This is a genomic window from Hornefia porci, assembly GCF_001940235.1.
GTDB lineage: Bacteria > Bacillota > Clostridia > Peptostreptococcales > Anaerovoracaceae > Aminicella > Aminicella porci.
The window spans coordinates 2,648,948-2,706,618 of the sequence record NZ_MJIE01000001.1; the positions used below are offsets into that span (position 1 = coordinate 2,648,948).

General features: G+C 52.9%; 51 protein-coding genes (2 of these 51 running past the window's edge). 38 read left to right on the forward strand and 13 right to left on the reverse strand.

Going from position 1 to position 57,671, the window contains the following annotated elements; all coding sequences use genetic code 11:
• On the forward strand, positions 1-307 hold the final stretch of the coding sequence (locus BHK98_RS12265; RefSeq protein WP_075714610.1) for a B3/B4 domain-containing protein. 416 nt of this gene lie to the left of the window's left edge; only the last 307 of its 723 coding nucleotides appear in the window; its start codon lies off the left edge, out of view; its stop codon occupies positions 305-307.
• 147 nt (positions 308-454) lie between these two features.
• Here the strand turns inward: BHK98_RS12265 and BHK98_RS12270 are convergent, their stop codons facing one another.
• Positions 455-1,642 (reverse strand): metallophosphoesterase, encoded by a 1,188-nt coding sequence (locus BHK98_RS12270; RefSeq protein WP_075714612.1) that lies wholly within the window; start codon positions 1,640-1,642, stop codon positions 455-457.
• A gap of 471 nt (positions 1,643-2,113) precedes the next feature.
• Between BHK98_RS12270 and BHK98_RS12275 the strand changes: the two genes are divergently transcribed.
• The 14 genes from BHK98_RS12275 to BHK98_RS12340 all read left to right on the forward strand — a co-directional run bounded on the left by BHK98_RS12275 (position 2,114) and on the right by BHK98_RS12340 (position 15,742).
• Complete coding sequence (locus tag BHK98_RS12275) at positions 2,114-2,983, forward strand: phosphoribosylaminoimidazolesuccinocarboxamide synthase (protein WP_075714614.1); 870 nt, start codon at positions 2,114-2,116, stop codon at positions 2,981-2,983.
• 114 nt (positions 2,984-3,097) lie between these two features.
• A complete protein-coding gene (locus tag BHK98_RS12280) occupies positions 3,098-3,982 on the forward strand; it encodes a hypothetical protein (protein WP_075714616.1) in 885 nt (294 codons plus the stop codon).
• Positions 3,983-3,995: 13 nt separating this feature from the next.
• Positions 3,996-4,502, forward strand: a complete 507-nt coding sequence (locus BHK98_RS12285) for a hypothetical protein (RefSeq protein WP_075714618.1) — start codon at positions 3,996-3,998, stop codon at positions 4,500-4,502.
• Position 4,503: 1 nt separating this feature from the next.
• Entirely contained in the window at positions 4,504-5,907 is a 1,404-nt protein-coding gene (gene amrA / locus BHK98_RS12290) for an AmmeMemoRadiSam system protein A (protein WP_075714620.1), read from the forward strand.
• Positions 5,876-6,724 (forward strand): AmmeMemoRadiSam system radical SAM enzyme, encoded by an 849-nt coding sequence (gene amrS, locus BHK98_RS12295; protein WP_342718841.1) that lies wholly within the window; start codon positions 5,876-5,878, stop codon positions 6,722-6,724. The genes amrA and amrS overlap by 32 nt, the downstream gene beginning before the upstream one ends.
• Positions 6,725-6,847: 123 nt before the next feature.
• Positions 6,848-7,285, forward strand: coding sequence for an RrF2 family transcriptional regulator (locus BHK98_RS12300; protein WP_427811017.1), 438 nt, complete (start codon positions 6,848-6,850; stop codon positions 7,283-7,285).
• 45 nt (positions 7,286-7,330) lie between these two features.
• Complete coding sequence (locus BHK98_RS12305; RefSeq protein ID WP_075714622.1) at positions 7,331-8,272, forward strand: LysR family transcriptional regulator; 942 nt, start codon at positions 7,331-7,333, stop codon at positions 8,270-8,272.
• Between the two features lie 215 nt (positions 8,273-8,487).
• Entirely contained in the window at positions 8,488-9,777 is a 1,290-nt protein-coding gene (locus BHK98_RS12310) for an O-acetylhomoserine aminocarboxypropyltransferase/cysteine synthase family protein (RefSeq protein ID WP_075714624.1), read from the forward strand.
• A gap of 409 nt (positions 9,778-10,186) precedes the next feature.
• Positions 10,187-10,423: a helix-turn-helix domain-containing protein gene (locus tag BHK98_RS12315; RefSeq protein ID WP_075714626.1), complete on the forward strand. Its 237-nt coding sequence runs from the start codon at positions 10,187-10,189 to the stop codon at positions 10,421-10,423.
• Positions 10,416-11,921 (forward strand): type I restriction-modification system subunit M, encoded by a 1,506-nt coding sequence (locus tag BHK98_RS12320; protein WP_075714628.1) that lies wholly within the window; start codon positions 10,416-10,418, stop codon positions 11,919-11,921. Before BHK98_RS12315 ends, BHK98_RS12320 begins: the two co-directional genes overlap by 8 nt.
• Entirely contained in the window at positions 11,911-13,092 is a 1,182-nt protein-coding gene (locus BHK98_RS12325) for a restriction endonuclease subunit S (RefSeq protein ID WP_075714630.1), read from the forward strand. Before BHK98_RS12320 ends, BHK98_RS12325 begins: the two co-directional genes overlap by 11 nt.
• 50 nt (positions 13,093-13,142) lie before the next feature.
• A complete protein-coding gene (locus BHK98_RS12330) occupies positions 13,143-14,150 on the forward strand; it encodes a virulence RhuM family protein (RefSeq protein WP_075714632.1) in 1,008 nt (335 codons plus the stop codon).
• Between the two features lie 96 nt (positions 14,151-14,246).
• Positions 14,247-15,227 (forward strand): site-specific tyrosine recombinase/integron integrase, encoded by a 981-nt coding sequence (gene xerA, locus BHK98_RS12335; RefSeq protein WP_075714634.1) that lies wholly within the window; start codon positions 14,247-14,249, stop codon positions 15,225-15,227.
• An 8-nt stretch (positions 15,228-15,235) separates the two neighbouring features.
• Positions 15,236-15,742: a restriction endonuclease subunit S gene (locus BHK98_RS12340; RefSeq protein WP_202816880.1), complete on the forward strand. Its 507-nt coding sequence runs from the start codon at positions 15,236-15,238 to the stop codon at positions 15,740-15,742.
• Here the strand turns inward: BHK98_RS12340 and BHK98_RS12345 are convergent.
• Positions 15,739-16,284 carry a restriction endonuclease subunit S gene (locus tag BHK98_RS12345; protein ID WP_158024501.1) on the reverse strand — a complete coding sequence of 182 codons (546 nt, stop codon included), beginning with the start codon at positions 16,282-16,284 and terminating at the stop codon, positions 15,739-15,741. The genes BHK98_RS12340 and BHK98_RS12345 overlap by 4 nt on opposite strands.
• 118 nt (positions 16,285-16,402) lie before the next feature.
• Between BHK98_RS12345 and BHK98_RS12350 the strand changes: the two genes are divergently transcribed.
• The 5 genes from BHK98_RS12350 (at position 16,403) to BHK98_RS12370 (ending at position 23,170) form a co-directional block, all read left to right on the forward strand.
• Positions 16,403-19,573, forward strand: a complete 3,171-nt coding sequence (locus tag BHK98_RS12350; protein WP_075714640.1) for a type I restriction endonuclease subunit R — start codon at positions 16,403-16,405, stop codon at positions 19,571-19,573.
• A 348-nt stretch (positions 19,574-19,921) separates the two neighbouring features.
• Positions 19,922-21,427: a M20/M25/M40 family metallo-hydrolase gene (locus BHK98_RS12355; protein ID WP_245796897.1), complete on the forward strand. Its 1,506-nt coding sequence runs from the start codon at positions 19,922-19,924 to the stop codon at positions 21,425-21,427.
• 353 nt (positions 21,428-21,780) lie between these two features.
• Positions 21,781-22,497: a hypothetical protein gene (locus BHK98_RS12360; protein WP_143404593.1), complete on the forward strand. Its 717-nt coding sequence runs from the start codon at positions 21,781-21,783 to the stop codon at positions 22,495-22,497.
• A gap of 11 nt (positions 22,498-22,508) precedes the next feature.
• Positions 22,509-22,799 (forward strand): hypothetical protein, encoded by a 291-nt coding sequence (locus BHK98_RS12365; protein ID WP_075714646.1) that lies wholly within the window; start codon positions 22,509-22,511, stop codon positions 22,797-22,799.
• 113 nt (positions 22,800-22,912) lie between these two features.
• Complete coding sequence (locus BHK98_RS12370; RefSeq protein ID WP_075714648.1) at positions 22,913-23,170, forward strand: hypothetical protein; 258 nt, start codon at positions 22,913-22,915, stop codon at positions 23,168-23,170.
• Between the two features lie 109 nt (positions 23,171-23,279).
• Here BHK98_RS12370 and gap read toward each other — a convergent pair whose 3' ends face one another.
• The 6 genes from gap to BHK98_RS12400 all read right to left on the reverse strand — a co-directional run bounded on the left by gap (position 23,280) and on the right by BHK98_RS12400 (position 30,026).
• A complete protein-coding gene (gene gap / locus BHK98_RS12375; RefSeq protein ID WP_075714650.1) occupies positions 23,280-24,299 on the reverse strand; it encodes a type I glyceraldehyde-3-phosphate dehydrogenase in 1,020 nt (339 codons plus the stop codon).
• Complete coding sequence (gene ptsP / locus BHK98_RS12380) at positions 24,296-26,017, reverse strand: phosphoenolpyruvate--protein phosphotransferase (protein ID WP_143404594.1); 1,722 nt, start codon at positions 26,015-26,017, stop codon at positions 24,296-24,298. The genes gap and ptsP overlap by 4 nt, the downstream gene beginning before the upstream one ends.
• 34 nt (positions 26,018-26,051) lie before the next feature.
• Positions 26,052-26,318 (reverse strand): HPr family phosphocarrier protein, encoded by a 267-nt coding sequence (locus BHK98_RS12385; protein WP_075714652.1) that lies wholly within the window; start codon positions 26,316-26,318, stop codon positions 26,052-26,054.
• 64 nt (positions 26,319-26,382) lie between these two features.
• The gene (locus BHK98_RS12390; RefSeq protein WP_075714654.1) at positions 26,383-28,347 is read right to left on the reverse strand and encodes a PTS fructose transporter subunit IIABC; all 1,965 of its coding nucleotides are present in this window, start codon (positions 28,345-28,347) and stop codon (positions 26,383-26,385) included.
• A gap of 30 nt (positions 28,348-28,377) precedes the next feature.
• Positions 28,378-29,271 carry a 1-phosphofructokinase family hexose kinase gene (locus BHK98_RS12395; protein WP_075714656.1) on the reverse strand — a complete coding sequence of 298 codons (894 nt, stop codon included), beginning with the start codon at positions 29,269-29,271 and terminating at the stop codon, positions 28,378-28,380.
• Positions 29,268-30,026, reverse strand: coding sequence for a DeoR/GlpR family DNA-binding transcription regulator (locus tag BHK98_RS12400; RefSeq protein WP_075714658.1), 759 nt, complete (start codon positions 30,024-30,026; stop codon positions 29,268-29,270). The genes BHK98_RS12395 and BHK98_RS12400 overlap by 4 nt, the downstream gene beginning before the upstream one ends.
• 228 nt (positions 30,027-30,254) lie before the next feature.
• Here BHK98_RS12400 and BHK98_RS12405 point away from each other — a divergent pair, with 228 nt between their 5' ends.
• The 4 genes from BHK98_RS12405 to BHK98_RS12420 all read left to right on the forward strand — a co-directional run bounded on the left by BHK98_RS12405 (position 30,255) and on the right by BHK98_RS12420 (position 35,321).
• The gene (locus tag BHK98_RS12405; RefSeq protein WP_083628308.1) at positions 30,255-31,043 is read left to right on the forward strand and encodes an SDR family oxidoreductase; all 789 of its coding nucleotides are present in this window, start codon (positions 30,255-30,257) and stop codon (positions 31,041-31,043) included.
• A gap of 41 nt (positions 31,044-31,084) precedes the next feature.
• The gene (locus BHK98_RS12410) at positions 31,085-32,887 is read left to right on the forward strand and encodes an FtsW/RodA/SpoVE family cell cycle protein (protein WP_075714660.1); all 1,803 of its coding nucleotides are present in this window, start codon (positions 31,085-31,087) and stop codon (positions 32,885-32,887) included.
• Complete coding sequence (locus BHK98_RS12415) at positions 32,884-34,227, forward strand: penicillin-binding transpeptidase domain-containing protein (protein ID WP_075714661.1); 1,344 nt, start codon at positions 32,884-32,886, stop codon at positions 34,225-34,227. Before BHK98_RS12410 ends, BHK98_RS12415 begins: the two co-directional genes overlap by 4 nt.
• Before the next feature lie 62 nt (positions 34,228-34,289).
• Positions 34,290-35,321: a hypothetical protein gene (locus tag BHK98_RS12420; protein WP_075714663.1), complete on the forward strand. Its 1,032-nt coding sequence runs from the start codon at positions 34,290-34,292 to the stop codon at positions 35,319-35,321.
• A gap of 135 nt (positions 35,322-35,456) precedes the next feature.
• On the opposite strand, the gene cytX is transcribed toward BHK98_RS12420, so the two are convergent.
• From cytX to thiM, 4 genes are all read right to left on the reverse strand, one after another.
• Positions 35,457-36,659 (reverse strand): putative hydroxymethylpyrimidine transporter CytX, encoded by a 1,203-nt coding sequence (cytX, locus tag BHK98_RS12425; protein WP_342718842.1) that lies wholly within the window; start codon positions 36,657-36,659, stop codon positions 35,457-35,459.
• A complete protein-coding gene (thiD, locus tag BHK98_RS12430) occupies positions 36,659-37,456 on the reverse strand; it encodes a bifunctional hydroxymethylpyrimidine kinase/phosphomethylpyrimidine kinase (protein WP_075714667.1) in 798 nt (265 codons plus the stop codon). The genes cytX and thiD overlap by 1 nt, the downstream gene beginning before the upstream one ends.
• A 105-nt stretch (positions 37,457-37,561) precedes the next feature.
• On the reverse strand, positions 37,562-38,203 hold the full coding sequence (gene thiE, locus BHK98_RS12435; protein WP_075714668.1) for a thiamine phosphate synthase: 642 nt from the start codon (positions 38,201-38,203) through the stop codon (positions 37,562-37,564).
• Positions 38,190-39,011 carry a hydroxyethylthiazole kinase gene (thiM, locus tag BHK98_RS12440; protein ID WP_075714669.1) on the reverse strand — a complete coding sequence of 274 codons (822 nt, stop codon included), beginning with the start codon at positions 39,009-39,011 and terminating at the stop codon, positions 38,190-38,192. Before thiM ends, thiE begins: the two co-directional genes overlap by 14 nt.
• Positions 39,012-39,319: 308 nt before the next feature.
• On the opposite strand from thiM, the gene BHK98_RS12445 reads away from it, so the two are divergent.
• The 7 genes from BHK98_RS12445 (at position 39,320) to hpf (ending at position 48,114) form a co-directional block, all read left to right on the forward strand.
• Complete coding sequence (locus BHK98_RS12445) at positions 39,320-40,462, forward strand: 3'-5' exoribonuclease YhaM family protein (RefSeq protein WP_075714670.1); 1,143 nt, start codon at positions 39,320-39,322, stop codon at positions 40,460-40,462.
• 67 nt (positions 40,463-40,529) lie between these two features.
• Positions 40,530-41,801, forward strand: coding sequence for a tRNA nucleotidyltransferase/poly(A) polymerase family protein (locus BHK98_RS12450; RefSeq protein ID WP_075714671.1), 1,272 nt, complete (start codon positions 40,530-40,532; stop codon positions 41,799-41,801).
• A gap of 51 nt (positions 41,802-41,852) precedes the next feature.
• The gene (gene recD2 / locus BHK98_RS12455) at positions 41,853-44,111 is read left to right on the forward strand and encodes an SF1B family DNA helicase RecD2 (protein WP_075715210.1); all 2,259 of its coding nucleotides are present in this window, start codon (positions 41,853-41,855) and stop codon (positions 44,109-44,111) included.
• Positions 44,090-44,782, forward strand: coding sequence for a ComF family protein (locus BHK98_RS12460; RefSeq protein WP_075714672.1), 693 nt, complete (start codon positions 44,090-44,092; stop codon positions 44,780-44,782). The genes recD2 and BHK98_RS12460 overlap by 22 nt, the downstream gene beginning before the upstream one ends.
• A 440-nt stretch (positions 44,783-45,222) precedes the next feature.
• Positions 45,223-46,536, forward strand: a complete 1,314-nt coding sequence (locus tag BHK98_RS12465) for an ISL3 family transposase (RefSeq protein ID WP_075714673.1) — start codon at positions 45,223-45,225, stop codon at positions 46,534-46,536.
• A 96-nt stretch (positions 46,537-46,632) separates the two neighbouring features.
• Positions 46,633-47,463, forward strand: a complete 831-nt coding sequence (locus BHK98_RS12470; RefSeq protein ID WP_075714674.1) for an MBL fold metallo-hydrolase — start codon at positions 46,633-46,635, stop codon at positions 47,461-47,463.
• A 123-nt stretch (positions 47,464-47,586) separates the two neighbouring features.
• The gene (gene hpf, locus BHK98_RS12475) at positions 47,587-48,114 is read left to right on the forward strand and encodes a ribosome hibernation-promoting factor, HPF/YfiA family (protein ID WP_075714675.1); all 528 of its coding nucleotides are present in this window, start codon (positions 47,587-47,589) and stop codon (positions 48,112-48,114) included.
• Positions 48,115-48,307: 193 nt separating this feature from the next.
• Here the strand turns inward: hpf and BHK98_RS12480 are convergent, their stop codons facing one another.
• A complete protein-coding gene (locus BHK98_RS12480) occupies positions 48,308-49,870 on the reverse strand; it encodes a sodium:solute symporter family transporter (RefSeq protein WP_075714676.1) in 1,563 nt (520 codons plus the stop codon).
• 231 nt (positions 49,871-50,101) lie between these two features.
• On the opposite strand from BHK98_RS12480, the gene cdaA reads away from it, so the two are divergent.
• The 7 genes from cdaA to BHK98_RS12515 form a co-directional block, all read left to right on the forward strand.
• Positions 50,102-50,965 (forward strand): diadenylate cyclase CdaA, encoded by an 864-nt coding sequence (cdaA, locus tag BHK98_RS12485; RefSeq protein WP_075714677.1) that lies wholly within the window; start codon positions 50,102-50,104, stop codon positions 50,963-50,965.
• Positions 50,952-52,169, forward strand: a complete 1,218-nt coding sequence (locus BHK98_RS12490; RefSeq protein WP_075714678.1) for a CdaR family protein — start codon at positions 50,952-50,954, stop codon at positions 52,167-52,169. The genes cdaA and BHK98_RS12490 overlap by 14 nt, the downstream gene beginning before the upstream one ends.
• Before the next feature lie 15 nt (positions 52,170-52,184).
• Entirely contained in the window at positions 52,185-53,537 is a 1,353-nt protein-coding gene (gene glmM / locus BHK98_RS12495; RefSeq protein WP_075714679.1) for a phosphoglucosamine mutase, read from the forward strand.
• Positions 53,538-53,552: 15 nt separating this feature from the next.
• A complete protein-coding gene (glmS, locus tag BHK98_RS12500; protein WP_075714681.1) occupies positions 53,553-55,391 on the forward strand; it encodes a glutamine--fructose-6-phosphate transaminase (isomerizing) in 1,839 nt (612 codons plus the stop codon).
• A 67-nt stretch (positions 55,392-55,458) separates the two neighbouring features.
• Entirely contained in the window at positions 55,459-56,709 is a 1,251-nt protein-coding gene (locus BHK98_RS12505) for an adenosylhomocysteinase (protein WP_075714683.1), read from the forward strand.
• A 20-nt stretch (positions 56,710-56,729) separates the two neighbouring features.
• The gene (locus BHK98_RS12510) at positions 56,730-57,299 is read left to right on the forward strand and encodes a TIGR01440 family protein (protein ID WP_075714685.1); all 570 of its coding nucleotides are present in this window, start codon (positions 56,730-56,732) and stop codon (positions 57,297-57,299) included.
• Positions 57,300-57,335: 36 nt separating this feature from the next.
• Positions 57,336-57,671: the 5' portion of a PLDc N-terminal domain-containing protein gene (locus BHK98_RS12515; protein WP_075714687.1), read on the forward strand. 147 nt of this gene lie beyond the right edge of the window; the window shows 336 of its 483 coding nt (coding positions 1-336); it begins with the start codon at positions 57,336-57,338; its stop codon lies off the right edge, out of view.

Sequence of the window (57,671 nt, forward strand, 5' to 3'; positions counted from 1 at the left end):
GGGCGGAGATGAATTCATGGCACTGGGAGACGAGGAAAATAATCCGACTCTTCCGGGAGAGCTCTGCTATCTGGATGATCAGGGCGCAGTGTGCCGGTGCTGGAACTGGAGAGACGGGCAGCGCACCATGCTGACCAATGATACGGTCAACGCGTTTCTGATTGTCGAGAGTGTGGATCCGTCCCGTCACGATGATCTGGTGAGGATTCTGGATCGCCTCGAGAAGAAAAGCGCTGAAATTCTGGGCGCGGAGATCTTTGCCCGTGATATCCTCACAAAGGATAATCCGGAGATTGCAATCGGGTGAGCACTCATTAAAATGAAAGCCCCGCATGGAGATGAAACTTCGCATTAAGACGAAGACCTTGCATTAAAATGAAAGCCCCGCATTCATATGACGTCTGCCTGAGAAGCAGCATATGAACGCGGGGACTTTTTTCAGAAATTCTTTGTCTCAGTAATTCAGGTTGATAACCGCGATTTCACTGTGTGTCCCGATGCGGATCGGAGGCCCGTAATATCCCGCGCCAGAGGTGACGATGGAATAGACGCCGTGAATGCTTTTCAGCCCGTATGCGTTTTGGGAAATGAACGGCATCGCCACAGTGCAGGGGAAGAACTGTCCGGCATGGGTGTGACCGCTCAGCACCAGGTCGACGCCGCAGCTGGAGAGATTTTTGAAATCCGTCGGCTCGTGCTCGATTACCAGAACCGGCATCTTTGTGTCCAGAGAACCGGTCAGGGAGGCGATTGAAGCACGTTTCGCGGAATCGGTTCCGGTCTGCTCGCCGTCCAGCCGTCCGACGATCTGCGCGCCGTTGATAAATACGGTCTTGTCATCCAGCGGAGTGATCCCTGCCTTTGTCATAAACTCCTCCATGCCCGCGCTGCGCATCGGACGCTTCCGGCTGACGTTGAATCCGCACAGCAGCTTCTCCTCGACATCGTGATTGCCGTAGACAGCGTAAACGCCCTGCCTGGATCTGATTCCCTTCAGGATGGTTTCATAGGTGTCCGGATCGCGGACTGCACTGTATGACCCGGAGAAAGTGTCCCCGGCGATGACGACGATATCGGCGTTCTGTCTGTTGATCTCGCGAACCATCGCGCGAAGCTGTTCCTCGTAGGTGTTGGTGTCCAGGTGGAGGTCAGAGATCAGCACGATTTTCAGCTTGCCGCGGGCCGCTGTCTTTTTGGAAAGTGTTACGTTGTATTTCACTGTGTGGATTTTATGGGCGTTGATGGTTCCGTAGGTGGTCAGTGAAAGGGAGACCAGAACGCACATGAACAGAACGAACAGTCCCGCCCAGGGATGTTTTTTCCGGGTCGCCTGATCGTCTTTATGATGTGAGTGTGAAAAAATCCAGACGAAAAAGCGTATGATATGGAAGAACACGAGGCACATTCCGAAATAGACGAGAAACCCGAGCCAGATATTGCCGTTTCCGGTCATCGCGTTCTTCAGGGTGCCGTCGCTCAGGTAACAGCCGCCGATGGGCAGCAGCGCGAACAGAATGTACAGGACATCGACGATCGCCCGGAGCAGGACGCCGTGGCTGATCAGCTTCAGCCAGTGATTCAGCTGCGATAACGTGTATAAGATGAGCAGCGCGTAAATTGCCAGCACAATTATTTCAACCATAGATAAAACTCCTTCCGCATAACAAATTTCATTTTACAAAAAATAACGCGAAAATACAATGTTAATTTGGTGAAATGTGCTATAATGGTTCTATCTGATTTTGATGTCATCTGACCCGGAGGACATACGGTCAGATGACGGGCGGCGTTGCCGAAAGGAAAGAACCATTGCGCCCGGCGCTGAACAAGGCGGAAAACAAGGCGGAAAGCGCCGGTCTAAATGGAGTTCTATCTGATTTTGATGTCATCTGACCCGGAGGATATACGGTCAGATGACGGGCGGCGTTGCCGAAAGGAAAGAACCATTGCGCCCGGCGCTGAACAGGGCGGAAACAGGGCGGAAAGCGCCGGTCTAAATGGAGTTCTATCTGATTTTGATGTCATCTGACCCGGAGGACATACGGTCAGATGACGGGCGGCGTTGCCGAAAGGAAAGAACCATTGCGCCCGGCGCTGAACAGGGAGGAATTTAATGAAAACATATGAACCAGTAAAAGAAGGTAAAGTCCGTGAAATCTACGATAACGGCGACAGTCTGATCATGGTCGCGACCGACCGGATCTCCGCATTCGATCACATCCTGAAGAACAAGATTACCGACAAGGGTGCGATTCTGACGCAGATGTCCAAGTTCTGGTTTGACATGACGAATGACATTCTGCCGAATCATATGATTTCCGTAGATGTTAACGACATGCCGGAATTTTTCCGTCAGCCTCAGTTCGACGGCAACAGTATGATGTGCCGGAAACTGAACATGCTCCCGGTTGAATGCATTGTACGCGGATACATTACCGGATCCGGATGGAGCAGTTACCAGAAGACGGGAACAGTCTGCGGCATTCGTCTGCCCGAGGGTCTGCTGGAGTCCGACCGGCTGCCGGAACCGATTTACACACCGAGCACCAAGGCGGAAATCGGCGACCACGATATAAACATTTCCTTCGAGGAAAGCGTCGACGTCATCGAAAAGCAGTTCCCGGGGAAGGGTGAGGAGTACGCTGCGACGCTTCGCGACTGCACGATTGCTTTGTACAAAAAATGCGCGGAATACGCCCTTTCCAGAGGCATCATCATTGCGGACACCAAGTTCGAGTTCGGGCTGGACGAGGACGGGAACGTCGTGCTGGGCGACGAGATGCTGACGCCGGACAGCTCCCGCTTCTGGCCTCTGGAAGGCTACGAGCCGGGCCGGGCGCAACCTTCCTACGATAAACAGTTTGTCAGAGACTGGCTGAAGGCTAATCCGGACAGCGATTATCTGCTGCCTCAGGAGGTAATCGACAAAACTATCGAAAAATATAAAGAGGCCTACGAGCTTCTGACCGGAAAACCGTTCTGACAGAGCCGGCGGCAGGACCGGTCGCGCCCGGTTACAGAATCGGTCGAACTGGCGGGAGGAAGCGGAAGAAGCGGAACCCCGCCGGTCAGTTTTTTGTTAAGGAGACAGAGAGAAATGGAACGATATGAGCTGGAACATGTAGAACTGCTGAACCGTTTTTACGGAGACTGTAAGGGCATGGTCCGCCGGCTGGAGGAAAGCGGCGCCGGCTGGTTCCGGGATTTGTACAGCAGTCTGGAGGACGGCGGAGAATATGCAGAGTCGGATTTTGACGCGGGTCTGCTGGAATACGAGGGCGGCGTCAATATCTGCCGGATTTTTCTGCCGAAGCCGGAGCGTCCTGCGCTCTGCGCTGTCATCTATCTGATTTACAGCAGGGAGTATGAGCCGCTGAATTACCTGACTGTGGAGGCCTCGCCGGAAGGCGGATACATGCTGCTGAGCTGGGATGCCGGAGGCGCGTACCGGCCCCGGGGCGAGTATGACGGAACAAAGGAACGCGCTTTGATCGACGAAGTCGTTCGGGAGACGCTGGATGCGAAGGAGCCGGAATCCAACAGCCGTTACGGAGAGATGCGTGAGCTTCTGACCGGACTGGAAATCCCGTTTTATGACAATGATGTCGTGGATTACATCAGAATGTTTGATGTAATCGGCGAACTGTGTCAGAACGCGGTGGACACACCGGCTGTCGCAGCGGGGTTCGCGGCGCTGAAGGACGTCATGGAGGACGATTCTGTGGAGACCAGCCGCGCGCGTATGATGAAGATGTTCGACATGCTGGAGGAGCTTCCGGAGACAAAGGGCAGACTGGACCGCAAGAGTAAGCTGTTTTTCGCTTTCAGTGTCTATGCGGCCTGCTCTCTGATTTCCGAGAATGATGACAAAAAGCATTATTATATGGGGATTCCGGAATTTGAGTCCGCCGATTACATTAAATACAAGATGGAGGAGTACTGGTCCCTGGATCCGTACATGTTTTCGTTTGCAGTCCGCTAGGAGGAAGTCGAGGATGGAAAAGAAGGATATTATCGCAGCAACGCAGGCGCTGTCCGGAGCACAGCTGGCATGGAACTCGTCGGAGACGGTAACGGTGAGGGACCTGGAGGGAAACCCGATTGATATCAATGTGCGGGGAGGAATGCCGCTGACGGATATCTTCGATCTCATCATGGAGGTGGCGGGGCCGTCTGTTTCAGAGGGACACTACAACGACCTGTTCGGAGATATGATTATGGCGCAGGCGATTATTGACCGCCTCACCGACATTCCGCTGCCGGAGGATCCCGGGCAGATGGAGATCGATCAGTGCTATGAGCTGGTGTTCGGATATGACGGAATCATCCGCAAACTGAATCCGGACGGTCCGGCCCGGTTCCTGATCGACCGCATACTGGCATATAGCAAAAGCGTCGCGGAGAACATTCTCCGCACGCCGTTCGATCCTGATGATGCGGACGATGAGATGGATCCGGAGGTCATCGGACTCGAGGAACTGAAAAAGATGAGAAAAAACTGAAATGAGCATACTGGCAGGATATATGGTACCGCATCCGCCGATGATTCTCCCGGAAATCGGGCGGGGCGAGGAGAAAACGATACAGAAAACCATCGATTCCTATCGGGCGGTGGCGGCTGAAATTGCGGAGCTGGAGCCGGAAACCATTATCGTGACGACGCCTCACTCTGTGATGTACAGCGATTACTTCCACATTTCGCCGGGAAAGGGAGCCTACGGAGATATGAGCCGTTTCGGAGCCCGCGGGATCAGCATGAATGTCGCCTACGACCGTGAGCTGATCCGTGAGATCTGTGATCTGGCGGAGAAGTCCGGGCTTCGCGCGGGCACACTCGGGGAGAGGAACAAAGAACTGGACCACGCGGTTCTGATTCCGCTTCGTTTTGTGGAAAAGGCGTACCGCGACTGTGGGAAGCGCCCTGACTACAAAGTCATCCGCATCGGTCTCTCCGGCCAGTCTCTGCTGGATCATTACGCGCTGGGCATTCTGATTCAGCAGGCGGTTTCCGCATTGGCACGCAAAACGGTGTTCATCGCCAGCGGAGATCTGTCCCATTATCTGAAGGAGGACGGCCCCTACGGATTTCACCGGGAGGGACCGGTTTACGACGCCCGGATCATGAAAACCATGGAAACGGGCAATTTCGACGAGCTTCTGGAGTATGAGCCGGCTCTTCTGTCAGGAGCCGGAGAGTGCGGGCACCGTTCCTTCACCATTATGGCCGGGGCTTTTGACATGACGGGAGTGGAGACCCGCGTCTACTCGTATGAGGGCGTGACCGGCGTCGGATACGGTGTGTGCTCTGTGCATCCGACAGGGTATGACGCCGGACGCGGCTTCGGCGAACGCTATGTGGAGGAGTACGACCGTCGGCTGGCGGAGAGGAAGGAACAGGAGGACGAATATGTCCGTCTCGCGCGCCTTTCTCTGGAGACCTTTGTGCGGGAACAAAGGATCATCGGCCTGCCTGACGGTCTTCCGGAGGAGATGACGCAGCGCAGAGCCGGGGCGTTCGTATCGCTGCATATCGACGGAAATCTCAGGGGCTGCATCGGAACCGTCGGACCGACGCAGGAAAACGTGGCAGAAGAAATCATTCATAATGCGGTCAGCGCCGCATCAAGAGATCCCCGGTTCAGTCCGGTAACCGAGGCGGAGCTTCCGTTTCTGGAGTACAGCGTGGATGTGCTGGGAGAGACGGAAAAGATCCGGTCTCCGGAGGAACTGGATGTGAAACGCTACGGCGTGATCGTGACCTGCGGCGGGCGGCAGGGCCTGCTTCTGCCGAATCTGGACGGCGTGCGCGATGTGGAGCAGCAGATCAGCATTGCCAGGCAGAAGGCCGGAATACGGCCGGACGAGGAGATCGAGCTTGAACGGTTTGAAGTCGTCAGACATTATTAAATGCACAGTCTGCGCCAGAGAATGCAGACTGCAGGAGGGGCAGACCGGTGCCTGCGGGGCGCGGAAGGCTGAACAGGGCAGCGTGATCTGCGCAAACTACGGGAGGATTACGTCGCTGGCGCTGGATCCGATTGAAAAGAAACCTCTGGCCCGTTTTCTGCCGGGAAGCAGAATTCTCTCCTGCGGATCCTATGGCTGTAATCTCCGGTGTCCGTTCTGCCAGAATTACGAAATCTCCATGGCAGGAGAGGCCGGCGTGCCCTGGCGGGAAATCTCGCCGGAAGAACTTTGTAAGACGGCCATATCCCTTCGGCCGGAGGGAAACACAGGCGTTGCTTTCACCTACAACGAGCCGCTTATCAGCTTTGAATTCCTGCTGGATACGGCGGAGCTTCTGCACCGAAACGGCATGAAGGCGGTTCTTGTGAGCAACGGAAGCGTGAGCCGGGAAATCGCGGAGCGAGTGATTCCGGAAATCGATGCGATGAACATCGATCTGAAATGCTTTTCAGAGGAGGGCTACCGGATGCTGGGCGGAGACTTTCAGCAGACGCTGGACTTTATCGAGATCGCGGCGGGCTCGCGGACGCATCTGGAACTGACGACGCTGATTGTGCCCGGGCTGAACGACACAGAGGAAATGATGGAAGCGGAGGCGCGGTGGATCGCTGCGCTGGATCCGGAGATTCCGCTGCATGTAACCCGCTGTTTCCCACGGTACAAGGTTTCGGGCCGACCGCTGGAGACAGGGCGGATACGTCGGCTTGCAGAGGTTGCGTCCGGATTTCTCAGCACAGTGCTGATCGGGAACTGCTGACAGCGAAGCCGAGCATACACGCGCATACAGAGGCGTAGGACTATCCTAATTACCTACCAAAATAGTTGATTATTGAAGACTGCGGTGGTATAATGGTACAAACAAGAGGAGGAAGGTGATTCAATGGCACTGAAAATTTCAACCAGAGGCCGTTATGCACTGCGGGTGCTGATCGATCTCGCCGAGCATAATACGGGCGAGTTCATTCCGCTGAAGGAGATCGCTGAACGGCAGGGGATTTCGGAAAAGTATCTGGAGAGCATCATCGTCGTGTTTTCCAGAGCCGGATATGTTCAGGGGCAGCGCGGCAAGGGCGGCGGATACAGGCTGGTCCGGGATGCGGACAGTTATACTATCGGCGATGTGCTTCGGAAAATTGAAGGAAGCCTCGCGCCTGTCGCATGTCTGGACTCGGAGGTGAATACCTGTCCCAGGGCCGCCGGCTGCAAGACACTGGAGATGTGGCAGAAATATTATGAGATGACAAATGAATTTTTTGACGGCATTACAGTTGCGGATCTCGTCCGCCGCGGTGACGCCGGCGACGACTATATGATATGACGGCGCGGAGAATACGGATTTGAAGAGGGGAGATGAAGAGAACCAATGACATTGCAGCAGATTCACTATGTTCTGACGATCGCCCGCGCCGGCTCTATGAACAAGGCCGCCGAACAGCTCTTTGTCTCCCAGCCGTCCCTGACCAGTGCGGTGAAGGAACTGGAGAAAGAGATCGGACTGTCGATTTTCACGAGAACCAGCCGCGGCATGATTGTGACCAGCGAGGGCGCGGATTTCCTGATGTACGCGAGGCAGCTGTACCAGCAGTATGAACTGATTCAGGAGAAGTATTCCAGCGACCGCAATTACAAAAGAAAATTCAGCGTTTCTACGCAGCACTATTCCTTCGCCGTGAAGGCTTTTGTGGAAACCGTCAGAAAGCTTGGGACCAGCGATTTCGAGTTCGGAATCTTTGAGACCAGGACCCGGGCGGTCATTGCGGATGTGGGAAATCTGCGGAGTGAGATCGGAGTTTTGTACCTCAGTGACTTCAACCGAAGGGCTATCGGAAAGCTTTTGCGGGACCACGATCTGGAATTCCATGAGCTGATTCGCTGCAGCGCCTACATCTATATGTGGCGGGGACATCCGCTGGCGAAGGAGGTGTCGCTGACGCTGAAGCAGCTGGAGGATTATCCGTGCCTGGCGTTCGATCAGGGAGAGGAAGGCTCCTATTATCTCACGGAAGAGATTATGACGGAGAAGGAGTATCCCCGGACGATCAAAGCCAGCGACCGGGCGACCATGCTGAATCTGATGGTGGGGCTGAACGGATATATTCTCTGCTCGGGGATCATCAATGAGGAACTGAACGGTGACGCCTATGTGGCTGTGCCCTTCCGGGGCGACCGGGAAAACCGGAACGCGGTCATGACGATAGGCTATATTACGAGGAAGCGCAGTCCGCTCAGCGACATCGGCCGGATGTATGTGGATGAGATGAAGCGTTATCTGGACGGAGTCAGCAATGCGGAACGAGGAGGTTGACGAACGCCGCGAGAGGGCGTCGGAGGCCTCCTCTCAAATGAATTTTGATATAGATAAAAGCTATTACGCACGATAGGAATTATAGATTTTACACGGACAGGGAATCGTGCTATATTATAAACACACCAAAGATATAGGTTAAAAAAGTCAGCACACAAGGACATTAAAATGTGACGGACGCGAGGCGTTCGGGAAGAATATGGAGGTACTTGACAATGGCAGAGAAGAATTACAGATTTGAGACGTTACAGCTTCATGTAGGACAGGAGGAGGCGGATCCGGCGTCGGACGCCAGAGCGGTTCCGATTTATCTGACCTCTTCCTATGTGTTCAGAAATTCGCAGCATGCAGCCGACCGGTTCGGACTGAAGGATGCGGGAAATATTTACGGACGTCTGACCAATTCCACGGAGGATGTGTTTGAAAAGAGAATTGCCGCGCTGGAAGGGGGCGTCGCCGCACTTGCGACAGCCTCGGGAGCCGCTGCGGTAACCTATGCGATTGAGGCGCTTGCGAAGCAGGGTGAGAATATCGTCGCCTCGAAATACATTTACGGCGGAACCTACAATCTGCTGGAGCATACTCTTTCCAATTTCGGAATCACCGCGAAGTGGGTGGATATCTATAACGAAGAAGAGGTTGAAGCGGCTATTGATGAGAATACCAAGGCGATTCTCGCGGAGACGCTGGGAAATCCTCTCGGCAATATCGCCGATATCGAAGGCCTGGCGAAAATCGCTCATAAGCACGATCTGCCTCTGGCGATTGACAACACATTTGCGACGCCTTATCTGGTCAGACCGATCGAGTATGGCGCGGACATCGTGATCCACAGCGCGACCAAATTCATCGGAGGACACGGAACCGCTATCGGTGGAGTTGTGGTAGACGCAGGCACTTATGACTGGGCGAAGACCGGAAAATATCCGTGGATCGCAGAGGCGAACCCGTCCTATCACGGCGTCAGTTTCGTGGACGCGGCGGGTCCGGCGGCGTTTGCGACATATATCCGCGCGATTCTGCTGAGAGATACCGGAGCGACGATTTCACCGGTACACGCGTTTGTGTTCCTGCAGGGACTGGAAACTCTGTCGCTGAGAGTGGAACGCCATGTGCAGAACGCGCTGAAGGTCGTCGATTATCTGAAGAATCATCCGCAGGTGGAGGAGGTTCATCATCCGTCTCTGGAGGGAGAACTGGGCCACGAGTATTACGACAAATATTTCCCCAACGGCGGAGGTTCCATCTTCACGTTCGAGATTAAGGGCGATGAGGAGACCGCAAGAAAATGGATTGACAACCTGGGAATCTTCTCACTGCTGGCGAATGTTGCGGACGTGAAATCCCTGGTGATTCACCCGGCTTCCACGACGCACTCCCAGCTGTCTGAAGAGGAACTGCAGGAGCAGGGCATAAAGCCGAACACCATCCGTCTGTCCATCGGAACAGAAAACATCCTGGACATCATCGACGCGCTGGACGACGCGTTTGCTGCTGTCAAGTAACCTTAAACGAAATCAGAACAGGCCGTGCGCCGTGCGGATTTTACCGCCGGTGCGCGGTCTGTTCGCTTTTTTGCCAAGTGAGGATGCTCAAATGCCTTTTTTGTGTAAGTTTTTTTACATCATTTGTACCGACCTCGGTGGATTTTTTTTACAGCTGACATGCAAACCTGAAATCCATATCTCAAATAAAATATTTGACCTATGATTCGCATCGTGCTATACTTTATTCGGTATTCAGTCGTTTTTCATGTCTGAAGATATGTCAGAGCACGATTGACTACAGATTTTTATTGCATTCGACATGCAAGATGCATATGCGGTAGAAACGAGAAAGATAATAGGGTGTATAGGTCTTCGTATAACCATTGCGAGCTTTATGGTGAGCCGTGGAATGTAGAGGAGGCTCAAGGTGAAAACCAGTTATAAGAAATTATGGAAACTGCTAATTGATCGAGACATGACGAAAACACAGCTGCGAAAAGCTGCGAAGATTAGCTCTTCTTCTCTTGCAAAGCTTGGAAAGGATGAGAATGTTACAACAAGTGTACTTGCTAAAATTTGTGGCGTCTTGAACTGTGATGTCTCCGATATTATGGAGATGATACCTGATGAAGCTACTGAAAGTGAGGACGAAGTAAATGGCTGAAAAGAATACTGCCAATATCGGCTTTGAAAAACAAATTTGGGATGCGGCTTGCGTGTTGTGGGGACATATTCCTGCATCAGAATATAGAAATGTAATAATCGGCCTTATCTTCCTGAAGTACACTTCTACGGCATTTGACAAGAAGTATCAACAGCTTGTCGCTGAAGGCGATGGATTCGAGAATGATCCGGATGCATATCTGGAGGATAATGTCTTCTTCGTTCCAGAGGATGCCCGCTGGAGTAAGATTGCAGCAGCAGCGCACAAACCGGAAATCGGAACAGTTATCGATAATGCTATGCGTGCAATCGAGGCCGACAACAAGAAACTGAAGAACGTGCTTCCGAAGAATTATGCCAGTCCAGATCTGGACAAGAGAGTCCTCGGCGATGTCGTTGACCTCTTTACTAATATGGATATGGGAGAGACCGAGGGAAACCGTGATATACTTGGCAGAACTTATGAGTACTGTATCGCTCAGTTTGCCGAAAAAGAAGGTAAAGGTGGTGGCGAATTTTATACACCGTCAAGTATCGTAAATACGCTGGTATCAATTCTGAAGCCTTATTCAAACTGCCGTGTATATGATTGCTGCTGTGGCAGCGGCGGAATGTTCGTACAGAGTGCAAAGTTTATTCAGGCGCACTCAGGCAATAGAGGTGCAATTTCCATCTATGGTCAGGAGGCCAATCCGGACACATGGAAGATGGCCATCATGAATCTTACAATTCGTGGCCTTGATGCAGACCTTGGTGCTTATCATGCCGATACCTTTACGAATGACCTTCATCCGACACTGAAGGCAGATTTCATTCTGGCTAATCCTCCCTTCAACTACAATCCGTGGGGACAGGATAAGTTGATGGACGATGTTCGCTGGAAATACGGAATTCCGCCTGCAAGTAATGCCAACTTTGCATGGATTCAACATATGATCCATCATCTTGCTCCGAACGGTAAGATCGGACTTGTTCTTGCAAATGGAGCACTGTCTTCCCAGAGTGGTGGCGAGGGTGAGATCAGGAAGAAGATCATCGAGGATGACCTGATCGAAGGCATCATCGCTATGCCTCCACAGCTCTTCTATAGTGTAACAATCCCTGCGACGCTCTGGTTCATTTCAAAGGGCAAGAAACAGAAAGGAAAGACAGTCTTTATTGATGCCCGCAAGATGGGGCATATGGTAGACCGTAAGCACCGAGATTTCGCCGACGAGGATATCCAGAAGCTTGCGGATACTTTCGAGGACTTCCAAAACGGTACGCTTGAGGATGAAAAAGGTTTTTGTTCTGTGGCAACGATACAGGATATCGCGAAGCAGGACTATGTTTTGACTCCGGGACGTTATGTTGGTATCGAAGAACGGGAAGATGACGGCGAGCCGTTTGAAGAGAAAATGACAAGGCTGACATCGGAGCTTTCCGATATGTTTGTGCGCTCTCATGAACTTGAGGACGAAATTCGTAGGAAACTGGGGGCGATTGGATATGAAATATAAACTCTCCGAAATAATGGATATTATCGGCGGTGGAACTCCGAAAACAAGTAAACCGGAATATTGGAATGGTGATATTCCGTGGCTTTCTGTAAAAGATTTTAACAATGATTATCGTTATGTCTATGAAACAGAGAAAACCATTACACAAGCTGGACTTGATAATAGTTCGACGAAAATGCTTAAGCGTAATGATTCGATAATTTCAGCGCGTGGTACTGTCGGGGAAATGGCGATGATTCCATTTCCCATGGCTTTTAACCAGTCGTGTTATGGGCTTCGGGCGAAAGAAGGCCTTGTTGATACAGAATATCTATACTACTTAATTAAGCACAATGTGGTGGTTTTGAAAAAGAATACTCACGGCTCGGTGTTTGATACTATTACGCGGGACACATTTGATGGCATTGAAGTGGAATTACCATCATTGCCGGAACAGAAGGTAGTGGATTCGATACTCCGAGACTTAGATGACAAAATCGAGGTGAACAATGAGATAAACAAGAATTTATTGCAGCAAGCCATGGCTACTTTTGAGAACACACTACAACATTCGGGATCTATCTCCTATGCCAATTTAGGAACGTTAGGCGATATAAAGGGCGGAAAAAGGCTTCCAAAAGGAACTAATTTAATCACTGAACCTAATTCACATCCATATATTCGTGTACGTGATCTCAACAATGTTGTGTTTGCCTCGCTATCTGCTGACTATGAATATGTTGATGATGAGACCCAGAAGTCAATTTCACGATACATAACGTCATCGGGTGATGTTCTCATATCCATCGTTGGAACAATAGGGTTAACCGCTATCGTTGATAAATCCCTGGATAATGCCAATTTGACTGAAAACTGTGTTAAAGTCACAAATCTTAACGGAATCTCTCCAGAGTATTTACTTCTTTACCTTCGTTCCCCTGCAGGTATTGAGGCAATCCAAAAGGGTACGGTAGGCGCTGTACAGTTAAAGCTTCCTATCAAGAACATCCAGGCTATTCCTGTTCCGCTATTGCCTAAGTTAGAGGTAGAACCATTGGAACAGTTGTTACTGGCTATCTTTAGGCAAATAGCTGCAAATGTTAAGGAATCTAAATGTTTGGCAGAAACTCGCGATACCTTGTTACCGAAACTAATGTCCGGTGAAATCGACGTCTCCGACATCGACCTCTAAGCCGCATATAAATTCTTGTTTATACCACGAATACTAAAGGAGTAGAACTATTGGAGAATAATGATAAGGGACAAATAATAATATATCAATCTGAAGATGGACAGACAAATATTGATGTTCTTCTTGAAGATGAGACTGTTTGGCTTACGCAACAGCAGATGTCGGAGTTGTTTCAAACCTCAAGAACTAATGTTGTTGAACATATAAAGCACATTTATGAAGAAGGTGAACTGGAGGAGGACTCAACCTGTCGGAATTTCCGACAGGTTAGAGAAGAAGGTAATAGAACTGTTTCCAGGATGATGCCGTTTTATAACCTGGACATGATCATCTCTCTTGGATACAGAGTCAAATCGCGAGTTGCAACGCGGTTCAGGCGTTGGGCGACGGCTATTCTGAAAGAATATATGGTAAAAGGTTTTGCCTTGGATGATGAGAGGCTGAAGGGCAATGGCGGCGGTGAATACTGGAAAGAATTACTGGACCGGATTCGTGATATCCGATCCAGTGAGAAAGTACTGTATCGACAGGTGCTTGATCTCTATGCTACAAGTGTAGATTATGATCCCAAGAGCAGCGAGTCAATTGCATTCTTTAAGATGGTTCAGAATAAACTACATTATGCTGTTCATGGACATACTGCAGCAGAGATAATCTATGAACGGGCTGATGCTGATAAACCGTTTATGGGGTTAAAGTCATTTAAGGGAGATTTTCCTGTGAAATCTGATATTGGCATTGCAAAGAATTATCTGGATGAAAACGAGCTGAAGATACTCAACAATCTGGTTTCTGGATATTTTGATTTTGCTGAAATTCAGGCAATGCGGCATAATCCGATGCACATGAGTGACTATGTACAACAATTAGATAACGTTCTTGGAAGTACAGGTGAACAGGTACTGCAAGGAGCAGGCAAGATTAGTCACAAACAGGCGATGGAAAAAGCAGAAGCGGAGTATCGTAAATATCAGGTACAGACACTTTCTCCTGTAGAAGAAGCGTATTTGGATACGATAAAAACACTTGAGAAAGAAACAAAGAAAAAGAAGAAGTAATCGAATGCCTACTCCCACCAACGGCGGGAGGAACAAACCAACGGAACTGCCGTTGATGTCGTTCTCTGGAAAATCTATAGAAGGAGAAACGACAACATGAAAGAATCAATCAAACAGGAAGTGCTGCAGCGGATGCTGCCGCTTCTAGACAATGCACAGGCAAAAGCACTGGAACAGACGCTGGAATCTGTGCTTGGCAAGTATATGGAGGATAAGCCGGATAAGGACGAAATCAGCAGTCAGGAGCTTCTGCAGAAGTTTCTGGAGGCAAAGCGCATCGAGGGATGTTCCGAGAAAACGCTTACCTACTACCAGAACACGATCAGCCGGATGTTGACGGAAACTGGTAAGGAGGTGACGCATATTATGACGGAAGATCTGCGGTCATACCTGACGGACTATCAGAAACTGAATGACCTCAGCCGCGTTACGATTGACAATGTGCGCCGGATTCTGTCGAGCTTCTTCTCCTGGTTGGAGGATGAGGAATATCTTATCAAAAGTCCGATTCGCCGAATTCACAAGGTGAAGACGACGAGCAGCATCAAGGACACTTACTCGGATGAGGATCTGGAGAAGATGCGAGACAGTTGTGAAGAAAAACGTGATCTCGCTTTGATTGATATGCTGGCCTCAACGGGAATGCGCGTCGGTGAACTGGTGCTGCTGAACCAGTCGGACATTAATTTCAACGAGCGGGAGTGCAAGGTGCTCGGCAAGGGCAACAAGGAACGCATTGTATACTTTGATGCTCGAACGAAAATACATCTGCAAGAGTATCTCGACAGTCGAAGTGATAACGGTGAGGCGTTGTTTGTCACACTGAAGGCTCCGCATTCACGACTTACCATCGGAGGTGTGGAATCGCGAGTCCGGGATATTGGAAAGCGTCTGAACATAGAGAAGGTACATCCGCATAAGTTCCGGCGGACGCTTGCTACAAAGGCGATAGATAAGGGAATGCCGATTGAGCAGTTGCAACAGCTACTCGGGCATAAACGAATAGATACAACGCTTCAGTACGCAATGGTCAAACAGAGCAACGTGAAGCTGGCGCATAAGAAATATATTGGATAGGAAGTGGAATGATGAAGTGCAAATTGGAAGATATTGCAGATGTCACAATGGGGCAATCACCAAAATCTGAATTCTACAATTCAGACGGTGAGGGAATGCCATTTTTGCAAGGTAATCGAACATTTGGGACAAAGTATCCAACGTTTGATACATACACTACGAAAGTCACTAAAACGGCAAAAGCTGGTGATGTCATTATGAGTGTACGAGCTCCAGTTGGTGATTTAAACTTTACACCAGTAGATATGTGTCTTGGTCGTGGTGTTTGTGGCATCAGAATGAAGAATGGAAATCAAAGTTTTTTGTTCTATCTTCTAAAGTACTACATGCCTTTGTTACTTAAAAAAGAAAGCGGCACTGTTTTCGGATCTGTTAATCGTAACGATATTAATGGACTTGAAATTGATATTCCAGAAGAGGAATCTGACCAGAAAATAATAGCGAGGTATCTTGCTATGCTTGATGACATGATCGAAGAAAATGAAAAGATAAACAAGAATTTATATGCGGCTTAGAGGTCGATGCTAGAGACGTCGATCTCGCCGGACATGAGTCGAGGAAGTAATGAATCTCGCATATCTGCAAGGGTTTTAGATTCTTTGTTGTTAAAAGCTATCGTCTCGTAATACGGAGATGCCAGTGTTTCAAAATTAGAGAGTGTCTGGTCATCCGGAATCTGGAGAGGAATAGCATCAAGAATCTTTGTAGTCATACTTGGAACTGCAGATCCAGTATTCATGGACGCTAAATCCTTGCCTTTAAGAAAATGGAATACAAACTTTGCAACATTCTTCCTCTTCATTTTCGTAAAGAACATCGTGTCCACTGACCAGAAAGGTTCATTAACGTATATAACGTTGTTGAGTGTTCCCTTACGAGGAATGAGAACCGATTCATGATCATATAGAAACTGATCAACATGGCGCATGATACCTCCTGAGCCGTAAACAGGTATAGCACCATCATTCAGCTTTTTATAATTTTTGCCATAACAAACCTCGATGAGGTCAGAGAGTTTGCCTTCAGGCCATGAAGAATCTGCATCGGTGATAAACATCTTAGTATATGTGGCTTGCGCTTGCTCAAGTAAATTCTTGTTTGAAACGGAGCGAAGATGAATGAAAACCATCTCTATGAAGAGGACAATGTAAGAAATAAATGAAGGAGTGAGACTCATGTCAGGATTTTATACCGAAGCGGATTATGAGAATTCGATAATCGAATTATTCCGGAACATGGGGTACCGGTATGTATACGCACCGGATTTGGAGCGTGACTTCCATAGCCCTTTATTTGAAGAAGAATTGATATCTGCGCTGCATAGGTTGAATCCGAAAATGCCGGAGGATGCTATTACAGATGCGCTGTCCAAACTGAAGCATTTTGAAAACGCTGAACTTGTCCAGAAAAATGAACTCTTTATGGACTATCTTCAGCATGGAATCGAAGTTCGGTACTTCGTTAAGGGTGAGGAGCGCTCCGGCCTCGTCTATATTGCCGACTACAAAAATCCTGAAAACGACTCCTTTGTTGTGGCCAATCAATGGACGTTCATTGAAAACAGCAACAAGCGTCCCGATGTGCTTCTGTTTTTAAATGGCTTGCCGGTTGTACTTATTGAGCTGAAGTCACCATCTCGTGAGGAGACCGATGCATCAGAAGGATATCTACAGATCAGAAACTATATGCAGGAAATTCCTTCGATGTTTATCTATAACTGCATCTGTGTCATCAGCGATCATTTAACCAGCAAGGCCGGAACCATCACTTCCGGTGAAGATCGCTTCATGGAATGGAAAACAAAAGACGGCAGTTATGAGAATACGCAATACGCTCAGTTTGATACATTCTTTGAGGGAATGTTTGAAAAAGAGCGCCTGCTGGACATCATCAAAAACTTCATCTGCTTCTCAAATGAGGGGTTGAAGAAGTTTAAGATTCTGGCTGGCTATCACCAGTATTTTGCAGTGCGAAAGGCTATTGAATCTACAAAGAACGCCACGGTTACTGATGGTAAAGGTGGCGTATTCTGGCATACACAGGGCAGCGGAAAATCTCTGTCTATGGTTTTTTATGCACACCTTCTGCAGGAAGCGCTGGACAGCCCAACTATCGTAGTAATTACAGACCGTAACGATCTTGATGATCAGCTCTATGGTCAGTTTGCAAAGTGTAAGGATTTTCTGCGTCAGGAACCGGTGCATGCTACCTGTAGGAAGCTAACAGAGACTTCCGGGAAAAATGATATCGGATTGAAGGACTGGCTAGACGGCAGGCAGGCAAACGGCATCATTTTTACGACGATGCAGAAATTCGAGGAGTCTTCTGAGCCGCTTTCAGAGCGCCGTAACATCATCGTTATGGCTGATGAGGCGCATCGCAGCCAGTATGGATTGAAGGAAAAAGTTGACGCCAAGACCGGTGAGATAAAGGTCGGAACGGCGCGTATTATTCGTGATAGCCTTCCGAATGCTACATATATTGGATTTACCGGAACTCCCATCTCGGCGAAAGACAGAAATACCCGTGAGGTTTTTGGTGATTACATCGATATTTACGACATGACACAGGCCGTAGAGGATGGCGCAACGAGACCGGTATATTATGAGAGCCGCGTAATTAAGCTGAAATTCGACGAAGCTACGCTTCATCTGATTGATCAGGAATACGACATTATGGCGAATAATGCGGATCCTGAAGTGGTTGAAAAGAGCAAGAAGGAGCTTGGTCAGATGGAAGCTGTTCTTGGAAATGACGCTACCATAGATTCACTGGTTAATGATATTCTTGACCACTATGAAAATTATCGAGCCGATCTCCTGACAGGAAAGGCGATGGTTGTCGCGTATTCTCGCGCAATCGCTATGAAGATTTATAATCGTATTCTTGAACTGCGCCCAAGCTGGAAAGAAAAGGTCAAGGTTGTAATGACCGAGAGCAATAAAGATCCGGAAGAGTGGCGTGCTGTTATTGGGAATAAGCGCCGCAGGGATGAGCTCGCTAAGGAATTCAAAGACAATAATAGCGAAATGAAGATCGCCATAGTCGTTGATATGTGGTTGACTGGATTTGACGTTCCTTCTCTTGCAACGATGTATGTCTATAAGCCGATGCAGGGTTATAATCTGATGCAGGCCATTGCCCGTGTCAATCGTGTCTTTCAGGATAAAGAAGGCGGCTTGATTGTTGACTATGTAGGCATTGCATCAGCATTGAAACAGGCCATGAATGACTATACGGCTCGTGATAAAAAGAATTACGGTGATACCGATATTGCCAAAGTGGCGTATCCGAAGTTCCTTGAGAAACTCTCCATTTGCTGTGATCTGTTCCACGGATATGACTATTTCAAGTTTACGAACGGCACCGATCTTGAACGCTCGAAGGTTATCACCGGGGCAGTTAACTTCATTGTAGGAACTGACAAGGAAAGAGAACGCGAAGACTTCATCAAAGAAGCACTGTTGTTGCGTCAGGCTTTGTCTCTCTGCTCTTCACTGGTAGAGCGTGATCTGCGAGTCGAGGCGGCATTCTTTGAATCTGTCCGCGTGCTTGTTATGCGCTTAATGAATCAGGGCGAGGGTAAGAAGCTATCTCTGCCGGAAATGAACGCTCGTATCAATGAACTTCTGAAATCTAGCATCAAGAGCGATGGTGTTATCAATTTGTTCTCTGATATTAAAGAGGAATTCTCCCTGTTCGACCCTAAATTCCTTGAGGAAATTTCAAAGATGAAGGAGAAGAATCTTGCTGTTGAGCTTCTGAAAAAACTAATAGCGGAACAGGTGCAGATATATAGACGCACGAATGTGGTTAAGTCCGAGAAATTCAGTGAAATTATTCAAGGTGTCATGAACCGGTATCTGAACGGAATGCTTACCAATGAGGAAGTAATCGAGGAACTTCTGAAAATGGCAAAGCAGATTCGTGATGCACATGAAGCCGGGGATGAGCTTGGCCTTTCTGAAGATGAGCTGGCATTCTATGATGCCCTTACCAAGCCACAGGCAATTAAGGACTTCTATGAAAATGATGAGCTGATTGCTATTACAAAAGAGCTCACAGATGCGCTGCGCAGGAATCGATCTATCGATTGGCAGAAACGTGATTCTGCACGCGCTAAGATGCGCATGATGATTAAGAGACTATTAAAGAAACATAAATACCCGCCAGAAGGAATGGATGATGCTGTTGCCACAGTAATGCTTCAGTGTGAGCTGTGGACGGACAATAACGATATGGAGCGTCAGGTAGTTAGCTATGCTGAGGATTTCAGCAATAAAGAACAGGATTTACAGATGGTAGCGGAGGAAACTGCACCATACGGAACAAAGAAGGAGGTCTAACCTAATGGATGCGACAAAAGGTAATATCTATGTGATCTTCTATGGAAATAAATGGTATCGCAAGAATGGACAGTTGATTCTGAACTTATTGTGAGCATAGTAGAATAATTCAAGGAGGATGAACCGATGAACCAGTCAGGAATTCTGAACGGAATTGAAGAGGAAATCAAGCCGTTTCTATACAAGTACATTCAGGCCAGAAGTCTGACCTATACGCCGGCGGAGAGAGACGCGTAACGGTTTCTGATGGAGGAGCTCGGCGCGGATCCGTATTTTCAGGCTCACCCGGAATATTTCGGGACCTGTGAAATAGAGGGAGACCCTTTTCAGCGCAGGGTGAGTTACGCCATGGTGAGAGGTCAGGGAAACGACGCGGTGGTCTTTGTTCATCACAATGATGTGGTTGACGTGGAGGATTATAAGCTCCTGAAGGAATACGCATTTTCTCCGGATGAGCTGGAGAAGGAGCTGGCGGGAATCAGGGAATCTCTGCCGGAGGATGCCGGGAGGGATCTGGAATCGGGCGAGTGGCTGTTCGGACGGGGCGGCTGCGATATGAAGGGCGGCGGAGCAATTCAGTTTTCTCTGCTCCGGAGATACGCGCAGCTTCCGGATTTCCGCGGGAATGTCATTGTGATTGCGGTGCCGGATGAGGAAAATCTTTCCGCGGGTATGCGCCGCGCCGTGCAGCTTCTGGCGGAACTGAAGGATCGGTATGGCTTCGACTATAAAATCATGTTCAATTCCGAGCCGCATCAGCGGAAGAATCCTGACGTGGGAATTATTTCAGAGGGCTCGGTGGGCAAGCTCCTGCCGTTCGTGTATGTCCGCGGCTATCTGTCACATATCGGAAAAGTCTACGAGGGTCTGAACCCGGTCAGCCTGTTGAGTGAAATTGTGAGACGGACGGAGCTGAATGTGGATTTTTCGGACGTTGTGGGCAATGAATGTGCACCGCCGCCCACCTGGCTGTACATGAAGGACAGCAAGAAACACTACGACGTGTCAATGCCGCTTTCTGCTTCCGGGTGCTTCAGCGTTCTGACGCTGGATCAGTCGCCGCAGAGCCTTCTGAACAAAGTGAAATCTGTCTGCGAGGAGGCGTTTGAATGTGTAGTCGCAGACATGAACGACAGTTATCGGCGATTCTGCGAGACGGCGGAACCGGTGGCGTCGGAGCTTCCCTGGAAGAGCAGGGTGGAAGATTTCGATACTCTGCTTCGGGAGGCGGCGTCAGCTTATGGCGACCGCTTCCGGGAGGCGTACGAAAGAAAAAGAAAAGACGCTCTGGCGCGGGTCGCTTCCGGAGAAACGGATCTGATAGAATGTAATTTTGAAATCGTGGATTTCGTTTTTGAGTACATTGATGATTTTTCTCCAAGAGTGATCTACGGACTGATTCCGCCTTACTATCCGAATGTATCCAATGTGTTTTTCGAGGGGCTGGAGCCCTCTGTGGCAGGACTTTACGAAAAACTGGATCAGTTTGCGGCGGAGAACTTCCGGCAGCATTATGAGAGAGAATATTTCTATACGGGAATCTGTGATCTGTCCTTTACGAGTATCCGCGGCGGAGCGGATATCCGGAAGGCACTGGAGCGGTCGATGCCGCTTCTGGGAGAGTACTTCGACCTGCCCGTTGAAGCCATTGAGAAAATATCCATGCCCTGCATGAACATCGGCCCGTGGGGGAAGGATTTTCACAAGATGACCGAGAGGGTGTACAAAGAAGATCTGTATGAGAGAACTCCAATGCTGCTGAATCGGGCAGTGGAACTGATTCTGAACGGAGGGCAGCCGCTGAAAGGAGTCTTAAATGGACTTCAGGAGGGAATGAATATTCCGGATTTATAACAGACAATCCGGCTTATCGGATGCGATTGTCTGATGATACGGGAGGCTTTAACGGCTTCCCTTTTTCTTATGTCAGGAAATCAGAAATTGTCGGTGTTATGTATGAAAAAAATAAATCTCCCCAATATTTTTGTCCCCCTTTTAGTATTCTGTGCGTTTATATGTATGGAGAGGGTAAAATTAGCACAAATCGTTTGAATTTTATAGTGGTGAAATATGCGCAAGAGGAGCTTTATATCGGGAATGACGCGTACCCCAAAAAGTGGAGTAAAGAAATTGAAATTAACACAAGATGCTGTTATCATTTTGTCAAACAAGTTTTTTATTTTGCGTTAAGAAAAGGAGGTGTTCACATGGTAAATATGAATGCAAGAAGGATTATATCGTTAATGATTGCTTTTACTTTGATAGTAACTATGCCTGCAACCGCCTTCGGGGCGACAAAAATAGACCCCGGGGACAGTATAGATCACAAAATAGACATGGCATTAAGCGACGATATAAAAGCATTGCAAATTGACGAAAACACTGTAAAATTATACGATTATGAAAACAGTGCAATACTCAAGATTCACGAAAATGAAGGCGTTATAAAATACGATGTAAAGGTGGATGGCGAATCGGAAAGTGATTATTTTCTGATTAATAAAGAAAAGGGGACCTTGTACTCGTCTCAAACTGGACAAACTGTAACAATTCAAGAATTGTCTATTGATCAATCTGTCGAAAACCAAAAGGCCGCTAAGGCAAAATCAAATTGGCCGAAAACATATTCAATAAGTTATAAAAAACTTAGGAGTGTAGTTTCTTCCACTGCAAATAAGTTTACCATTGCTGTGGCGATAATTACAGTTGCAGCAGCCATTATGGGAGTCACAATTTCGACAGCAGGTGGTGTAGTGGTTGCACTTATAGGTGCAGGATTTGTAGCTATATACGAGGGGCTCAAATATCCTAAAAAAACGAAAGGTGTGAAAGTAAAAGTCGATCGAAAGAAAGTAACAGAATACCATGGGAATTCATCGTGGACTGGATACAGGTACAATGTTGTGAAAGTCTGGACATATTAGGGGGCTCAATTATGAAAGGAGATTTTTATAAAAATGAAGACAAATGCATAAAACTGGCATTGCGCAGGATTCTGATAATATATGAAACAATTTATGTGGCGATTGCAATAATAATAAAAATGAGCGTTTTCGGAACTTATTCTGAAACGAGGCAATATGTAATTGTAACGTTAAGTGTTGTATCTTTAATACTGATTGCAGTATACAAAGTTCTCTGCGCAAAAAAAGAAATAAATGATAACGGAATGTTGCTACTGATGTCAGTATACTCAATACTATTCCTCGTATTTGCATTATTATGAGAACATTCAACAGAAACTGCAATATAAGTTACTCAAACCACAATAATGCTGGCTGCGCATCAAACAATGCGCATTTCGGAGAGAACATCAATAACCGCTGAAAGGAGTCTTAAATGGATAAGGGAAAAACCAGATGGATGGTAAAAACAGGAATCCTTATTTTCGGACTGCTTCTATATAATCTGGCAGACAAAGGCGGCCGGGGATTTCTGATAGCAGGATTATTCTGTTTTGCGGTTGCGGTAACGTTATTTACGGAAGACTGCATTGATGACATCAGACATCGGAAAAAGAGGAGCATGATAAGGGATATCCTTTTCGTAATCCTGGCAGTGCTCCTGATTGTTTCGGGAGGGCGCTCTCTGCTTTGAGGAGCGGGATGAAGAAAAAATAAAAATCTCAGGCAATATCTGTGAGCAGCACCCGCAGTATTTGCCTGAGTTTTTGTTTTGATTAATGTCCGGTGATGACCGGCGGCTGTTATTTCAGAGTCGCCATGTAATCCAGAGTTCTGATCAGCTGGCTTACGTAGGACATCTCGTTGTCGTACCAGGAGACAACTCTTACCTCATAGATGTGAGTTCCGCATTTCTGGGCGAGGGTCTGGGTCGCATCGAACAGGGAACCGTAGCTCATGCCGATGGTGTCGCTGGAAACGATTTCGTCCTCGGTGTAGCCGAAGGAATCATTGGAAGCGGCTTTCATGGCCTCGTTGATGCCTTCCACGGATACGCTGTCGGTCATGTCCTTCAGAGTCGCGTCCAGGATGGTGATGGATCCGCTGGGAACCGGAACTCTCTGCGCGGAGCCGATCAGCTTGCCGTCCAGTTCAGGGATGACCAGACCGATCGCCTTGGCGGCGCCGGAGCTCGTCGGTACGATGTTCTGCGCGCCGGCTCTGGATCTTCTCAGATTGCCTTTTCTCTGCGGTCCGTCCAGAATCATCTGATCGCCGGTGTAGGCGTGGATCGTGGTCATGAATCCTGTTCTGACCTCTCTGTACTGGTTCAGAGCCTTCGCCATCGGCGCCAGGCAGTTCGTGGTGCAGGAGGCGCCGGAAACGATATTGTCTTCCGGAGTCAGAGTCTCATGATTGGTGCCGAATACGATCGTCGGAATATCGTTTCCGGCAGGAGCAGAGATCAGAACCTTCTTTGCGCCGGCGTCGATGTGAGCCTGAGCCTTGGCCTTGGAGGTGTAGAAGCCTGTGCATTCCAGAACGATATCGACATTCAGCTCCTTCCAGGGCAGGTTCTTCGCATCCGCTTCCTTGTAAATTGTAATCTTCCTGCCGTCCACGGTGATGGAATCGTCGTCATACTCGACGGTGTGTCCGTGATAACCGCCCTGAACGGTGTCGTACTTCAGCAGATAAGCCAGCATTTCCGGCTTGGTCAGATCGTTGATTGCGACGACTTCGAAGCTGTCGTCTGCCCATACCTTACGAAATGCGAGTCTGCCGATACGTCCGAAACCATTAATTGCTAATCTGATACTCATCTTGAGATCCTCCTTTTTACTTTATCCTTAAGATAACGTTTGATATTGGCGGCGCTGTCTCTTGCGAGAGCGTGCCTTGCAATGTGATCCGCCTCGACTCTTGTCCACAAAGACATGTTGTAGCGGGTGCTGAGCACCTTTTCGTGGCTGACGCTGAATTCATCCAGCCCGAAGGCCAGAAGAACAGGAATCAGCGCCGGATCCGATGCCGCTTCGCCGCACATGCCCACCGGGATGCCCGCGTTGTGGGCGCAGGAGCAGATGCGTTTGATACTGCGGAGTACCGCGGGATCATACGCCGTATAGAGGTCGGCGACCTGACTGTTTCCCCGGTCCGCGCACATGGTGTACCCGGTCAGATCGTTGGTTCCGATACTGAAGAAGTCCACCTCGGCGGCCAGTCTGTCCGCCATCATACAGGCGGCCGGAGTCTCGACCATAATCCCGATGGGGGTGTCCGGGTTGAAGTGTTTTCCTTCCCGGGTCAGATCCTCGACACACCGGTCGCGGAGCTTTTTAACTTCACGAACCTCCTCCACGCGGGTGATCATTGGTATCATAATACGAAGATTTCCGTATGCGCTAGCACGAAGCAGTGCTCTGAGCTGTGCCTGGAACAGGTCGTGATTGTTCAGGCAGAAGCGTATTGCCCGGTACCCGAGGAACGGATTGTCCTCTTTGGGAAGGTTCAGATACGGAATTTCTTTGTCGCCGCCGATGTCCAGTGTGCGGATGATGACCGGCTTGTCTCCGAAGGTCTGAACCACCTTCTTGTACGCCTCGTACTGCTCATCCTCCAGCGGTGCGGAGGGACGGTTCATATAGAGGAATTCCGTCCGCAGAAGGCCGACGCCCTCCGCATCGTCGTCTTTCGCGATTACGCCGTCCGCCGGCGTTCCGATGTTGGCGACGATTTCCCGGAGCTCCCCGTCACCGGTGACAGAGGGTTTGCCCCGGAAGGCCTCAAGGCGCAGTTTCATTTCCTGAAATTCCTCGGCCTTTTTCGTGTACTTCTCAATCTCCTCGTCGGCGGGAGAGAGAATAACCGAACCCTCTGTGCCGTCCACGATGACCGTGTCGCCGTCGTGAACGCTGTCCAGAAGATTTTGTACGCTCAGCACCGCCGGGATCTCCAGCGCCCTGGACAGGATTGCGGAGTGCGAGGTATAGCCGCCGCTGGCGGTGACGATGCCGGCCACGGAATCCTTTGTAATCCCCACCGTCATAGAGGGAGTGAGATCCTCTGTGACGATGACGGTACCCGCCGGAACCCTGGCCAGATCCACATCCTCGATGCCCTGAAGGTGCATGATCAGACGCGTTCTGATGTCAGCGATGTCCGTTGCCCGTTCCATGGTCAGCTGGTCGCCCGTCGCCCGGAACATTTCGATGACCGAGTTCAGGATCCGGTCTGTCGCTGATTCCGCATTGAGTCCCTTGCGGATCTCGTCTGTGATCTGCTGGAGCACAAAGGGGTCGCGGATCAGCTGAATGTGTCCGCGGAGGATTCCCGCCTCTTTTTCGGAGGCCGCCTGTTCCAGCTCCGCTGCCATTGTTTCAGTATCCGCGCAGAAGCCTTCGAGTGCGTCGTTGAAGCGGGCGACTTCCTGTTCAGTATCCGCCGGGGCGGCAGTCGAGATTTCCTTCGGCGTTGTAATGACGACCCGTACTGTTCCGATGCCGATTCCTTCGGATGCTGCGATTCCTTTCAAAATCATAATTTCACCTGCGTTTCTGTTACCGTGCTGCGGTTTATTCTTCCCCCAGACCGGATTCGATCATGGAGACGGCCTCATCCAGCGCCGCCTGTTCGTCCTCGCCGCTGCAGACGACTTCGATTTCGCTGCCGAATTTGATGCACGCCGCGATGAGATTCATCAGGCTTTTGCCGTTGACGGTCAGACCGTTGAAATTAATTGTGACGTCGGATTTGTACTTTGCCATCGCGTTGACAAAGACTGTTGCGGGGCGCATGTGGAAGCCCTGGGAATTAGTTACCTTGAGTTGCTTGCTTACCATAGTGATTTCTCCTTTTATATATTAAACTTTCAGCTACAAAATATGATTCGGTGCAGACGCCGCGTCAGGCGGCCGCTGCAGCCTGCTTCGCCGGCACGGACTGGGGCTGCTTCTTCTTCAGAAGGGCAAGCATCAGCATCCCGGCGACAGCGCCTGCGGCCAGAGCGATCAGGTAGCCGCCGACATTCCCCACTACCGGGAATACGAAGATTCCGCCATGAGGGGCGCGAAGGGTGCATCCGAACGCCATGGAAAGAGCGCCGGCCAGCCCCGATCCCACGACGCAGGAGGGAATGACGCGGAGCGGATCCGCAGCCGCATAGGGGATGGCGCCTTCAGTGATGAAGCACAGGCCCATGATGTAGTTCACCGGTCCGGATTTCAGTTCATTGGGGGTCCATCTGTTTTTGAAGAAGGTGGTTGCCAGCGCGATGGCGATGGGAGGGACCATGCCTCCGATCATCACGGCTGCCATGATGTTGAAGTCGCCCGTTGTCAGAGCGGCGGTGCCGAACACATACGCAGCCTTGTTGAAGGGACCGCCCATATCGATGGCCATCATGCCCGCGACGATAATTCCGAGAATGATCTGACTTGTGCCTCCCATGGATTTCAGACCGTGGGTCATTGCGGTGTTCAGCGCTCCGACGGCCGGGTTGACCGCGCACATGAACGCGCCCATCAGTATGATCCCGAAGAGGGGCAGGATGAGAATCGGCAGCATATTCTCGATCGCCCTGGGCAGGAATGCGAATATTTTTTTGAGCAGGAGCACGATGTATCCGCCGGCGAAGCCTGCCAGAAGCGCTCCGAGGAATCCGGAGACAGCCGCCGCCTGACCGGCCGGGTCAGCGAAGGTGCTGCCGACTGTGGCGATATATCCTCCGACGAAGCCGACTGCGAGGCCGGGTCTGTCAGCGATGCTCATGGAGATGAATCCCGCGAGAACGGGGAGCATGAAACTGAACGCGTATCCGCCGACGGTCTTGAAGAAGGCCGCCGCGGCGGTGTAGGTTCCGAAATCGCTGTTTCTGGGGGCCCCGGCGATGGTATCGATCAGGAACGCCAGCGCAATCATGATTCCGCCGCCGATGACGAACGGAAGCATATAGGACACGCCGTTCATCAGATCTTTGTAAATCTTTCTTCCGATGGATTCTCCTTCGGGCGCACCTGAGGAATCCTCCTCCGCGCCGCCCTGATGATGGTAGATCGGAGCCTCGCCGTTCAGAATGCGGCTGATCAGCTCCCCGGGCTTGTTAATGCCGTCCGCAACCTTCGTGATGACGACCGGCTTGCCGTCGAAACGGGCCATTTTCACATTTTTATCTGCGGCGACGATGATGCCGTCCGCCTCTGCTATTTCCTCCGGCGTCAGGACATTCTTCGCGCCGCCGGAGCCGTTGGTTTCCGCCTTCAGCCAGATTCCCATCTTTTCGCCCTGCTGCTCCAGCGCCTCTGCGGCCATATAGGTATGGGCGATGCCGGTGGGGCAGGCGGTCACGGCCAGGATTTTGTGTGTCGCGGCGGAGGGGGCTTCCTCTGCGGGAGCGGCTTCCGCCTCGTCCGGGAATTTCGCGGTCTCCGCGTCATCGATGGCCTGCAGGAATTCTTCCGGCGTATCGGCCGCCAGGAGCTTTGCCCGCAGATCCAGATCCATCAGGAGCATCATCAGACGGGAGAGCACCTCCAGATGGAGATCCCCGTCCATCGGCGCTGCGATCATGAAGAGAAGATTGGACGGCTTTCCGTCCGGGGCGCCGTATTCAATGCCCTGATCCACAGTCATGGCAGTGAGCCCGGGCGTCTTTACGGCAGGGCTTTTGCAGTGAGGAATGGCGATTCCCTCGCCGACAGCAGTCGTGCTTTCCTCTTCCCGCGCCAGGATGCCTTTGGTGTATTCTTCTTTGTCGGAGAGGTTCCCCGCCTGATCATGAAGATCGATCAGTGTGCGGATCGCCTCCTGTTTCTCTGTGATGTCTGCGTGGAGAAGAATGGATTGAGGTTTCAGAAGATCTTTTGTACGCATTTCAACATTTCCTTTCTCAGAGACAAACTCTTACTGCTCCAGCTCCGCCAGACAGGCCTCTATGCTGTCCCGGTCCGCCAGCCCCGGAGTGAAGGCGGTCGCGGATCCCGCGGCCCCACCGAGGTTCAGAGCGTGTTGATAGTTCTGCGTGGTGTTGTAGCCCGCAATGAATCCCGCGACCATTGAATCGCCGGATCCGACGGTATTTATCGCACTGCCCGAGGGGACGCCGCACCGGTAGACGCGGCCGTCCTCCGCCAGCAGCATGGCTCCCTCTCTGCCGAGGGAGATGATGACGTTGCGGGCGCCCATGGCGTGTAGCCTTTCGGCGCCCTCGAGAGGAGTTATTTCACCGAACAGTTCGATGAGTTCGTCCCGGTTCGGTTTTATGAGGAAGGGGCGGTGCTTCAGCGTACTCAGAAGCAGCTCCCCGTTTGTATCAACCACCGGCAGAGCGCCTTGCATCTCAGCTGTTGAGAGAAGGCGGTCGTAGGTATCTGCCGGCAAGCCATTCGGAATGGAACCGGAAATCACCAGGATGTCTCCCTTGCGCATTTTGGTTAACTTATCAATGAGGAGTAAAAAGTCTTTTTCTTCGGGAATGGCACCCTGCCCATTGATTTCCGTTTCCTGAGTTGATTTTATCTTTACGTTGATTCTGGTAATCCCTGTACCCAGATGAACAAAGTCGGTTGCGATGTTCTGGTCGTGCAGCCCCTTTTCCAGCGCTTCGCCTGTGAATCCGGCGACAAAGCCCAGTGCAACGCTTGGAATTCCCATGTGCTGCAGCATGACGGAGACGTTTATCCCCTTGCCTCCGAAGTAATATTCCTCCTGCCGGGAGCGGTTTGTGGCTCCCATAACCATGCTGTCCAGGTGAACGATATAATCGATTGCGGGACTGATGGTAACAGTGTAGATCATGCTTCTACCTCCTTGATTACGGTGATGTTCCGGTAAATCTCGTTTGGCAGACGGTCCGTGACGATGCACGCGCAGTTAAGCTTGCCGAAGGAGACGGACGAAACGTTGTCAAATTTACTGCTGTCACAAAGCACGTAGGTGATGTAGCTGTGCCGGATGGCCTGAGCTTTAATCCGGGCCTCGTCCATCTCCGGCGTTGTAAAGCCCCGGGAGGGATCGACTCCGTTCGTCCCCATAAAGCACTTGGTGAAGTTGCAGTTGTCGATGTATTCCATAGCGCCCGCGCCGACGATCGCTTCAGTGGTGGCTTTCAGAACTCCTCCGGGAAGGAATACCCGGAATCCTCTTTCCACCAGGCGTCTGGCGTGCATGATGCCGTTGGTGACAAAGTACACGCTGCCGGTCAGCGAGGAATCTATATAAGGGATGATCCGCTCGGTCGTGGTTCCTGCATCGATATAAACGAAATCATTTTCGTTAATCTGCGTCGCTGCGTACCGGGCGATGGCATCCTTGGCTGCTGTGTTTCTGGATTCTCTGGTGAGCACATCTGATTCAACGGTGTTAACGGAGGGTTCAAGAGCCACGGCACCGCCGAAGACTTTCCTGAGCTTCCCGCTCTCGTCCAGCTCGCGAATATCGCGACGGACAGTGGACTGGCTGGTGTGAAGCTGCTCTGCTAATGTGTTCACCTTGACGGCTCCCTTTTCGGCAAGCTCCTTCAGTATAAAAGCAAAGCGTTCTTCCTGCAGCATCCTGACCCTCCTTTGTCACGTGAGAATTTTCAATCAATTTTCTTTACACCTATATATTACCACAAATTCAATCAAAGTCAAGCAGAAATGTTCAAAAAATGTCAAAAAAATAATAAAAGAATGAGCAAAAACTTCCAAACAGCGTGCCGGGCAGCGTGCCGGGCGCGCGGTGACAGCGCACGGTAAGTTAGTGTGGAATTTTTTGCCAACCTGTGATAAAATGTTCTTATGAGCAAGGATATCAATAGGAAGAAAACCGCGCTGGTTGCCGGAGGATCCCGGGGAATCGGGGCGGCGACGGTGAGGGGTCTGGCGGCCGGTGGCTGCGAGACCGTGTTTCTGTATAAGGAAAGCTGTGCCGCGGCCGGGGCTCTTGCGCTGGAGGCCGGGGCCGAGGGAAACATCCTGCCCGTCCGCTGCGATATCGCAGATCATGATGCGGTAAAGACCGCTGTCGGGGAGGCGGGAAGAGAACTCTCCCGCAGGCTGGCAGCATCAGAGCACAGAAGCTTCGGGGGAGACTTCGATATCGTGGTCTGTAACGCCGGAGTGAGTCTGACCGGTCTGTTCCCGGATATGACGGACGAACAGTGGGAGTTTCTGCGGGGCGTTAATCTCGACGGTGCGGTTCACGTGCTGCGTGAGGTTCTTCCCCCGATGATCAGCGCCCGCAAGGGGAGCATTGTCCTCGTATCATCAATGTGGGGGAGAACCGGAGCCTCCTGTGAGGCGGGATACTCCGCGACAAAGGCTGCTCTGGCAGGCCTGGGAAAAAGTCTCGCGAAGGAGCTCGGCCCTTCGGGGATACGGGTCAACTGTGTGGCACCCGGCGTCATCGATACGGATATGAACCGCGGACTGACGCAGGAGGACATTGAAATGCTCCGGGAGGAAACTCCGCTGGGAAGAACAGGACGCCCGGAGGAGGTCGCGGACCTGATTTTGTTCCTCGCGTCAGAAAGGGCGTCCTTCATAACCGGACAGGTCATCGGCGTTGACGGAGGTTTTGTGATATAAGCTGATATAAATATGATAGAAAACGATTACGGAGATTATGCATGGAGATTATACTGGGAATCTTAAAAGGAATAGGAGGTTTTTTCGCCGGAATCCCGCAGGCGATAGCCGATGTGTTCACGCTGACCAGTAATGTGGGGCAGATCTACACGGCCTTTGCGCGCTGGATATTTATTCTGCTTGCCCTCTTTATTCTTCTGACGTCGATCCGTTCGCTGCTGAAAAGCCGGAATCCGTCTGAAGTCTGGGCGTATCTGAATATCGGGGATTATATGAATGTTCCTTTGCGGCACTGGGAGAATGTGATCGGACGCGCCAGAAGCTGCGACATTCAGATTGACGATATGAGTGTGTCCCGCAATCACGGGACACTGACCCGCGACAACAGCGGCGTCTGGAAGTATATGGATCTTGGGTCGAAAAACGGCGCGAGTGTGAACGGCAGGCGTGTCCGGCCCAATGCGGAGGTACAGCTGAAGGCCGGCGACCGGCTGCAGCTGGGCGGCGCGGTCTGCACTTTGTTCCCCATCAGCATTGAGGAGCGGCGCAACAACATCCAGTTCCGTCAGGAGGATACGGTGGTGGCGTCGCCGTGGCCGTCGCTTGTGGCGCTTACGGTGTTTCAGATCATGACGGTGATTCAGCTGATGATCGGGCTGGGAGAGAAGTACAACGCGCAGATTACCATATCCTTTCTGGGAATATGTGTTCTGATGTGGGTGTATGTTCTGCTCCTGCGGGGGATGAAACGGCGGGGATTCGAGATGGAAACCATCGCGTTCTTCCTGTCCACGCTTTCTCTGGCGGTGACGGCCACCTGTCTGCCGAATCAGGTGTTCAAGCAGTTTATAACGGTTGTGATGGGAGTCGTCCTGTTCTTCTTCATGTGTACCTGGCTTCGGGATCTGCCCCGCACCATCGCGCTGAAGAAGGTGATGTATGTAGCGGCGGTTCTGCTGCTGCTGTTTAATGTATTTTTCGGGACGACAAAGAACGGTGCGTCTAACTGGGTGCAGCTGGGCGGTCTTACTATTCAGCCCTCTGAAATCGTCAAACTCGCCTTCATCTGGGTGGGTGCGGCGTCGCTGGACGAACTGTTCAGACGGAGGAATACACTGTATTTTACTATATTCGCTGTATTCTGCTTCGGGTGCCTCGCGGCGATGAGTGATTTCGGCACGGCGATGATCTTCTTCGTCATCTTCCTGATTATCTCCTTCCTCCGAAGCGGAGATTTCACCAAGCTCATCGTGATTCTGGGCGTGACCTTTGCCGGGGGTCTGATGGTTCTGAAATTCGCTTTCGCCTCCTATGTGGCCAGCCGGTTCGCGGTCTGGGGTCACGCATGGGATCCGGAGTTCATAGGCGGTACAGGCTTTCAGATGACGCGAGCCATGACCGCAGCGGCCAGCGGCGGTTTCGTCGGACTGGGCGCCGGCGAAGGATGGCTGAACGGGATTATCGCTTCGGAGACGGACCTGGTATTCTGCGTCGTAACAGAAGAGTGGGGACTGATCATCGCACTTCTGGCGGTGGCGGCCATCGTGACGCTTTCAGTCTTTGCGTACCGTTCGATTCTGGCCGGCCGGTCCACATATTATACAATCGCGGCCTGTTCCGCCATGGCGATTTTCCTGATGCAGACCAGTCTGAACGTGCTGGGCTCGGTGAATCTGCTTCCGCTGACCGGCGTAGCGTTCCCGTTCCTGTCAGCAGGCGGAACCTCCATGATCGCTTCCTGGGGGCTTCTGGCCTTCCTGAAGGCGGCGGACACCAGACAGAACGCCAGTATCGCGGTGAGCCTCAAGGACAAAGGACTGGGAGAGGAGGTCGATGAGATATGAAAAAGCTGGAGCATCGTGCGATTATATGCCTTCTGATTGCCGCTGTGCTGGTAATCGGCGTCGGGATTTTCGTCTTTCGCTTTGTGACGCAGGGAGCGGACTGGGCGACATATGCCTATAACAGTCATATCTTTGCCAATGGGGAGCTGATCTCCGGCAGCCTTTACGATGTGAACGGAACACTGCTGGTCGGAAACAAAGACGGCAAAGCTGCCTGGCTGAAGGATGCGGCGGCGCGGAGAGCGGTCGCCCATGCGGTGGGGGACTCCAAAGGAAATGTGGCCACGGGAGCGCTGTCCGCATACCAGGACAAAATGATCGGATATAACATCGTGACCGGAACCTACTCGGTTACCGGAAAGGGAAAGGATATCACCCTGACGGTGAACAAGGATATCAGCAGAACCGCCTATAACGCGCTGGCCGGAAGAAAAGGCTGCGTGGGAGTATATAACTACAAAACCGGAGAAATTCTGTGCATGGTGAGCACGCCGTCCTTCGACCCGAAGAACCCTCCGTCAGCCGCAAAGGCTGCCTCAGGCACCTTTGTAAACAAATTTCTTCGGGGAACCATGACGCCCGGCTCCATATTCAAGCTGGTCACCTCCGCGGCGGTCATCGAAAACTACGATAATTACCAGAACTGGTCTTATACGTGTACGGGAAGCCGGACGATCGGCGGACAGAAGGTCACCTGTACTCAGGCGCACGGTCGGGAAAATTTCTCTCAGGCGCTGGCGAATTCCTGTAACTGCGCATTTTCTGTTCTGACACAGAAGGTGGGCGCATCGGTGATGAAGGATTATGTGAAAAAGACGGGACTGACGGAGGCTTATGACATCGACGGTATAACGAATGCGCGGGGCACGTTCAAGTTCCCGGCGTATGAACCTCTGTCCCTCGCCTGGGCCGGAATCGGGCAGTGGAAGGATCAGCTGAACCCCTGTTCCATGCTGGTGTATCTCAGCGCGATAGCGAGAGACGGTCACGGCGTCGAGCCGCGCTTCATACACTCATCGGGCAGTGAAGGAAAGACTACCGATCAGATGATTGACGCCTCCACGGCCTCAACGCTGCGCAGGATGATGCGGAACAATGTGACGAGCAACTATGGACAGGCTAATTATCCGGGACTTGAGATTTATGCCAAGTCCGGAACGGCCGAGGTCGGAACCGCCAATCCGACAGCCTGGTTCTGCGGATTTATCCGGAACGAGGGGTACCCGTACGCATTCATCGTCTGCGTTGAAAACGGAGGCTACGGAAGTACAGTGGCGGGTCCGGTGGCGAATACGGTAATGCAGAAGGTGGTGAATACGGAATCTGCAAGAACGCAATAGTCCGAAAGGACGGATTCTGCGGCGGGGAAAACGCCGCGGAAGGTCATAGAAAGGAGAACGGTATGGAGAATCAGAGAACGTATAATTTGAGGGGACTGCAGCTTGTCTTCTGGGGGATGCTGCTGGAATTTCTGATCTGCGGAATCGGAGGCGCAGTCAGTTCCGTTGTTTCAAACACTATGGGAGAGGGGATTTCATCAGGAAATCTGGCCACAGTGATTCTGGTGATCGCCGTCCTGGTTTTCACTCTGCTGATTATCGCGGGGCTCAGCAGGGTCAGGAGTTATTCGGACAAATTCCGAAAGGCGAGAAACTATTATATCTGGAATATTCTGCTGGCGCTTCTGGCAGGCGCGGTCGTGTTCGTCGGCGCATTCCTGATCCTCGGTTCGATGGATGATAACGGCAATACCACGATGCCGAAGGAAACAGGACTGGTCATTGTCACTGTCGCAGTCGTTTTGTCGGTGATTTCCGCCGTCATCCACATCCTCTGCATCAAGAATCTGATGGGCGGCTGTGCGCAGATCGCCATGGCTCATGAAGACAAAAAATATTCCAGAAAATGCACCCGCACATGGGTGGAATATGTGGTTCTGACGATAGCTGCCGTTGTTCTGAGTCTTATGGCGCTGATCTCCGGAGGAAAAGGGCTGATTCAGTCCATCAGTGAACACGGCGGTACGATCCGGAACATTTCAGATATGGCCGGAAATATGGATAACGCACTGATTCTTATAGGCGGGGCGATCCTCTGCATGATCCTTCTGGTTGTCGTGTATATCGGCGCGATTGCGAGAGTGCACGGCACATACAGCCGGTTCAATAAAATTCCGCTTCCGGGACAGGAACCGGAAGAGGCTGAGGCTGCTGCGGGAGCGACAAAGCAATCCGCGACCGGCGGAACAGTTACGCCTGCGCCCGCCGCTCCTGCAAGACCTGCGGCGCCTGCCGGAGCCGTCGCTCCTGCGCAGAGGCCGGCACAGCCGCGGCAGCCACAGAGGCCGGCGCAGCCGCAGAAAGGATCCGGGAAGGGCAGTCTGCCGGATCTGCCGGACATTCCGGATATTTCAGACAGAGAGGACGGAAAATAAATCGCAAAAAACGCGGATGCGGGAATGAGAACCTGCATCCGCGGAAACAGCTTGAAAAAAGGCAGAGCCGTATCTGACTGTCTCCCGGCAGGGAGGCGATGATACAGTTCTGCCTTTTCTGCGACTGCATTGTGTCTACACTGCGTCCCGGTTCTGTTCACTGCGGGCGCCCTGACGCGCGGCGGCCAGCTTTCCCGCGATGACGGCGATGACAGTGGTGATCAGCATATCCGGCAGGGTACTGCCGCAGATCAGATCCTTTGTCATCAGGAAACGATACAGCAGGAAGCCGATGAGCCAGATGGTCAGATTCCGCCAGTTAAACGCCGTGCTTCCGGAGTCGGTGCGAAGAATAAAGAAGTCGGCGATCATGACGGCGATCATCGGCGCGAATACCGATCCGATTAAATAAAGGAAAGACGTGATGTCATCCATGGGGAAGAGGATGGCACACACTGTACCGGCAACGGCAACGATTACAGCACAGATCTTTCCGTTGATTTCAGAGCGGATGGACACCGCGGAAATTCCGGCGGAATACGCGTCCATGAATGTCGTGGTGACGGTGGAGAAAACGATAATCAGCAGACCGGCGACGCCGAGCCCCGCCTTCAGCATGATCTGAGAAATATCATAGGTTCCGGTGAAAATCGCCGCGCCCATTCCGATCAGGTACATCCAGCAGCTTACCAGTCCGTAGGTCACGGCGCTGCCCAGCGTCGCGGCGAAGGGCTTCTCGGCCTCGCGGGTGTAATCGCTGATGAGGGGCAGCCAGGAGAGGGGCATGGCCACCGCAAGCTCCACCGCCGCGCCGAACGTGATTCCGTCCGAGATAGCGTACCGGCTGCTGCTGCCGCTGAAGAAGATGACCTTGCAGAGAACGAGAGTCAGAATAAACAGCGCCGTCATTGTGATTACGTTGATTTTCCCCAGATTTGTAATACCGATGAACAGCCACAGGCAGATCAGCGCGCCGATAATCAGGCACCAGACCCAGGCGCCGGTTTTCAGCACGGCATTCGCCGACAGCGCGCCGTCATAAATCATAATCGCGGTCCAGCCCACCAGCTGCAAGACGTTCAGAAAAGCGAACAGCAGGCCGCCCCGGGCTCCGAAGCTCATCTTTGTGGTCTCCATCGCACTGCGCCGCGTCCGCGCGCCGATGTACCCCGCCAGAAACAGCAGGACGCACCCGATCAGATGTCCGGTCAGAATCGCTGCGATTCCGCGAGTCATGCCTAGGGGCGCAAAATAAGTTCCGGTCAGAATCTCGGCGATGGACACGCCGGCGCCGAACCAGATCAGTCCGTTTTCAAATATTGTAGTTCTCCGTTCCATCAATACTCTCCCTTCACTGCAAAGGCGTGATCCATCGGTCCTGATCCCTTTCCGAGATCCAGCATGGCCGACAGCGCGCCGGAAATATACCGTTTGGCGGCAGCCACAGACTCTGTCAGATCCCGGCCCTTCGCCAGGTTTGCGGCGATTGCGCTGGACAGAGTGCATCCGGTGCCGTGCGTGTTGGGATTGTCGATGCGCTTTCCGGGGAACCATTCCGCTCCCTCTGCGCCGTACAAAAGATCATTGGCGGCGTTCACGTCGTGCCCGCCCTTGAGCAGTACGCAGCAGCCGAATTTTTCATAAATCAGGCGGGCCGCCGATTCCATTTCCGCCGCGTTCCGGATCTGTCCTCCTGACAGAACCTCCGCCTCCGGAATATTCGGCGTGATGACCGTCGCGAGCGGCAGAAGCCGCGCACACAGCGTTTCAATCGCATCGTCTGAAATCAGGCGAGCTCCGCTGGTGGCCACCATTACCGGGTCCACGACAATATTGCGGGCCTCGTACCTCGTCAGCCGGTCCGCGATAACCTCGATGAGATTTGATGCGGAAACCATGCCGACCTTGACAGCGTCGGGGTAGATGTCTGTGAAAACGGCGTCCAGCTCCTCCGCCAGAAATTCCGGCGTGACGTTCATGATGTCGGTTACGCCGGTGGTATTCTGGGCGGTAAGCGCCGTGACAGCGCAGGTCGCGAAGACGCCGTTTACGGTCATGGTCTTCAGATCCGCCTGGATCCCGGCGCCTCCGCCGGAGTCCGATCCGGCGATTGTTAATGCGGTTTTTTTCTTCATTACGATTCTCCTTGCATTAATTTTATTGCGCGACGGAAAGTGGTGCCCCCGATCCGCCGCGTGGTATTAACTTGTTTTCTGTGCCTCAGCGGTGAATCCTCTGATTCAGCGGCTGACCATTTCGGAGACGGCCGACTTCAGCCGTTTAGTGGCAGATTCGATTTCCGGCTGCCCGAAAATCGCGCTGATTACAGCGACGCCGCAGATTCCGGAGCCGGCCAGTTCCATAACGTTCTGTTCAGTGATCCCGCCGATCGCGATGACAGGAATTGTGACAGCTTCGCAGATTTTCCGGAGCGTCTCATGGGTAACCGGCCTGGCGTCGTCCTTGGAGCCGGTGGGAAAAACAGCTCCCACTCCGAGATAATCAGCGCCCCGCTGTTCGGCCCTGACCGCTTCCTCCACGGTGCACGCCGAGACTCCCAGAATCCTGTCCGGACCGATTAACGCCCGTACATCGCCGGCCTCCATATCGCTCTGCCCCACGTGAATCCCGTCCGCGTCCACCTCCATGGCGAGCGCAACGTCGTCGTCCAGAACAAAGGGAACCCCGCAGGCTCTGCACAGATCGCGGATTTCCAGAGCCTCCTTCCGGAATGCGTCGTGTTCCATATTCTTTTCCCGAAGCTGTACAAAGGTCACGCCGCCCCTGAGTGCGGCCTCAACCTGCTGGCGCAGGGTTTCCCGTCCGGTCCAGTGGCGGTCCGTCACGGCGTAAAGCAGCAGATTTTCTCTATCGGATTTCATATTTCGCACCTTCTTCCAGCTGCTGTCCGTCCATATTGCAGATTGCGTCGATGATGCGATTCCGGTAGGTGGAGTTTCCGTCGCCCTCCTGCATCCGGCTCCATCCGATTTCGCCGGCGAGTCCCATGGCGCACACCGCTGCGGCGGTCGCCTCCAGTGGAGTCTGCGGATTTGCCGCGAGGAACGCGGCGGTGATGCCGGAAAGCTGACAGCCTGTGCCGGTGATGCGGCTCATTTCCGGACGTCCGTTGCGGATGACGAAGCATCGTTTTCCGTCGCTGACCAGATCGATGGCGCCGGTGACGGCAATGATGCAGCCTGTTTCCGCGGCAATGCTCCGTACAAAATCCACGCCCTCGTCGACGTTGTGCTCTGTAATGGCGTCTGCGACGTCTGCATCCACTCCCCGCGTGGTGCCCGAGCCTGTGGCGATGGTCCGGATTTCCGAGATGTTCCCCCGGATCACGTCGAATCTGATTTTGTTCATTAGGCCCCGGGCGGTTTCCGTGCGAAGCCTGCTTGCGCCTGCGCCCACCGGATCCAGAAGGATTTTGTGCCCGAGTTCTCCGGCCCGTCTGCCTGCCGCGTACATGGCCTCGATGCTCCGGTGGTTCAGCGTGCCGATGTTGATGTTCAGAGCGCTGCAGATAGAGGTGATGTCCTCCACGTCCTCCGGCTCATCGCTCATGATGGGGCTCGCCCCGCACGCCAGGATCGCGTTGGCCACATCATTTACAGTGACGTAATTGGTGATGTTGTGAACGAGGACTGATCCCGCTCTGAGATTGTCAAATTGTTCTTTTAACATAATGTTTCCTTCCTGCGACAAAAAACCGGACCTTCTGCGGCCCGGTGAAGTCCCTTTTCTTTCCCTACGTTGGCATTATCCAAATCAGGTTACGGGTCAAAGCTGCCGCTTACTCTCAGCCTGCCTCTGCAAGCTCCCCTTGTGGTTTTATACAATCCCATTATACACGGAAATTTCAAATGTGCAAGGGGCGGTATAGCGCGCGGTACAGATTTATGATATAATATCCTCGTGCGGAAACGCGGCTGCCCCTGTTCCGGAGACGGCCGCGCCGCCTAAGTTATTTCAGCAAATGACGGAGACCGAAATTGAAACAATTCTACGTAAATAAACTGAAAAAAGACATGGAGATCATGGATTTCTTCATGGTTCGGATGATCGGAATCAAGATCGGATCGAACGGAAAGCAGTACCTTGATATCACGCTGGGTGACAAGACCGGTGAAGTGCACTCCAAGAAGTGGGATGTCAGCGAGGCGGAGGCGCCGTCGCTGAACGCCATGAAGGAGGGCGATCTGGTCAAGGTCAAGGCTACGGTGACGGAGTGGCAGAATCAGACGCAGCTGCGGATCATGCGGATCCGGAAGGCCGTGCCCCAGGACGGCTGTGAGATTGCCGACTATATCAAAGCCGCGCCGGAACGTCCGGAGGAAATGTATGATTATATTTATAACGCGGCAGACGCCATGGCGGATCCGGATCTGCGCAGGCTCTGCACACGGGTGATGAAGGATAACCGGGAGAGAATCATGTACTATCCGGCGGCCACCCGCAACCACCACGCGGAGTATGCGGGACTGCTGTTTCATATGAAGAGGATGCTCATGACCGGGCTCAGGGTCTGTGAGGTCTACACAGATCTGGACCGCGATCTGGTGGCGGCGGGCGTCATCGTTCACGATATACAGAAGCTCTTTGAGATCGAGTCCGATCACAACGGCGTTTCGCCGGGCTATTCCTTTGAGGGACAGCTGCTGGGACATATTGTGATGGGCGTCAAATATCTCGACGAGCTGACCCGTGAACTCGGATTTCCGAGGGAAAAGGCGCTGATGCTGGAGCACATGGTTCTGTCCCACCATTACGAGCCGGAGTACGGAAGTCCAAAGAAGCCTTTGTTCCCGGAGGCGGAGGTGCTTCACTATCTGGATATTCTGGACGCCAGGCTCTTCGATATGTTCGATGCACTGGCTCCCGCGGAACCGGGAACCTTTTCCGACCGTGTCTGGACGCTGGACAACCGCAGGCTGTACAAGCCTTCCACTGCACCGCGGCCGGAGGGAACGGAGAACGGTGACGCCGGAGCGGCGGGAACGCCGGGGACCGGACAGGGGAAACCGCACCTGGACGGCGCCGCGGCTCGTCCGAAGACCTCGAGAGAGCGCATGGAGGACCGGGATACTGCGATCGGCAGAGCACTGAAGGCGGCGCAGACGGAAATGAAGCTGTAAAACCGGTGTCTGTAAGGGTAGGACAGGCAGCGGTCAGTAAAATATATCAAACGAGGAGGATGGATCATTGATCAAGTTCGACAAGGATGTTCACGGGGCGATGAAGGCGCTGGAGAAGGAAGGCTTCGAGACCTATGTGGTCGGCGACTGCATAATCGAATGGGCGCTGGGTGAATCTCCCTGGGAATGGGATATGGTGACAAAGGCAGATTCGGAGACGATCCGGCGGATCTTCCCGGAGGCGGAGGTCGCGGATGAGAGAAACGGAATCTTTCGTCTGGATTTCACCTATGAGGAGGAGGACGAGTTCGGAGAGACCTCGGTGAAGGGTTCGACCTGCGATATCGCGACGATGGAGGGCACGATTGAAGAGGAGGTGTCAGGCTACGGCTTCACCGCGGCCGCCATCGCGGACAATCCGGAGCGTACTCTGGTGGATCCGTACGGCGGAATGGAGGATATCCGGAACCGGCTGCTGAAGACGGTGAAGGATCCGGACGAGCTGTTCCGCGAGGAGCCGATCCGCATGATGCAGGCGATGCGCTATGTTTCCCAGTACGGGTTCGATCTTCAGAAAGGAATGGCGGACGCCATTGTGCGGAACTGGCGGCTGCTTCTGGATCATCTGGTCGGACCCGTCCGGCAGGAGCTGGAGCTGGTGCTGACCGGAAGCAACACCGGAAAGGCGCTGAATATGATGGCGGATACGGGACTGATGGCGGCCGTCTACGGCGAAGAGGTCGCGCGCAAAATGAGCTCCGGTGAGGGGCAGCAGTTCATCACGCTGTGCGAGAACATCGACAAGACCAGGCCGGTGCGGCTCCGGAGACTGGGACTCTTTTACACGGTTCTCAACGAAAAACGGGGGCTTGCGGCGATTGAGCGCATGAATTTCGATCAGGCGACGGAAACGAGACTGAAGGAAGCGATGACAGAGATTCTGAAGGTCACGTTCCTCTCCAATACGCAGGACCTGAAGCGGTACATCTATGAGAACGGCTACCAGAAGTACAATTATCTTCATAATCTCACAAAGGCTCAGCGCATCGTCTACGATCATCCGGCCATGAAGATTGAGGCGAGGAACGCGCTGCTGAAGTCGGTGCAGGAGAACAACGAACCGATCTTTGTGGAGGATCTCTGCATCGACGGAAATGACATCATGGAGGCGGGAATCACCGATGAGCCGGAGAAGGCCGAAGAACTTCTGCATCTCGTGGTCGCCAAGGTACATCAGGATCCGCGGAATAATGACCGGAAGTATCTTCTGAAGATGGCGAAGAAATACAGCAAAAGCAAGCTCAGCGCCAACAGCCGCTACGTTCACTGGCTGCGGTAGAGTGCGGCAGAGCGGGCGGATCCGGCGATGGAGCCGCGGGATCGGGAGAGTATGGAAACAAAAAAAGGCGTACTGACAGAGATCATATTTCATAACGATGAAAACGGGTACACGATTGCCGACATGGAGACAGATGATGAGCTTCTGACGGTTGTGGGCAATCTTTCTTCCGCGGCGAAGGGTACCTGTTTTGAGCTTACCGGCACCTTCAAGACCCATCCGCGTTACGGAGAGCAGTTTGTATTCACTGAGGCGAAGGAGGTTCTGCCCACCAGCCGCGCCGGCATCGAGGGCTTCCTGGCTTCCGGGATTATTAAGGGAATCGGCCCCAAGACGGCCGGTGCGATTGTTGCGAAATTCGGGGAGGAGACCCTGCAGATTATTGAAAAGCAGCCGGAACGGCTTTGTGAGGTTTCGGGAATCGGATCGAAGAAGGCCGATGTCATTGCGGCGTCCTTTGCGGAGCACCGTGAGTTCGCGGATGTGAGTCTGTTCTTCCAGGGTTACGGCGTGTCTGCCGCACAGACACTGCGCCTGTATAAGGGCTATGGAAAGGACGCGGTTTCCCTGATTCAGGAGAATCCGTACCGGCTGGCGGACGAGCTGTACGGCTTCGGGTTCCGGAGGGCGGACGAGGTGGCGGCCAGAATGGGCGTGGCGCCGGACAGTCCGTTCCGGATTCAGAGCGGGATACGGTACGGACTGATGAGTTATGTCAGCGACGGGAGCACCTTCGTTCCACAGGAGGTTCTGTGTGAGAAGGTGGCGCAGATTCTGGATCTCACCCGGGAGCAGGTGAAGGACGAACTGGTGAACATGGCGTTTACCGGCGATGTGCAGCTCGACACCATCCGTGACGAGCAGGTGGTCTATCTTTACAGTTATTATCTTGCAGAACAGAAGGTATGCCGCAATCTCGTCGCCATCGCCCACGGCGACCTGAAGGCTCCGGCCGCTGATATAAAAAGAAGCATTGAAATGACAGAGAAGTCCACCGGGCTCCACCTGTCGGAGAAGCAGAAATCCGCAGTGCTCCGCGCCGTGACCTCCGGAATCTCGGTAATCACCGGAGGTCCGGGAACCGGAAAGACAACGATCATCAACACGATCATCAACGTCTTTGAGGAGAGCGGTTTCAAGGCGGCAATCGCTGCTCCGACAGGAAGGGCCGCGAAGCGGATCACAGAGACCTCCGGCCATTACGCATCAACGATTCACCGACTTCTGGAATATTATTATTCGGAAGGCATGGACGAAATGCAGTTCGGGAAAAACGCGGAGGATCCGCTGGATTACGATGTGGTCATCATCGATGAAGCTTCCATGATCGATCTGCTTCTGATGCAGAGCCTGACAGAGGCGATCCGGCCCGGAACCCGTCTGATTCTGGTGGGGGACAGTGATCAGCTGCCGTCCGTCGGGGCGGGGAACGTTCTTACGGATATCATAGAAAGCGGCATGATTCAGACCTCCCGCCTGACGGAGATTTACCGGCAGGCAGAGGAGAGCATGATCGTGGTCAATGCCCACCGCATCAATCACGGGGAATATCCGACGCTGAACGGAAGAGACACGGACTTTTTTTTCATGGAGCGGAGCAGCGAGAAAGAGATTCAGCGTCTGATAACCGAGCTCGTGACGCGGCGGCTGCCTGCGTATTATGGAGTTGATTCTGTCGGGGAAATTCAGGTTCTTTCACCGACAAAGAAGGGCCCGGTGGGCACCGTGGAGCTGAACGGTATTCTGCAGGAGGCCTGCAACCCGGCGTCGCCGGACGCCGCAGAAAAGAAGTTCGGAGATCACGTTTTCCGAACCGGCGACAAGGTGATGCAGATACGCAATAATTATCAGATGGAGTGGAAGATTCCCGGCGTCGCCCAGAGCGGGCAGGGCGTGTTCAACGGGGACGTGGGCTTCATCCAGGCGATCGATAACGAGTACGGCAGCCTCACGGTGCTGTATGACGATGAGCGTTATGTCCAGTATGATTTTTCTCAGCTGGATGAGCTTGAGCTGGCTTACGCCGTGACGGTGCACAAAAGTCAGGGCAGCGAGTTTCCCGTCGTGGTCATGCCGGTTTCCTGGTTCCCGCCCATGCTGGCGACCAGAAATCTGCTCTATACGGCGGTGACCCGCGGTAAGCGGATCGTGGTTCTCGTGGGCTCAGAGAACCGGATGCGCGCCATGATTGACAACGACCGGATCCGGCTGAGGTATTCCGGCCTGCAGGACCGGCTCGGCAGGATGATGGAATTTGAAGAGACTGACATCGGGAAGGAGGAATCCGTGTGGGACGACCGGGACGTTTAACGCCGGCAGGGGTGCGGGCGTTTGTGGAATCGGTTCTGGATCTGATCTACCCGCCGTCGCTGTATTGCAGCTGCTGTGGAAATCTGATTGACGAAACCAGAACGTATAACCTTTGTGATCACTGCATCCGGCATATCCGATGGGATCAGGATCCGCCGCGGGAGCGGGACGGGATGCGGACGCTGCGCTGCGCGCAGTACGGGATCTATGAGAGAACACTGATTTTTTCCTTAAAATACAACGGTCACAGATATATCGCGAGGGATATTGCAGAAATGATGCGGGATCGGCTTGAGGGCTCCGGCATCTTTTTTGATGTCATCGTACCTGTTCCGCTGAATCCATCGAAGGAGCGGGCGCGCGGCTTCAATCAGGCGGCGCTGATCGCGAAGCATCTCGGCAGGCTTACGGGCGCGGATTTTGTTCCCAGAGCACTGCGAAGAACGAGAGACACCCGGCCGATGCGGGGGCTTTCGCCGACGGAGCGGGAGGAAAATATTCGCGGAAGCATTGAACCTGACATGGAGACCGCGGAAAGAATCCGCGGGCGGACGGTACTGCTGCTGGATGATTTCTACACCACCGGGGCAACCGCTCTGGAATGCAGAAAGGCGCTGATGCACGCAGAGCCGGCAGATGTGATTTTCATCGCGTTCGCGGCAAAATACTGAAGGTGCTGCGGCGAAATACTGAAGGTTTTCCGTTGAAACGAGGCGCGTTTACTGATATACTTGGAATTAACGTTTCCGGGGTCTGTGGTTGAAAATCCAGGCCAGGCGCGGGCGAAGGGATCCACGTAAACCGCCGCGGAAGGCGGCGACTATCATGGCGCGCTCTAGATGTAAGTCCTCGGTAAAATACCGGTCAAGGCGAGTGTGGGGGCAAAGACCAGGTCAGCCCGGAGACGTTTTTCTTATTTCTCAGACAGACCCGCGAGGTGATTCAGGAAGGCAGGAATGCGGAAATGAAATGGAAAACGCCGGAAAAAAGGGCTCTTCATCAGCATGTGTGGGTGACTGAAGTGCCGTGACCCTTGAAAACAATTGAAAAAGCATACAATTTCCTGTAGGATATTTTTTGCAACAAAAATCTCTTACGTAAAGGAATCTGTATGCTTACCAAAACAATACTCAAAAAAGCACTGAATGTCAAGCACACTGCCATCGATAATGTAACTTTTGGTTCGGACGATTCGATTATCGTCCGTGTTCACCCGACGAAGGGCGAACAATGCCGCTGCGGCAAATGCGGCCGGAAAGCTCCGAGATATGATGCCGGCAGCGGGATCAGGCGCTGGCGGACCTGTGACATGAACACGCATAAAACGTATCTGGAGTCAGAGGTCTATCGGGTCAACTGCCCCGAGCATGGTGTTGTTGCCTGTGCTGTTCCATGGGCCAGGCACGACTCGGCATTCACATACGATTTCGAGCATATGACTGCATGGGTCGCGGTGAACTGTTCCCGTAAGGTAACGGCTGAGTTCATGCGGATCTCATGGAACACTGTCGGTCCGATCATCAGTCGGATCCGGCAAGATGCGGACTTCGATCCAAAGAGCCGTTTCGATGGACTGGTGAACATCGGCGTCGATGAGACCAGCTACAAGAAGGGCCACAAATATATTACGGTCATTGTGAACCATGATACCGGCAAGGTCATCTGGGTTCACGAAGGACATGGAAAAGGTGTCTTCTCCCTGTTCTTCAAGCAGCTGACAAAGGAGCAGAGAGCTTCTATACAGCTTGTTTCCGGCGACGGCGCCAAATGGATCCAGTCCTGTATAGATGAATACTGTCCCGATGCCGAACGCTGCATCGATCCCTTCCATGTTGTCCAGTGGGCCATGGAAGCTCTGGACAAAGTCCGCGCTGCCGCCTGGAACGATGCCCGTAAGAAGGTCTCTTCTGAGACGAAGCGCAAACCGGGAAGGCCATCCGGGGATACGCCAAAGCCGGATACCACAGCGAAGGACATCAAATCCAGTAATTTCGCTCTTGGAAAGGCTCCGGAGAACCTGACCGAGAAGCAACGGGCAAAGCTTGAACTGATTGCCAGGAAAGACAACCGCCTGTATCGGGCATACCTTCCGAAGGAAGAACTGCGGCTGGTGTTCCATTACGGATTGGATGCAGGGAAGGAACAACTGAATCGCTTCATCAAGTGGGCACAGCACTGCAGGATCCCGGAGTTCGTGGAACTGCAGCGAAAGATCCGCCGGCACTACGATGCAATTCTGGCAACTCTGGAGCACAAGCTGTCCAATGCGCGCATTGAGGCAGTCAACAACAAGATCAAGCTGACGATCCGTATGGCTTACGGATTCAGAAACATTGACAACATGATGGACATGATCATGCTGCGATGCTCAGATATCGAGGTGAGTCTGCCGTGGAAAGGTCAGATTTTGACCCACACATGTTGATGATGCCTCGAAAAAAGACCGTATTACAGTAAGTACAGACAGATTGATATCCGGAACGGACAGGGGTGGTACGAGTGCTACGAGCTTCCGGGGGATGTGTATGCTGTCTGTGAACCGCAGCATCTGCAGGAGGTTAACGTTTTCCTTATTTTCGGGGAAAGCCGCGTGCTGATGCTCGATACGGGAATGGGAATCTGTGACATCCGGCCGGTCATCGAGGAGCTTGTTGCTCTGCGGTGCGGGGCGCAGGCCGGAGAGATGCTGGACAATCTGATTGTCGTGAACTGCCATCTTCATTTCGACCACACCGGAAACGCGTGGAGATTTCCGGAAATCGTGACTGCAGATGCTCCGATCGTGCGCAGGCAGGCCAGAGAGGGGGTTCCCCATGAGCCTCTGGCGAATCAGGCCGATGAGGATATGTTTCTGTTCGGCTATCCGGAGGGCTTTGTTCCGGAAGACTACTGCATACGGCCTTATCGTATCCGGTGCTGTGAGGACGGCCACCGGTTCCGGCTGGGAGGACGCGAGGTGGAATTCATCACGACTCCCGGTCATACGGAGGATCACGCGATGCTGTACGATCACCGGGACGGCATTCTCTTCGCAGGGGATATGATTTACTTCGGCGTGATTTACGTCCAGTTCGACAACGAGATTCTGGGGCATTCCGATATACAGGAATACATCGATTCGCTGGAGAAGGTGAAGCGCCGCTGTCCGAACATGAGGAGCATTTACGTTTCGCATAATGATTTTATAACGGATCTGAGTGCGATCGACAAAATCAGGGATGCGCTGATTGCGGTGCGGGACGGCGAGGCAGCGGGAGAGCCGCTTCGGGATGAGAAATACGGGTATTACGGAGATCCCTCCACAATGCGGCAGTACCGGTTCGACGGATTTTCTGTTGTGGCCGGGAAATAAAAAGGCTTTCCGTTGCGGGAAGGTTTTCGCTATGATATAATAATGTTGACCTGAGATATTGATTTCAGGTCTGCATATAAAAGCGCTTCAGCAATCATGCGGAAGCGGAAAGGAAGGTCACATATGAAGGTAAACATCACAGGGAAGAATTTTAACACGTATGATCGCCTGCAGGAGACCGTGGAAAAGAAACTCGACAAGCTCGACAAGTATTTTTCAGATGAAGCGACAGCGAAAGTCGTTTTGTCAAAAGAGAGGGGAAGAGACAAAATTGAGGCAACGATCAACGCCAAGGGCGCTGTGTTCAGAGCGGAGGAGGTTACCGATGACATTTACGAGGGAATCGACCTGGCGGTAGACAAGCTGGCCAGCCAGATGTCCAGATTCAAAGGAAAACTGAGGAAACGCTATAACGACAATAAAGCTCTGAAGTTTGAATTCATGCCTGAACCGGAGACGGAAACGGAGGAGGCGAAAGTCGTCAAGGCCAAGAAATTCCAGCTGGAGCCCATGTCCGAGGACGAGGCCGTCCTGCAGATGGAGATGCTGCAGCACGATTTCTTCGTATTCCTGAATATGGAGACGGACAGCGTTAATGTCGTATATAAGAGAAAAGACGGAAATTACGGATTGCTGGAGACAACCTACTGATCTCTCAGCTCCGTATTGACGGATAAAATGCGGGGGCCGCCCGCCGGACCGATGATGCTTCATCGTCCGGTGAGCGGCCCTTCTGCGTGTGCGGCGCGGCCGTGATGTGGTGCAGTGCGGTCACGGTGCGGCGCAGTTGACGGCATTCCCGCGGCTGCAGCGCCTCGCAGCACCTCGCCGCCGGAGCGGCGTACTATTTGTCCCGGTCTCCGAGCACTGTTTTGGCATGAACGACAACGGAACGGTCATAGCAGCGGAACATGTCATCAACACCTGCGGGCGCAGTTCTTTGTGTAAGGAGAGAGACGACAGGGACGATCAGCAGGGAGACGACCATGGAGAACACGCCGGAATACAGGGAATTCCGGAAGATCCAGCGGAGGACGGGGCCGGCTGGGGTGAAGAGGCCGAGGGAGGTGCAGAGCTGGAGCAGCATCATAACCGTTCCGAATCCGAAGGCGGTCAGTACAGACGCGCGGGTGGTTTTTTTCCAGTAGAGTCCGTAGAGGAAGGGGGCCAGGAAGGAGCCGGACAGGGCGCCCCAGGAGACTCCCATAAGCTGTGCGATGAAGGTGATCCTCGAACGGGCCTGTACGATGGCAATGGCCGCCGAGATGACGATGAAAACCGCGATGAAAATCCGCATGACAGTCATTTTCTGCGCCTCGCTCATTCTGTTTCCCCGCAGCGGATCGATGAAGTCCAGTGTCAGCGTAGAGCCGGAGGTCAGCACCAGTGAGGACAGGGTGGACATGGACGCGGACAGCACGAGAATCAGAACGACGCCGATCAGGATATCCGGAAGGCCGGAGAGCATGGTCGGAATGATGCTGTCCATTCCGTTTGCCTGCACCTCCTGCTCCGTGGTGAACAGGTGTCCGAAGCCGCCGAGAAAGTAACAGCCTCCAGCCACGATGATAGCGAAAAAAGTCGATACGATGGTGCCGGTTTTGATGCTGCGCTCATTGTCGATCGCATAGAATTTGCTGACCATCTGCGGAAGCCCCCAGGTACCGAGCGAGGTGAGGAGGACGACAATCAGCAGATACAGCGGCTGCGGGCCGAAAAAGGATACGTAGGCGCCCTTCATCACAGGAGAACTGACCTCCGACATTTTTACCAGCGAACTCATGAACCCGCCGTTCTGCGCGAGGACCGCGAGGATGACCGCGACGATGCCGGCCAGCATGATCAGTCCCTGGATAAAATCGTTGATGGCCGTGGCCATATAACCTCCGGCGATTACATAGATCGCGGTCAGCAGCGCCATGACGATGACGCAGATTGAATAATCCACGTTGAAGGCCATGCGGAACAGCCGGGACAGTCCGTTATACAGGGACGCCGTATAGGGAATCAGAAATACAAAGGTGATAAAGGAAGCCAGCACCTTCAGGCGTGCTGAGCCGTATCGCTGTCCGAAAAATTCCGGCATGGTGCGGGAGCCCAGATGCTGCGTCATGATGCGTGTCCGCCGGCCCAGAATGACCCAGGCGAGGAGAGAGCCGATAAAGGCGTTTCCCAGTCCGATCCAGGTGGAGGCGACCCCGAAATTCCAGCCGAACTGGCCTGCGTACCCTACAAAGATGACTGCGGAAAAATACGATGTGCCGTAGGCGAAGGCGGTGAGCCAGGGGCCGACTGAGCGGCCTCCCAGAACAAAACCGTTCACATCGGTGCTGTGCCGGCGGCAATAGAGGCCGATGGAAATAAATACAGAGAAAAAAGCAATCAGCAGAACTGTTTTGATTATCATATGATGAAACCTCCGATATCGTTGAAACCTGACGATCCAGCGAATGCAGCGCATCCGTGCGGGCCGATTTTTCAATTATACCGAATTCACGGGGAGGCTGTCAATGCAGAGAAAAGAATTATTCTCCGGCCCGCACAATATCCGATTCCGCACAAACTATCCCCACAGATACCTTGATATTTTGTGCCGTTTCATATACAATTAAATGGGTTGAGTAGAAGGGGATTTTTTATGCAGGAATTGCAGACATTTTTTACAAACACAATATACAGCATCGGATGGAATGATGCTTTGGACATTGCAATTACAACCTTTGTGCTTTACAAGATCCTGGAATTCATCAAGGAAACCAGGGCGCAGCAGCTGATTAAGGGGCTTGCCGTTCTGGTCATCGCCTATTTCCTGTCGGGGATTCTGAATCTTCATGTGGTTCACTGGTTCCTGGGCGGGGCGTTCACCATCGGTCTGTTCGCCCTGGTCGTGCTCTTTCAGCCTGAGCTGCGGCGCGGTCTGGAGTATATGGGCAGAAGCAAGTTTTTCCACGCCCGTCTGGTTTCCCAGGTGGACAAAGACAAGGCCAAGTTCATCTGCGATGAAATCGCGGACGCGGCCATGTCCTTCTCTGCCAGCAAGACCGGTGCGCTGATCGTGTTCGAGCGGGAGATTACGCTGGAGGATATCGCGGAAACGGGGACTCTTATTAATGCGGAGATTTCGGAAGAACTGCTGGGAAATCTTTTCTACGAGGGTTCGCCGCTGCACGACGGCGCGGTCATCATCCGCGGAGACAAGGTTTATGCGGCGGGCTGCGTGCTCCCTCTGACAGACAACAAGAATCTGAACAAAAGTCTCGGGACAAGGCATCGGGCCGGCATCGGCATCACCGAGAATTCCGACGCTCTGACTTTGATCGTCAGTGAAGAGACCGGTATCATTTCCATTGCACAGGAGGGAAAGATCACCCGGTTCCTGGACAAGAAGAGCGTGGAAAAGATTCTGTTCAACCTTTTCATCACAGAGGAAGAGGACAAAAAAATGTCCAGACTCGGAAGGCTGGGAAACCGGCTGGGAAGGGGGAAGCATGCTTCAAAGTAAAAAGGGCAATCTGATTATCTCCCTGATCCTGGCACTCACCCTCTGGTTCTATGTGGTGGGAGAGATGAATCCGACGACGAACAAGACCTTCCGCAATATCCCGATCACACTGACGAACACACAGACCCTGCAGGATAATGGAATGGCGGTCGTCAGTACCAGTTCTGAAAAGATGAGCATCACCATCACCGGTAAACGCAGCGCCGTCAACAAGGTGCGCTCCGCCGATATTTCCGCGACAGTGGACGTTTCAGAGGCCGCGGCCGGGAACAACCAGCTGCGGGTCAACATCAGCGTTCCCGGCAACGTGGATGTGAAGGATCAGAGCCTGAACCGCATTACGGTCAACGTACAGAAGCGGATCAGCGCCAGCCGTCCGGTACGCATTCTGTACAGCGGCAGCGGCGGATCGAATACAGAAGCGACGACGACCTCGGTGGATCCCAAGCAGGTCACGGTCAGCGGAGCCAGGTCGCAGGTGGAGAAGGTATCCTACGTGAAGGGGCTGGTGAACGTTTCGGATATAAAAACCAGCGAAACTGTGATTTCCGCAAGGCTGACGCCGGTGGACGCCGACGGGAACGAGGTGAGCAACGTAACTCTGTCACAGAACAAGGCGAATGTAAAAACCGTACTTTACTATACAAAGAAGGTGACACTGACCGTGCCGGTCAAGGGCGAGAACAGCGGGGACTATAAGCGGACCTGGAAGGCTCCGTCCACTGTTGTGATTAAAGGAGACCGGAACGCAATTGATAAAATCAGCAGCGTGACGGCGAAAACCATCGATCTGTCCGGCGTGACGGAATCCACTACGCTGAAAATACAGCCGAAGCTGCCGGACGGCGTGGAACTGGCGGACACCTCCGATAACCTTGCGATGAAGGTTACAGTGAAGGGCACATCGTCCGGGAATACCGGCAGCTCCAGGACATTTTCCATCAGTGGCAGGAAGGTGGATCTCACTGATGTTGACAGCGGTCTGAGCGCCAGCGTCACGACAGGCACGGTGCGTGTCACGGTTACGGGAACAAAAAATCAGCTGTCGAAGATCGATTCCGGGGACATCGGGGTGTCTGCGAGCTGCGACGGTCTGAACGAGGGAACGCACAGCGTGAGTGTCAAGGCTTCCTGCGGAAAGACCCACAGCGGCATTTCAGTGACTCCGGCGCAGATTACGGTTGTTCTGACAGAAAGCAATTAAGCGGAGGAAAAATTCATGGGGAGATTATTCGGTACGGATGGCGTGAGAGGCGTCGCCAATTCTGAGCTGACGCCTGAGCTCGCTTTCAATCTCGGAAAAGCAGGGGCGTCAGTACTGGGAGAATCCAGAAAAAACCCGATGATCATCATCGGAAAAGATACGCGTGTTTCCGGCGATATGCTGGAGAACGCACTGACAGCGGGAATTCTTGCGGTCGGCGGCAATGTGATCAAGGTGGGCGTGATTCCCACTCCTGCGGTGGCTTATCTGGTCCGTCACTATGAGGCACAGGCCGGCGTCGTGATTTCCGCGTCGCATAATCCGTTTGAATATAACGGAATTAAATTCTTCAACAGTGAAGGCTACAAGCTGGATGATTCGATTGAAGAGAAAATTGAAGATCTGATTATCCGCGGAATTGACCCCAATGCGCATATGACGGGAGAAGCGCTGGGTACCTGCATGGAGGGAGAAGAAAACGCCATGGAGATCTACCGGCGCTACCTTCTTTCCACGATTGACGTGCGTCTTGACGGAATGACCGTTGTCATGGATTGCGCCAACGGCGCGTCCTACAAGATTGCTCCTCAGGTCTATCGGGATCTCGGCGCGCGGGTGATTCCTATCGGCTGCTCGCCGAACGGGATCAACATCAACGATCATATCGGCTCCACCCACCCGGAGAAGCTGCAGCAGAAGGTCCGGGAGGAGCACGCGGACATCGGTCTCGCTTATGACGGAGACGCGGACCGCCTGATTGTAGTGGACGAAAACGGCGAGGTGATCGACGGAGACAAAACCATCTGCATTTGTGCCCGGATGCTGAAGGATGACGGAAAACTGGCGAAGAACAAGGTCACCGCGACGGTCATGAGCAATCTCGGATTTCATAAATACATTGAAAACATGGGCGCGGACGTGGACGTGACCGATGTGGGGGACCGCTATGTGCTGGAAGCCATGCTGAAAAGCGGATGTGTAATCGGCGGAGAACAGTCGGGACACATTATTTTCAGGGATTATTCGACCACAGGCGACGGCGCAGTCTCGTCCCTGCAGTTCATGAAGGCACTGAAGCGTTCGGGACGCAGGCCTTCAGAGCTTGCGGCTGAGATTACTTTGTACCCGCAGGTGCTGGTCAACGCCCGGGTCACCGGCGAGGGCAAGACTTTGTACAAGAAAGACGAAGAAGTGCTCCGCGCGGTGGAGATCATCGAAGAGAAGATGGCCGGAGACGGTCGCGTGCTGATCCGCCCCTCCGGGACGGAGCCGCTGGTCCGGATTATGATCGAGGGCCGGGACAAAGCCGCTATTTCAGAGATGGCGCAGGCGCTGGCGGATCTGATCAGCAGCAAATACGGAAAATGACGGAGGAAATCATATATGTGTGGAATTGTAGGATATACGGGACATGAAGAGGCCTGCGGGATTATTATCGACGGGCTGAAAAGGCTGGAATACCGCGGCTACGATTCAGCCGGCGTCGCGCTTCAGCAGCAGGGAAGGCTGGTTGTCCGGAAGAAAAAGGGAAAAATCGAGGATCTGGAGAAATTCATCGGGTCCGAAAGGCTGACTGGAACGACCGGGATCGGACATACCCGCTGGGCGACACACGGCGCGCCCTCGGACGTGAACGCTCATCCCCATACGAGCTCTGACGGAAGAATCGCGGTGGTTCACAACGGAATCGTGGAGAACTACGTGGAGCTCCGGCAGAAGCTGGCGGACGAGGAGAAAATTGAATTCCGCACCGAAACTGATACGGAGGTCATCGCGCAGATGATCGGCGTCAATTACCGGAAAAACGGCGGAAATCTGGAAGATGCGGTGTATGATGCGGTGCAGGAGATGCGGGGCGCATACGCCATCGGAGTCATCGCCGCTGACACGCCGGACAGAATCGTGGCGTACCGCAAGGACGCACCGCTGATTGCCGGGCTGGGAGGCGACTGCAAATTCATCGCTTCGGATATTCCGGCGCTTTTGAAATATGTTAATGATATCTACCTGATTGAGAATGACGAGATGGTGGTCTGCACGCCGGACAGCGTCCGGATTTACGACGAGAACCGCCGTCCGGTCCGCCGCGAGGTCATGAAGGTGAACTGGAGTATCGAAGACGCGGAAAAGGGCGGCTACGAGCACTTCATGCTGAAGGAGATTCACGAACAGCCGAAGGCCGTGCAGGATACGCTGCTGCGGCGCATCGATGACAACGGCAGGATCTGCCTTGACGGGATTTCTCTCACAAAGGAGGATCTGCAGAATATCACCAAAATCTATATTGTTGCCTGTGGAACGGCTTATCATGCGGGGCTGATCGGGAAGTACGCCATTGAAAAAATGGCCCGGATTCCGGTGGAGATCGATGTGGCGTCGGAGTTCCGATACAGGGACCCGGTCATCGATGACAAGACTCTGTTCATCGCCATCAGCCAGTCGGGAGAAACTCTGGATACGCTGGCAGCGCTTCGGGAGGCCAGGAGCCACGGCGCGCGGATACTGTCTGTCTGCAATGTGGTGGGGAGCTCTGTCGCCAGGGAATCGGACGATGTGTTCTATACCTGGGCGGGCCCGGAAATTGCGGTGGCGTCCACTAAAGCCTACACGACGCAGCTTGTGTGCATGTACCTGATCGCTCTGTATCTGGGTGACCTTACCGGAAATATCTCCAGAGAATATTATGACCATATCCTGGAGGAACTGATGGCCATGCCGGACAAAATACGGCAGACGCTGGAGAAGGCGCCGGAGATTGAAGAACTGGCCAGACATCTTTACAACAGAACGCAGGTGTTCTTTATCGGCCGCGGCGTGGACAGCGCCGTGGCGCTGGAGGGCTCCCTGAAGCTGAAGGAGATTTCCTACATCAACTCCTTTGCCATTGCGGCAGGGGAACTGAAGCACGGAACCATCGCGCTGATGGAGCCGGAAACCATCGTGATCGCCCTCGCCACGCAGGACCGGCTGTTTGAAAAGATGTATTCCAATATTGTGGAGGTGAAGGCGAGGATGGCGCATGTCGTTTCTATCGCCAAAGAGGGCAGCGACAAAATCGAGGCGGAGAGCACAGAGGTGATCTACATTCCGCAGTGCGACGACGAGGTCACTCCGATTCTGACGGTGATCCCGCTTCAGCTGTTCGCGTATTACGTGGCGAAAATCAAAGGGGAAGACATCGACAAACCCAGAAATCTTGCCAAATCGGTTACAGTAGAGTAGAAGGGGAAACGGCCGCGGAGCAGACGGAGAGAATCCTGCTGCGGCGAAGTAAACAGAAGGAGAGAGCATGAAGCAATACGATATTCGGGATATCGGTCTGGCGCCCGCAGGTCATACCAAGATCGAGTGGGTGCGTCACAACATGCCGCTGCTGGCGGATCTGGAGGAGGAATTCCGCAGAGACAGACCCTTTGAGGGCGTGAAGATCTCTCTGTCCGTCCATCTTGAGGCGAAAACGGCCAGGCTCTGCCTGGCGCTGGCGGCCGGCGGCGCGCAGATGTCCGTGACCGGCAGCAACGTCCTGTCCACGCAGGATGATGTGGCGGCGGCGCTTGCGGAGGAAGGACTTTCCGTATTCGCATATCACGGTGCCACACAGGAGGAATACGACAGGCATATTGAGATGTGTCTGTCCCACAGACCGAATATCATCATCGACGACGGCGGAGATCTCGTCGGAATGCTGCACACCGGGCGTCCGGATCTGGCGGAGGAGGTGTGGGGCGGCTGTGAAGAGACCACCACGGGCATTATCCGGCTGAAGGCGATGGAACGGGAAGGCGTTCTGAAATTCCCGATGGTGGCGGTGAATGACGCGGCATGCAAGCATCTGTTTGACAACCGCTACGGAACAGGACAGTCTGTGTGGGACAGTATCATGCGGAACACAAATCTGATAATTGCATCCAAAACCGTCGTGGTGGTCGGATACGGCTGGTGCTCCCGCGGAATCGCCATGCGCGCGGACGCGCTGGGAGCACGGGTGATCGTGACCGAAATCGACCCGGTGAAGGCGATTGAAGCGAGGATGGACGGCTATGAGGTTATGACCATGGCCAAGGCCGCGCCGCTGGGCGATATTTTTGTGAGCGCCACAGGCTGCTGCAAGACCATTACGGTGGAGCACATGATGACGATGAAGGACCGTGCGATTCTGACGAACGCGGGACACTTCAACTGTGAGATCGACATGGACGCGCTGGAACAGGCAGCGGCGGAGAAAAAGGAAACCAGAAACAACATCACGGGTTACCGGCTTCCCAACGGGAAGTGGATCAATGTCATCGCGGAGGGACGGCTGGTGAACATCGCGGCCGCGGATGGTCATCCCGCGGAAATCATGGACATGAGCTTCGCGGTTCAGGCGCTTTCCGCACTGTATATCCGGGAGCATCACAAAGAGCTGCGGAGCGGAGTCGTCGATGTCAGCGCAGAAATCGACGACCGCGTCGCGAGGCGCAGACTCGCAGCCTGGGGAATTGAAATTGACCGGCTGACCGATGAGCAGGAGGCTTACCTGAACAGCTGGAATGTATAATTTTTAAGGACGGTGATCTTATGACATATGAAGAAATCAGAAAACAGGCAGAGAATGCCGTTAGAGAGCTGCTGGAGACGGCGCGGACAGAAAAGGGCGATATCTTTGTGGTCGGCTGCTCCTCCAGCGAGATCAAGGGGGAGCATATCGGAAAGGGATCCGACATCAACGCCGCGAAGGCGGTTTATGAAGGGATATTCCCTGTTCTGAAGGAAAAGGGACTGTATCTGGCGGCTCAGTGCTGTGAGCATCTGAATCGGGCAATCATCGTGGAGAAGGAGGCCCTTCTTCCGGGGACGGAAATCTGTAATGTGGTGCCGCAGCTTCACGCGGGTGGCTCCTTCGCGGTGACGGTTTATGAAAACGCGGAGCACCCGGTGGCAGTGGAGCATATTCAGGCGGCGGCCGGCATCGACATCGGCGATACTCTGATCGGAATGCATCTGCGTCCGGTCGCGGTGCCGGTGCGGATCGCGCAGAAGAAGATCGGAGAGGCCAACGTGGTCTGTGCGAGAACCCGGCCGAAATTCATCGGCGGAAGCCGCGCGGTTTACGATGACGCGCTGTCCGGCGGAGAGGTGCGCCGGTAAGGGAGACTTCACTCAAAAGGAGAAAGGGGAACAGACGTGTTTTTCGCAATACTGGCGCCGCTCGTTCTTTTACTTTGCGGCCTGATCGTGCCGATCATTATCGCAGTTCTGGTCTGTCAGGACGCGCGGAAGCGGCAGGGCTGCACGCCCTGGCTCTGGGCGCTGATCGCCGTATTCACGCCCGGCTTTATCGGCGTGGTGATTTATCTGCTGGTGCGGCATGATTATCCGCTGAAACCGGAATATGTGGCGAGGCGGTATGAACAGCAGTATGAACAGCGGTATGACCGGGCGCCGGGAGAAGGATACGGGACTTCGGGTGAAGGTTATGCGCCGGATGGAGAAAACCGATATAGGGAGGAATACGATAAC

Bases quoted from the DNA above. Each gene is read 5' to 3' on its own strand.
- BHK98_RS12270 (WP_075714612.1), bottom strand. From the start codon at position 1,642: ATGGTTGAAATAATTGTGCTGGCAATTTACGCGCTGCTCATCTTATAC.
- BHK98_RS12275 (WP_075714614.1), top strand. From the start codon at position 2,114: ATGAAAACATATGAACCAGTAAAAGAAGGTAAAGTCCGTGAAATCTAC.
- BHK98_RS12280 (WP_075714616.1), top strand. From the start codon at position 3,098: ATGGAACGATATGAGCTGGAACATGTAGAACTGCTGAACCGTTTTTAC.
- BHK98_RS12285 (WP_075714618.1), top strand. From the start codon at position 3,996: ATGGAAAAGAAGGATATTATCGCAGCAACGCAGGCGCTGTCCGGAGCA.
- amrA (WP_075714620.1), top strand. From the start codon at position 4,504: ATGAGCATACTGGCAGGATATATGGTACCGCATCCGCCGATGATTCTC.
- BHK98_RS12300 (WP_427811017.1), top strand. From the start codon at position 6,848: ATGGCACTGAAAATTTCAACCAGAGGCCGTTATGCACTGCGGGTGCTG.
- BHK98_RS12305 (WP_075714622.1), top strand. From the start codon at position 7,331: ATGACATTGCAGCAGATTCACTATGTTCTGACGATCGCCCGCGCCGGC.
- BHK98_RS12310 (WP_075714624.1), top strand. From the start codon at position 8,488: ATGGCAGAGAAGAATTACAGATTTGAGACGTTACAGCTTCATGTAGGA.
- BHK98_RS12320 (WP_075714628.1), top strand. From the start codon at position 10,416: ATGGCTGAAAAGAATACTGCCAATATCGGCTTTGAAAAACAAATTTGG.
- BHK98_RS12325 (WP_075714630.1), top strand. From the start codon at position 11,911: ATGAAATATAAACTCTCCGAAATAATGGATATTATCGGCGGTGGAACT.
- xerA (WP_075714634.1), top strand. From the start codon at position 14,247: ATGAAAGAATCAATCAAACAGGAAGTGCTGCAGCGGATGCTGCCGCTT.
- BHK98_RS12340 (WP_202816880.1), top strand. From the start codon at position 15,236: ATGATGAAGTGCAAATTGGAAGATATTGCAGATGTCACAATGGGGCAA.
- BHK98_RS12345 (WP_158024501.1), bottom strand. From the start codon at position 16,284: ATGTTTATCACCGATGCAGATTCTTCATGGCCTGAAGGCAAACTCTCT.
- BHK98_RS12350 (WP_075714640.1), top strand. From the start codon at position 16,403: ATGTCAGGATTTTATACCGAAGCGGATTATGAGAATTCGATAATCGAA.
- BHK98_RS12355 (WP_245796897.1), top strand. From the start codon at position 19,922: ATGGTGAGAGGTCAGGGAAACGACGCGGTGGTCTTTGTTCATCACAAT.
- BHK98_RS12360 (WP_143404593.1), top strand. From the start codon at position 21,781: ATGGTAAATATGAATGCAAGAAGGATTATATCGTTAATGATTGCTTTT.
- BHK98_RS12365 (WP_075714646.1), top strand. From the start codon at position 22,509: ATGAAAGGAGATTTTTATAAAAATGAAGACAAATGCATAAAACTGGCA.
- BHK98_RS12370 (WP_075714648.1), top strand. From the start codon at position 22,913: ATGGATAAGGGAAAAACCAGATGGATGGTAAAAACAGGAATCCTTATT.
- gap (WP_075714650.1), bottom strand. From the start codon at position 24,299: ATGAGTATCAGATTAGCAATTAATGGTTTCGGACGTATCGGCAGACTC.
- ptsP (WP_143404594.1), bottom strand. From the start codon at position 26,017: ATGATTTTGAAAGGAATCGCAGCATCCGAAGGAATCGGCATCGGAACA.
- BHK98_RS12385 (WP_075714652.1), bottom strand. From the start codon at position 26,318: ATGGTAAGCAAGCAACTCAAGGTAACTAATTCCCAGGGCTTCCACATG.
- BHK98_RS12390 (WP_075714654.1), bottom strand. From the start codon at position 28,347: ATGCGTACAAAAGATCTTCTGAAACCTCAATCCATTCTTCTCCACGCA.
- BHK98_RS12395 (WP_075714656.1), bottom strand. From the start codon at position 29,271: ATGATCTACACTGTTACCATCAGTCCCGCAATCGATTATATCGTTCAC.
- BHK98_RS12400 (WP_075714658.1), bottom strand. From the start codon at position 30,026: ATGCTGCAGGAAGAACGCTTTGCTTTTATACTGAAGGAGCTTGCCGAA.
- BHK98_RS12405 (WP_083628308.1), top strand. From the start codon at position 30,255: ATGAGCAAGGATATCAATAGGAAGAAAACCGCGCTGGTTGCCGGAGGA.
- BHK98_RS12410 (WP_075714660.1), top strand. From the start codon at position 31,085: ATGGAGATTATACTGGGAATCTTAAAAGGAATAGGAGGTTTTTTCGCC.
- BHK98_RS12415 (WP_075714661.1), top strand. From the start codon at position 32,884: ATGAAAAAGCTGGAGCATCGTGCGATTATATGCCTTCTGATTGCCGCT.
- BHK98_RS12420 (WP_075714663.1), top strand. From the start codon at position 34,290: ATGGAGAATCAGAGAACGTATAATTTGAGGGGACTGCAGCTTGTCTTC.
- cytX (WP_342718842.1), bottom strand. From the start codon at position 36,659: ATGGAACGGAGAACTACAATATTTGAAAACGGACTGATCTGGTTCGGC.
- thiD (WP_075714667.1), bottom strand. From the start codon at position 37,456: ATGAAGAAAAAAACCGCATTAACAATCGCCGGATCGGACTCCGGCGGA.
- thiE (WP_075714668.1), bottom strand. From the start codon at position 38,203: ATGAAATCCGATAGAGAAAATCTGCTGCTTTACGCCGTGACGGACCGC.
- thiM (WP_075714669.1), bottom strand. From the start codon at position 39,011: ATGTTAAAAGAACAATTTGACAATCTCAGAGCGGGATCAGTCCTCGTT.
- recD2 (WP_075715210.1), top strand. From the start codon at position 41,853: ATGGAAACAAAAAAAGGCGTACTGACAGAGATCATATTTCATAACGAT.
- BHK98_RS12465 (WP_075714673.1), top strand. From the start codon at position 45,223: ATGCTTACCAAAACAATACTCAAAAAAGCACTGAATGTCAAGCACACT.
- hpf (WP_075714675.1), top strand. From the start codon at position 47,587: ATGAAGGTAAACATCACAGGGAAGAATTTTAACACGTATGATCGCCTG.
- BHK98_RS12480 (WP_075714676.1), bottom strand. From the start codon at position 49,870: ATGATAATCAAAACAGTTCTGCTGATTGCTTTTTTCTCTGTATTTATT.
- cdaA (WP_075714677.1), top strand. From the start codon at position 50,102: ATGCAGGAATTGCAGACATTTTTTACAAACACAATATACAGCATCGGA.
- BHK98_RS12490 (WP_075714678.1), top strand. From the start codon at position 50,952: ATGCTTCAAAGTAAAAAGGGCAATCTGATTATCTCCCTGATCCTGGCA.
- glmM (WP_075714679.1), top strand. From the start codon at position 52,185: ATGGGGAGATTATTCGGTACGGATGGCGTGAGAGGCGTCGCCAATTCT.
- glmS (WP_075714681.1), top strand. From the start codon at position 53,553: ATGTGTGGAATTGTAGGATATACGGGACATGAAGAGGCCTGCGGGATT.
- BHK98_RS12505 (WP_075714683.1), top strand. From the start codon at position 55,459: ATGAAGCAATACGATATTCGGGATATCGGTCTGGCGCCCGCAGGTCAT.
- BHK98_RS12510 (WP_075714685.1), top strand. From the start codon at position 56,730: ATGACATATGAAGAAATCAGAAAACAGGCAGAGAATGCCGTTAGAGAG.